This window comes from Marinospirillum insulare DSM 21763 (genome assembly GCF_000686905.1).
Taxonomy (GTDB): Bacteria; Pseudomonadota; Gammaproteobacteria; order Pseudomonadales; family Halomonadaceae; genus Marinospirillum; species Marinospirillum insulare.
On sequence record NZ_JMLW01000020.1, the window covers coordinates 1 to 57671 of the forward strand.

The following is a 57671-nucleotide window of genomic DNA, read 5'->3' on the forward strand; positions in this document are numbered from 1 at the left end:
GTTGCTCTCTGGTGAGCTGTGTGTAGTGTCTCATGTTTGCTTCTCATTCTTGGTCGATTGAAAAGCATAAGATGCTACAGCAGCTTGCCATCCAATCCTAGTTTAATGAGTTGCACTTGAGAGTTGAATCCAGGAACTATAATATTAAACTGGTTAGCAAATAATTAAAGTGCTGGACACCTAATGTACCAAGCCTAATTGAGTAATAAATATATATGAAGGATGCTGCGTTTAACTTTGAATGGCGGCTAATTTTTGCGTGATGGAGTGCGAGCGAATGAAAAAGTTGCGACTACTTTTAATTGTCGGAGTCGTAGGGTTGATTCTGGCATTTGTTTTAGGGCAATTACTGCCTAACTTCCGTACCACGACTAGTGGGTTGCAGGTCGATATTAATGATCCTGCATTAATCAAAAAAGGTGAATATATAGCACGTACAGGTGACTGTGTGGCTTGCCATACTACGCTTGGCGGCGAAGATTATGCCGGCGGTTTACCTATGCTTACTCCTCTGGGAGCAGTTTATTCAACCAACATTACTCCAGATAAAGAAACCGGTATTGGTAATTATACTTTTGACGATTTCAACAATGCTACTAAGCATGGTGTTCGTAGGGATAACAGTGCACTCTACCCAGCTATGCCTTATCCGTCTTACCAAATTATGCCCGATGAAGACGTAGCGGCTATGTACGCTTTCTTTATGTCGGGTGTTAAAGCGGTTAAGCAAGAGAATAAGCCTAGCGAATTACCTCCTATTTTAAATTGGCGTTGGCCTTTAGCTTACTGGCAGGCAATTTTTGCTCCAGAGCGTGAATTCATTCCTGAAACTAAAGATGCCGTGTTAGCGCGTGGTCAGTATTTAGTTGAAGGCCCAGGCCACTGTGGTTCTTGCCACACTGAGCGTGGTATTGGTTTCCAAGAGCTAACTTTAACTAACGCTTCTGATGCGTTTTTAAGTGGCGCTGTTATTGATGGCTGGCGCGCAAAAAGCTTACGCGGCGAGCATCGTGGTTTAGGTACTTGGACTACTGAAGAGCTAGTCGATTTCTTCAAAACTGGCCGTACCGATATTACAGCTGCCTTTGGTGCCATGGCTGAAGTGGTTGAGCACAGTACTCAATATATGACTGATGCTGACCTTTATGCCATGTCTGCTTATTTGAAAACTCTAACCCCAGCACCGGGTGAAGAAGTTACTCTTCCTGTAAAAGAAGACGTAACCACCCAAAAGTTGCTAGATGGTGTTTACGATTCGCGTGGCGCCATTTTATACGTTGAATACTGTACGGTTTGTCACCGTGCCGATGGTAAGGGCGTACCACGCATCTTCCCAGCCTTAGATGGCAACAGTGCGGTTTATTCAAATGATGCTGACTCGGTTTTGCAAATCACCCTAAGCGGTGGCCGTATGCCGAATACACCTTATGATCGTATGGCTTTCACCATGCCTGAGTTTATTAACTTAAGTGATGCTGATATAGCTGAAGTGGTTAACTATATTCGTAATAGCTGGACCAATCAGGCCAGTGAAATTGATGTAGATGATGTTGTTGCTATGCGCCACTTTCTGTCTAAAAAACCAAAAACAGGTACGGATATAGCGCCTGACTTAAGCATTGATGCTGCACCAAAAGGAGCTGGCAAATGAATAATCGAATGATGATGAATCTGCTTGTTATGGCATTTTTTGTTGTGGGCGTTGGTGGCTGTTCTAAGCCTGAACCTGTTGAGCATAATGCAACTGAGTTCAAGCTAGTCACAACGGACGATGCTAACGAAGATATTGGCACTTACTATTTGCCACAAGATACGTCTATTTTAGATGAGCCGAATGCTGATGAGATTTTCTACGGTAAGCGTTTGTTGAATGAAACTAAACGTCTACTGCCTGATCATGTTGGTGCGGCAATGAACTGTAATAGTTGCCATATTTCGCAGGGTAAAATTCCGCTAGGTGACCCCTACATCAATAGTTTTATAACTTACCCGCGTGTTATGCCACGCTCGAATACTATGGTCGATTTAGAAGGCCGCATTAATGGTTGTTTTCAGCGTTCTATGAATGGCAAGCCTTTGCCGCGTGAATCAGCTGAAATGAAGGCGATGATTGCCTACATGGAATGGCTAGCACAAAACACGCCAGATAATGCCAAGGTTGATATCAGTAATGCCGGTAAAGTTGATACTTCTTTAGTAGGCGATCCTGTAAGAGGTGAAAAAATTTACTACGTCCAATGTGCAACTTGCCATGGTGATAACGGCGAAGGTATTAAAGACAGCCGTGGCGATATTGTTTTCCCACCTTTATGGGGCGATGAATCCTTTAATATTGGTGCCGGTATGGCACGTACTTACAAAGCAGCCTCTTTTGTGAAGTACAATATGCCCATGGGGATTCAAACCAAAGGTTTGTGGGGTCACGGTAACGTGCTAAGTGATCAAGATGCGGTTGACGTATCGGAATACTTTACTCATAAGCCACGTCCAGATTTTCCTGGTAAGGTTAATGACTGGCCCACAGGTAAAAAACCAAAAGATTCTCGTTACTAGGTATTGCTTGAATTTACCTAAGTAGTAGAACTCTAAAAGCCTCAAGTGCCTAACTAGCCTTGAGGCTTTTTTGTTTTTAATTTTTGTAGAAGATAGCCAAAACACTTGGCTTGGTTTAGTCTCTAGGTAGGCAAAGTTACTGGGGAAGTGTTTGAATGCAAAAGAAAAATATTATTTCTGATCGTTTAACCGGCTTAGTGCTTAAACGAGCTTTAGATGCTGCTAGCTCTCAAACGGGTGTAAAGCTTCAGGCTTTAGTGAATGATAAACAAGTGGCAGATGTTGAGCCAATAGTTATTGCCAGCTTGTTGGTTGATCGTGAAAAAAATCATTTAAAAATTCAGTTGCGAGGCGTTAGCCAAGAGATTAATGCTTGGGCACGTTGGACATTATTTCGACTATTAACTAAGCACCGTAACTTATTGCATGAAAGTAATAGTTTGGAAGTTTTACACACAGAAATAAAAGACGATAAGTTAACACTAACTTTAGAAATGCCTAACCAACTTGTTAAGGTTTTTAATCGTGAATTTTTCCGTATTTCTCTTGGTCAGCATTTAGTTCTGCCAGTAACCCTACACCTAGATAACTTAACAGTTGAAGGCAGGTTAGTTGATTTCTCTGCTGGCGGTTGCCGTGTTGCTTTGTCGCCGCAGTTAGCTTTGTATTTAATTCAACCGGTTAACGCACCTTTACGTTCAACTATTACTTTTCCTAATGGTCAAACACTAACAACTAGTTTTGAAATGACTTATTTGCAGCCTCAAGAAAATTTTACTCACGCTTTGGTGGGTTGCCATTTTATTCATGAGTCTTTAGATGATGAAAAACTGTTTGTGCATCGTACTTTTGAAATTGAACGCGAAGTTGCAAGGTTAAGCAATGTGCAGCGCACGGTTAAGCACCAGTCACCTCTTTTTATAGCTAAGGATAAAAAAGCATATAAAAACATTGGTTTAGAAAAGAACCTTTCGCCAATAGCTGCTTTGTTAATGCCGCAAGGTTATGCGATAAAAATTCAAACTTGGGCAGATCAGCTTGCTTTGCAAGCCTTAATGTTAGCCATGAATCAAAAGCTGAAGCCTAATAAACTTAAACCTTTAGCTATTGAGCTTATTGAAGCATTAGAAAAGGATGAGAATGCTTTTAGGTTGGCGTTACACCAAGCCAATACAGCCAGTATTAACCCCGTTATTTTGCATACCTTACGTGTTATTAGCCATTGTTTTCCTTTGGTCTTTAAAATTGGTATTCGTCGCGGTATGGAATTAGCAGTGATGATGTCTTTATTACTGCATGATTTAGGTAAATTATCGGTGAGTAGGCAGCCGTGTTTTAACCCCTTAAAGCTAATGCCAGAAAAACTAAGGTTAATGAAACAGCACCAAATACAGTTGCTTAGAGCAGCTAGTGCTTTACGTTGGATTCCCCCTTCTATCGGTGAATCGTTAATGGTGAATGCTAATGAGCGTTTAGATGGGTCTGGTTATCCACGAGGGTTGCAGCAAGATAAACTCGATGCTTTATCGCGCTTAGTAGCGGTATGTAAGGTGTTAGATTGCTTGGTGCACGGCTATAACGACCCTGCCATGCGCTGGCGCGATGCCTATAAATGGGTTCATAGGCACAAGCATTGGTTTGATATGCCGATGTTGAAGCATTTTATTAGGCTGTATGGTTTACGACCCTTGTGCAGCCGTGTGGTTTATAGTGGTGGTTTTGTTGCGAGTGTGACTCAGGTAGGTAAGCAGGGTGAGATTCTTGAGGTGGTGTTGCTTAAATCAAATAAGCACCCTGCTGCAAGTATTGGTAGACGCGTTAATACGCCGGAAGAATTTGCTAAATTAGGTAAAATAAAAGGTACTTTAGGGCCTGTTTAATTTAGCGTTCTAAAGGTTCTATGGGTTGAAAAATACCTGTTTTACTCATGTTTCTAACCAGTTCAAAACGTTCTAGCGCTATCACTGGATCAACTTCTTTTAGGTTATGGAAGTTGATTTCAGCAAAGACTGGGCGTTTAACCCTAGCGGCAAAAAGGTAGTCATCTTGAATATTGCCCGTGGCTGGGTTTAGGCGCTGGCTGTAGCCAGAGATAACCAGTTCTTCTAGGCTAGGTAGGGTATGAAAAGCCGTACCTATAATGCGTAGCACTACGCTATGCACATGACGCGCATAGTCACGGCGTATTTGTGTGGCACTTTTATCGGTAATGACCAACCTTAAATCTCGCACTCCCATACGCGCTTCTTGGGTTGGCAGCATTTCTATTTCTGGTAGGTCTACGTCTAGCAGAAGTTTTTTGCTTTCCTTGTCTAGCTCAAAGTCGATCAAGGTTTCTCTTGCCCAATCGAGTGCGTTTAACTCAGCTTTTAATACTTCAGTCATAACCTGAGTATCTGTTTCAAGACGGTCTGCAAAGGTGTCTGCTAGTTTTCTTTGCTCAGTATCATGCACTTGCTTACGTTCACGCCAAGCGGTTAGCTCTGCTTGGTAGGCTGCTCGAGGTTCGGCTTGCTCAGCTTCTAAACGAAACTTTTCTGCTTCCCAAGCTTGGTAAGCTTTTTGCCAAGCATTAACTTGGGCTTGCCACTCATTTAGTATTTTAGCTTTACGCCCAGGAATAATTTTATCTTTCCAGCTGATGTCTGGCGCACTCGGTTTTACTGGTGCTTTAGGGGCTGCTGCAAACTTTGGTTGCTCAGGATGAGCTTCAGGAAAAGGCTCTATCTGGTGGCGAAGTGAAGTGGTATCGGGCGTTAAAATATCTAGGTGAGGATTTACCAGTAGGTCATGGTCACCATTAATATTTTCCATTTGCTTTTCTAGCCATTCTTGAATTTCGGCATTGAAGTTAAGCAGGAGTTTACGCCTTTCTTCACTTGCTAAAGGTGTGCCATTGGCGGTACTTAAAAGTAGGTTGCCTTTCTCGTCTAAGTCTAAAGTAAGTTCGGCTAGGTCAGGGTTGTTTTCTAAAGCGACTGTTTGTCTTTCTAGGCGGTTTTGGCGTTTTTCTTCTTGCTCGCCACGCTTACGTTGGTTAACGCTTCTGTCTAAGCGAGTTCGATAAGAAAGGCCTGTACCCGGCAAACCTAAGTTGCCATGCACACCTTGATTACCAGCCGTTACGGTTGCGCCTCTTACGCCTGCAGATACGCTAACACCACGCTTACCAATATTTAAACGAATACCCGGCGCAATGCGGATGCTATTGCGAAAACGAAATGCCATTTAAAAACTCCAACTGATACTAGGCGATAAAGCTAGCTAGTATAACTGCTTCCAAAAAAGTTTGTTGTCAGCGTAAAAGCTAGTTGATTTATTGGCTAGCAAGTAAGTCTTGTAGATGAATATGCCTATTACATTCAGGAAGAGCTTTTAAATCATGGGCTAAGAGCAGCGCAGTACGATTTTTTAACCAAGCCTCTAGCCTAGGGCGAATGGTCGCTTGGGTGGCTAGGTCTAGGCTACTAAAGGGTTCATCTAAAATAACTAGGGCAGGATCTTTTAGAATGACTCTGGCTAAGGCTAAGCGTCTTGCTTGGCCACCTGATAGCTGACGACCGGTTTCGCCTACCCAAGTATTTAGCTGTTCTGGAAAAGCCGCTACTTCATCTTGTAAATCGACTAGTTCTAAAACAGCCCAAAGCTCGTCATCAGTGGCATCAGCTTTTGCTAGGCGAAGATTTTCTGCTATTGAGGTGGCGAATAAATCTGACTGCTGGGTTAGGTAGCCAATTTGTGCTTGCCAGTCGGTTAAACTTAAATCCTTTAAATTCAGCTGTTTGCCATCTGCTTCTACTAGCATTGCACCGGCTTGTGGGTCGCTTAATCGCGCCGCTAATCTTGCCAAGGTGCTTTTACCTAAACCTGATTCACCCAATAAAGCGAGCTTTTCACCAGGTTTAAGTTGTAGGTTTATATGCGTAAACACCTGCTGGCTACCCAGTTTTACACTGACGCCTTGCCAAAGCAGGGTGGAATGGAGTGGAAAGTTTGTTGGTAAGGCTTGGGGGTTGTTAGAGCTTAGTAAATGGCTTTGTAAATTTTCGGTTTTATTCAAGCGTTGGGCTGCGGCAAGGGTTGATCCCCAGCTAGCAAAAGCAGTAGGCAGGTTAACAAATACTTCTTGCATGGCCATAAGAGCTAAGGGAATAAGCACCAGCATAGGGCCACTTAACCAGCCTTGTTGGTAGGCTTGGGCTGCTAAAAGTAAGCAAGCTGCTACGGTTAGTTGCAGTAAAAGGGTTTGTAGCCCAGCACCCCAGGCAGTCACTTGTTGAAGACGCTGTTGGTCACGCATTTCTACTTCTTGAGCAGCAATAAGCTGTTGTTGATATTTGCTAAGGCTATGGCTAGCTTGCAGTTCACCTAAGCCTTCAACCTGTTCAACCAGCAAGCTACGCTGAGCCTCTTGCTGACTGACTAAGCGATAACTAACGGCTTTACCAGCTTGTGCCATTCCCCAAGTACTAACTGCTAGGGTCAGCAAGAGCATTAAGGCTGCTAAGCCAGCCAGTTGTAAATGAAAAAAAGCTAAGAAAACAATGACAAAAATAAGTGTTACCAAGGCAACCAAGGGTGGAGCTAATAGTCTTAGGTACAGATTATCTAGGGTATCAACATCAGTGATTAAGCGATTAACCCATTGGGAGGCACGAAACTTAGCGGCTGTTTGATCATCTAGCAGGGTTAGGTTTTTAAACAAGCGAACCCGCAAACGGGCTAAAAGCTGTAAAACCGTGTCGTGGTTGTAAACCCTTTCTGTATAACGAGCAACCGTACGCGTGAGTGCAAAAAACCTAATGCCTCCACCTGGGCTATAAATATCTAAGTTAATCGCTATGCCAGCGGCCCAAGCAAGGGCTGTAACCCCTGTTGCAGTAATAAACCAGCCTGACAAGGCTAATAACCCTATAGCCGATAAATAGGTAATAAATATCAGTAAAGCACCTACCAGCAGGCGCTTTTTATCTTGCAACATTAGGTCTAGCCAAGGCTTAAGTGGATGCATGGGTTGCTCCTGAGGCCAGTTGTATCTGTTGATCGGCTAGTGCGATTAGTTCAGGTTCATGGCTGGCAATAATTAACGTACAGCCTTGTTCTTTTAACTGCTTAAGTGTGGCGTAAATTTGTTGCCGACTAATGGCATCTAAGCTGGCTGTAGGTTCATCTAATAACACTAGCTTTGAAGGTGTTAGTAGTGCCCTTGCTAAGGCTAAACGCTGGGCTTGCCCACCCGAAAGACTTTTGCCCCTTTCTAGTAATAGGGTGTTTAAACCGTCTTTTTGTTGGGCTAATAAAGGCGTTAAGCCAACAGCATCTATTGCCCTTAACATGGCTGCTTCACTTGCATTAGGCGCGGCTAAGCGTAAGTTTTCTGCCCAGCTAGCGTTAATAATAAAGGCTTGCTGGTGCATCCAAATTAAGGGTTCGCTACCCGGGTTTTTCCCCTTAACTAATAGCTGGCCACTGGTCGGTTGCATAAACCCTGCAATTAAATGCAGCAAGGAGGATTTTCCGCTGCCAGTACGTCCAGTCAATAAAAGCAACTCGCCTTGATTCAGTGTAAAACTAAGGGGTGCTAATACCTGACCACGGCCTGGGTAGCTAAGGGTTAAGTCTTTGGCTTGTATAGCTAGCGGGTGAGTGGGCTGAGGGTTATTGTCTAAAGGTAGGCTATTTGTTTGGGCGGGTGTTTCTAATAAATCCACCAAGCTATCTGCGGCACCTAAAGCTGAGGCTCTATCGTGATAAAACTGGGCTAAAACTCTCAAGGGTTGGAAGTATTCTGGTGCCATTAATAAAATTAACAAACCGCTGAATAGGGTTAGTTGAGCTGTTGGCCCCCAGGTTAGATAACCCAATAAACCAAAGCCTATGTACATGGCTACAGCAGCAATGGCTACTGAAGAAAAAAACTCTAAAACAGCAGAAGATAAAAATGCCAGCTTTAAAGTACGCATATTAATGCGGCGGTATTCGTCGGCTGCATAGGCAACATCTTGGGTTGCTTGTTGGCTTAAACCAAAAAGCTGTAGGCTGGTTAGGCCACGCACTCTATCTAAAAACTGGCCAGAAACACGCTTTAAAAGTACAAAGTGTTGTTGGTTAAGGCGCTCTGCACCCATGCCTACTAAGGCCATAAATACAGGAATAAGTGGTGCAGAGATTAATAAAAACATACCAGCTACCCAATCAAGGTAGAAGGTGAGGATTAGAATAAATAAGGGTGAGACCACTGACAGGGTCATTTGTGGTAAATAGCGGGCAAAATAGTTTTGTAGTGCATCCACTTGTTCTAACCACTGGCTGGAAATACCCGCAGCAGATTCATTGGTTAAATGCACTGGGCCTAATAAGGCGAGTTGTTCTAGTAGTTGCTGACGTACTTTTAAACGAATACGGTTAGCGGCTGCTTGTCCGGTTAAATCTTGAACAACCTGCAAACCTGATCTAATCACTAACAAAAGAAGTAAACAAAAAAAGCCTGTCACCAGTTGGGTTAAAGGCTGTTGGTTAACAATCACTTCATTAATCAGCCAAGCCATTAAGGCCAGTTGCGCCATAAGGGTTAAGGTTAGCGTTAAACCAACCAGGCGGGTCGCTAATAAAGCTTTACTTTCTGTTGCAGCAAGTTGGCGCAACCAGTCGCGGTTGCGCCTTGCATTTTGTGGCTTAGTGATAGCCTTCACCTGCTTTCACTTTGCCTCGGAATACCCAGTAACTCCATGCGCTATACATCAACACAAAAGGAATTACAAAAAGCAAACCTAGCAATAAGAAGAGCTGTGATTCATGGGCAGAGGCCGCATCCCAGAAGGTGTAGTTAGGCGGTACAACATAAGGCCATTTGCTAAACACTAAAGCAACAAAGGTTGAGACAAATAAACCTAGGGTTGCTACAAATGGATAGCCTTCTTGGCGCTTTTTAACTGCACGGTAAATCCACCCAGCAAAGAATAAGGTGATCAGTGGCAATACCCAAAGCAGGGTAACTCCTGAGAACCAACGATCTTTAAGGAAGTCGTCAATCATTGGTGACCAGATACCGACAATGCCAAAGATAACCAAAACAGCCACTAATAAGCGTGGAGTAATTTTATAAGCCCAGTCTTGAATATAACCTTCAGACTTAAGAATTAACCAAGTGCTACCTAAGAGCGCATAGCCTACTACTAAGCCAATACCTGTGAATACGGTGAAAGGTGTTAACCAGTCTAATGCGCCGCCTACATAGCGAAAGTTTTCAGTTTCGAAACCCTGAATATAAGTACCGACTACCGCACCTTGAGCAAAAGTAGCGATAAACGAACCACCAGCAAAAGCCCAGTTCCATAAGTAGCGTGATTTATTGGCTTTAAAACGAAACTCAAAAGCTACGCCACGGAAAATAAGTGCCGCCAGCATTAGGAACACACCTATGTATAAAGCAGGCAAAAAGACCGTGTAAACCAGTGGAAAGGCTGCTAACAGGCCAGCACCGCCTAAAACCAACCAGGTTTCGTTAGCATCCCAAACAGGCGCGACTGAGTTCATCATTACATCACGAGCTTGTTCATCAGGTGCAAAGGGGTAAAGAATACCTTGGCCTAGGTCGAAGCCGTCCAAAATAACGTACATAACTAAGCCAAAACCAATTATGCCAACCCAAATAAGGGTTAGGTCAAAGACTGGAGCATTCATGCTTTATCTCCTTGCTCTAAAGGTACATGCGCTGCAGAAAGTGGACGTTTAGCATGGTCAGACTCTACTTCTTTGTCGTCATCCGTTGCTTCTATTCCTGCTTGGAAAACACGCATTAGGTAGTAAACACCTGCACTGAAAATAACCGCATAAACCAGGATGTAACCAATTAGTGTAAAAAGTGCCATTCCACCGGTTAAAGAGGGTGTTAAGCCTTCAGCATGGGTCATTAGCCCATAAACCAACCAGGGGGCACGCCCAACTTCTGTAACAAACCAGCCTGCAACCACTGCAATAAAAGGCGATACGCTCATGGCCACTAAGCCTTTTAAAAACCAAGGTGAACTAGCAAAACGGCCACCAGCTCTAAGGAATAAACCTGCAAAGGCAAAACCTATCATAAGCACACCCAAGCCAACCATAATGCGGAAAGCCCAGAATACGATAAATACTGGGGGGCGCTCTTCTGCAGGAACGTCGAGTAAGCCTGGTAGTTCACCATCAAAATCGTGAGTTAGAATTAAACTCGCTAACTTAGGGATTTTAATTTCAAAGTGGTTCTTCTCATTTTCTTGGTCAGGAATAGCAAACAAGATTAAGGGTACACCCGTGCCACGCTCCCAGTTACCTTCCATAGCTGCAACCTTGGTTGGCTGATGCTCTAAAGTAGATAGGCCGTGGTAGTCACCAATAAGTAACTGAGAAGGGGCAATAATCAGTAGTAACCACAGGGTCATAGAAAGGGCTTTTTTATTGGCTTCAACTTCACGGCCTTTTAATAGGAACCAAGCACTCACGCCTGCTACTACAAAACCACCTGTTAAGAAAGAAGCAATGACCATGTGCCAAAAACGATAGAAGAAAGAGGCTGTAAATAAAGCTTCAGCCCAGCTTGCAACGTGGTAAAGCTCGCCACGCAGCTCTAAACCAGCGGGAGTTTGCATTAAGCTGTTGGCAGAAAGTATCCAGAAGGCAGAAATAAACGTACCTAAGGCAACCATACAAGCAGCAAATAAATGCAATCCTTTAGGGACTTTATTACGACCAAACAGCATAACCCCGAGGAAGCCTGCTTCTAAAAAGAAAGCCGTAATAACCTCGTAGCTAAGCACAGGGCCTAAGAAGTTTGCCGTAGCGTAAGAGAAGTTACTCCAGTTAGTACCAAACTGGAAAGACATCACAATACCCGACACTACACCCATACCAAAAACCACCGCAAACACTTGTGTCCAGAACTTGGCTAGACGTTCCCAAGCGGGGTTGTTGGTTTTAAAGAATAAGCCTTCAAGTAAGGCTATATAGGATGCTAAACCGATGGTGAACACCGGAAAAATAGCATGAAAAGACACTACAAAAGCGAATTGAATGCGCGACAGTAAAAGGGGGTCGAGCTCCATAGCCTGCTCCTAATCAATGAAGGAATTTGTAAATATATTGGCTTACATCAATTAGCATAGTCTCATGTTATAAAAAGACAACCAAGTGGCAGGCTGTCGCATCTTGATATTTATCTATTTCCAAACCTCTTTTAAAGGAGTGTCGGGTGAGTAGTGGTAGGCAATTTGAGCTTGAAAAAGCTCTGCGGTGGCTAGCGCATCGGTTAAAGCATCGTGGGGTTGGTAAGCAGGCAGGCCATAACGCTCACGGCAGGCGGCTAGTCGAATGGATGGGGGTTTGCGGCCTAACAGTTTAGCTAGCCAGCTGACAGGTTTTTGGCGATGAATACGTGCCTCTAGTTCCATGGTGTCTACCACTGGAAATTCGAGACCTTCATTTAGACGCGTTCTAACTGCTGCATCTAAAAAGCCCCTTTCTATACTTCGACAATGAACCAGTAGTATTTTTCCTGAGAAAAGCTCGAGCATTTCTGCCAGATGCACTTGTAAATCGGGGGCGGCGGCAATTTGTGAGTGGGTAATACCATGAATGACCATAGAAGCATCGCCGACTTGAGTGCGTGGATTAACAAACCAATGCTTGGCATCTTTGCAGCGAATACGCTCTAAGTTAAAGGGAAGTGCTCCAATACTTAAAATTCCGTTTTTTTTAGGGCAAAGACCAGTGGTTTCTATATCGACTGATAAAAAAGGTACTTGGCTTAAGGGTGTGTCTCCACTTATAACGCCAGCAGCATAGTAGTTTTTAAGCAGTGGGTTTTTAGCTTGTTTTTCTAGTCGAGCAAAAGTGAGTGGCCAGTCTTGTGTGGCTGTTTCACCCTGTTTGTTGGGGTCTAAATAAAACATCAGTTTACCCTTTAGGCTAACTTTTTTGCTTAGTGCATGGGGTAGCGAAACCTTAAAAACTTTTGTGCATGGCTAAGAATTTGAAAAGCATCTTTAAGGTTTTTTCTTTCAAAATGCGATAAGTCGTCTGGAGCCACATTGTTGTCGGCTTCTTCACCTAGGTCTGCTGCTTTAGCCTGATGACGAATTCTTACAATCGAAATAAGTTCTAAAGCATCACGCAGGTCTTGCCCACGACCTTTAGGCAGAATGTTAGCGGCAATAATGTCTTCTAAACGTTCAAAAGTGTTGTGTGCTTTGGAGCCTATGGCTAGGGCGTGAACGCGAATCAAGTCGGCAACAGGTGCAGTGCCACGGCGTTTCATATTAATGGAGTTATTGTGTTTGCCGTCGGTTTCCATCACAAAGCCTTTAAAAAAACCTAAAGGCGGTGTGCGGTTTAAAGCATTACGTGCCATGCAAGCTAAAAACCTGGGACTGCGCTTTGCTTGTCTTAAAATACGGTCGTTAAGTTGGTCTGCCCACTCTACCTTGCCCCAAACACCGTCTAGGTCAAAAAAAATAGAACTGTGCAGTAAAGATTCAGGTGTAGGTTTTTCTATCCAATCGGTAAAGTATTCTTGCCACACTTTATAAGGCTGCCGCCAACGTGGGTTGGTTGCCATAATATCGCCGGTACAGTAGGTGTAACCACAAGCAGCTAGCCCATCACTCACAAAAGTGGCTAGCTTTTTAAAGTATTCATCATGCAGCTCTGGATCAAAACTGTCATGTAAAATAAGCGCGTTGTCTTGGTCGGTGACTAAGGACTGTTCGTCTCTGGCCATAGAACCTAAGGCTAAAAAACAATAGGGGATGGGTGCTGGCCCTAATTCTATTTCTGCTAGCTCAAGCAACCGCTGTTTAAAACTACGGCCTATTACCGCCATGGCGCTGCCAATCATGTGGGAGTTAGCATCTTCATTGACCATACGAATAAAGCTGGCGCGCACATCGGGTGCTAAAGCAGCTAGGTCTTCTGGGGTAGTTTGTCGAAAAATACTACCCACTACAAACAAGCTGTTTTGTGATTCATAACGCATCACATCAGACACTGCTATTACACCAAATGGCTTGCCTTGTTTTATAACGGGTAGGTGGTGCACATTAAAGCGCAGCATTAGCAGCATGGCTTCAAACACCATTTGGTTATGTTCAATGGTGAATAATTCGCTGGTCATAAACTCGCTAACGGGCTGAGTGACATCTGCACCAGTAGCGAGTACACGAATACGTAAATCTTTATCGGTTAGAATACCTGCCAATTTAAGTGTGTTTGGTTCAGTGATTAACAAGCTAGAAACCCTTTGTTCCGTCATGTGCCTAGCAGCATCTTGAATAGTGGCATTTTTATCTAGGGTGATTAGATCACGCTTAATTAACCTACTAACACGTTCAGTCAGTAGTTCGTTAGCATCTTCGTGGCGGGATATGGCTTGGCGTAAACGGGTACGGTCTTCAATTTCGACTGCATCAGCAAAGGTTTCATTTTCTTCAAATAGCTGATTAAAAACCTCGGCTGGAATTAAGTAAACTAGGGTGTCTTCTAAGGCTTGGGCAGGGAAGCGAACTTTACCCTGGCGCAATAATCCAAATTGACCAAATAAGCCGCCTTCACTCAGGCGGTTATATAGGTCGCCATTACGACGAAACACTTCAACTGCACCGCTTCTTACTAGGTGAAGCGCATCAATTTCTTGTTCAAAAGCGAGTATTTGTGTACCTGCTTTGAAGTAGCTCACTTCAATTTGTGTCGCAACCCAACTCAGGGTTTCTTCTGGCAACTCATTAAAAGGTGGGTGCTGATTTAAAAAATTGAGAACTTCTATTTGTTCTATTTCCATAACCCACCCCACCTTTTAATTTGTAACTTAGGTTGCTTAAACTGCTTTAGGTTCGGTCATTAACCCTTTAACCAGTGCTACACAAGACATGAGTAATACTAGGGTAAAAGGAAAGCCTGCAGATACCGCCATGGCTTGTAAGGCGACTAAACCACCACCCAAAATAAGTGCAATGGCGATTAGCCCTTCAAAAGTACACCAGAAAACCCTTTGTGGTGTTGGTGCATTTACCTTGCCACCTGCGGCGATCGTATCTACCACTAAAGAGCCAGAGTCTGACGAAGTGACAAAGAAAATAACCACTAGAATAATGGCAATAAAAGACGTAATTTGCGCTAGGGGCAAGCTATCTAGCATTCCAAACAGCTGCAGTGGCAAGTCTAAATTAGCTACATCAGTATAACCTGCAAGGTATTGGCTAATACCCGTGCCACCAAAAACACTCATCCATAAAATGCAGGCAGTAGAAGGTATGAGTAATACTGAGATTAAAAATTCACGAACTGTGCGCCCACGCGAAACACGTGCAATAAACATACCCACAAAAGGTGACCAGGAAATCCACCAAGCCCAGTAGAAAGCTGTCCAGCCTTCTACAAAGTTTGAGTCTTCCCTACCTATAGGGTTAGCTAGCTGGGGTAGGTATTCTAGGTAGGCGACTAGATTAGAAAAGAAGCCGGTTATTAGTGCAAGGGTTGGCCCTACAAAAATCACAAAGAAGAGTAAAATAACGGCCAAGGTCATGTTTATTTCTGACAGACGTTTTACACCTGCTTCTAAACCAGCCATTACTGAGAAGAGGGCTATAGCTGTAATCCCCACAACTAATAAAATTTCAGTTGTAGTACCTTCAGGGATTCCAAATAAATAGTGTAAACCCGCTGCAGCTTGTGAAGCACCAAAACCTAGTGAAGTGGCTAGACCAAATAAAGTAGCTAAGACTGCAAGAATATCAATAAAATGCCCAGGCCAACCCCAAACGCGCTCACCTAATAATGGATAAAAAATAGAGCGGATGGTTAAAGGTAAGCCTTTATTAAAAGAAAATAGAGCCAAACCTAGGGCGAGTACTGCGTAAATTGCCCAAGGGTGAAGTCCCCAGTGAAAAATGGTTGAAGCCATGCCTAATCGCTGTGCTTCTACTTCATTGCCAACGGCACCTGCTAAGGGTGCCCAGTCGGTACGCACACCGTCTTCTATACTGGTTCCACCTAAGGCCGTGCTGAAGTGGGTTAAAGGTTCTGACACACCAAAGTACATAAGACCAATACCCATACCAGCAGCAAACAGCATGGAAAACCAACCTAGGTAACTAAAGTCTGGTGTTGCTTCTGTACCACCTAAGCGTACTTTACCTAAAGGTGAGAAAATAAGAAAAATACACAGTAAAACAAAGATGTTGGCGGCGCTAATAAAGAACCAATCTAAGCTAGAAGTTAACCAGTTTTTTATGCCACTAAATACTGGTTCTACTTGGGTTTGAAACATCAGGGTTAGTAATACAAAGGCAATAATGGTTAAGCCTGAAATTAAGAACACCCGGTTATGAATATCTAGTCCAAAAGGACCAATGTTCATTGCAATGTTGTCTTGACCAATTTGATAGTCGGTATCAATTGGATTTACTTCCCCATCCGGCTGCATGGGGTCTTTTTTATCAGTCATGAGTCCTGCCTTTTTTTGTGTATCTTAAAATCAACTTTAATTATGAGTAACTAAACCCCAGCTAGCAAGTCGGGTTAAAGAGTAAGCACACGAATGACCAATAAAAATAGAATGGCAGCACTAATAAGGTTAATCCATTGAGTCTGCGTTTTTAGCCAAGGTAAAACCTTGGAGTGTGATAAACCCAAGGCAACCAGCAAGTACCAAAGGGTGTCTATTATCCAAGCTGTTGTAGCAAGTAAAAAACCTATCGCATAACTTTGCCCTGGCTGAATAAATTGTGAAAAAAGTGCCGCCAACATAATAATGAGTTGTGGGTTAGTGAAAACAATTAAGAAACCATCACGACTAGCAACCTTAGCTGAAGGAATCACTTGATTTTCATCATCGGTTTTATTGTTAGTGCTAGTGCGTAACATTTGTATAGCTAGCCAAGCTAGGTAGGCTGCACCTAGATAAGTCATTGCTTGATAGGCGCTTGGGTATTGAGCGATTAAATGCCCTAGTCCCATGGCGACTGCAAGTGCATAAATACCTACACCAGCACCATGAGCCACGGCTGCAGCCATGCCATTGCGTCTTGAGCCTGACAGGGTATGACGCAGAATGACCGCTAAACTTGGACCAGGAGAAATAGCACCTAAAAAACAAAAAGCCGCTACGCTAAGCCAATCATTAAAAGTCATTAGTGGGTATCTTGGTTTGTTTTATTGGCATGCTGATAATAAAAATGGCCTTGTTTTTCTAAACGGCTAATAAGGCTGCGTAGAATACCTAATTCATGCTGGCTTGGGTGGGTGCGACGGAAAAAGTTTTGCAATTCTTTTAAAGCACGGTCTGAGGCACCATTTAAAAAACCACTGGCGGCTAGGGCTTTTTCTAGGTGGGCTTCAAAATCTTGAATAGCTTCTAAGGTGGGAAGCTGGCTTGTTTTTTTTCTGCTAGGTTTGCTGTTGAGATGCGTGCTGGTCAAGGTCGTTAGCTGCTTGGCATTAAAAATTTCATAACACAAAATTTGCACAGCCTGAGCAATGTTTAAAATGCTGTAGTTGGGGTTACCATCAATACTGACCTGGTGAGTGCAATAGTTCAGTTCATCATTATGTAAACCGCTACGCTCACGCCCAAATACTAGGGCTACTTCACCCTTTTGACTTTCAATTTGCAAAGCTTCTGCTGCTTGACGAGGGGTGAAGTTGGTTAAGGCTAACTGCCTTAAACGGGCACTGGCACCTATCACTAAAGCACAGTCTTTAACGGCTTCTTCTAGGCTGTTGCAAACAACCGCTTGGCTTAATAAGTCTTCAGCACCAGCGGCTAACTGGGTTGCTTCAGGGTGTGGAAAACTAGCAGGGTTTACTAAATAAAGCTGCGACAAGCCCATGGTTTTCATGGCGCGTGCCACTGAACCAATATTGCCTGGGTGGTAGGTTTCTACCAAAATAATGCGGATATTTGGAAACATAGTATTTTACTGATTTACCTGTGTTTAAAATTTAATCAAACCATAGCTAGAGGTATAGTTAAATAGGATTTCTACAGTCAGCTTGCTTTAAGCGTTTTTAGTGTGTTTTTGATTACACTTGTTGCGACTTGCTGCAATTGTGGTGAAGCGCTACAATCATAACTCCACATAAGGAGAAAATTATGTCTACCGCAAGCATCAGGCTCGACCAAGCACTTGTAGAAAAAGCATCCATCATGGCTAAGGCTTTTAGCAGAACAACACCTAAGCAAATTGAACATTGGGCAAAAATTGGAGAAATGATGGAGGATAATCCTGATCTTCCCTACGAGTTTGTTAAACAAGCCATTATTGCCCAAGCAGAAAAAGAAGCAGGTAAGCTTGAGGAATATACTTTTGGCTAGAGTAAGCCGCATTTTACAAATACCAAGCTTCAAAAAGGCCGTTAAGAAGCTACACGCAAATCAGAAAAGTGATCTGGATAATGCTATCAAAGCCATTATGAAAGATCCTTTTATAGGAGAGCTCAAAAAAGGAGACCTCTTATTTTTGCGCGTTTACAAGTTCAAGATGGTTAAGCAGCTTACTCTACTTGGCTATAGCTACCAAGATAGCGTTATGACACTCGAACTGATGGTGCTTGGTACCCATGAAAACTTTTACAGAGACATCAAAGCCTCATATTGATGCCTAGCCATAACTAGGCTGTAGAAAAACTCGGTTATCCGATTATGCATGTTTGACCTCAATGAACCACTTAGGCTGCATAGCATGAAAATCTGTTCGGATATTGGAAGGTAAGTAGCTGGCTGAATCCAGAACAAAAGGCTGATTATTCAATCGCTTGAACACAACCCAGTGCCAGAAGTTTTTGCCTTCTTCTTGGTGATGTTTGATAGACAATAACGCCAGATCCGGCAAGGTCTCCCAAGAGTTAAAGGGAACTTCATCCTTGGAAGTTTCAACCCCTGCGTTTAACAGCATACGTCGCACATGCTGGGTATCAGACCATAAGGATTTATCCGAGGCATGGATACCCATAGCATTAGCGACGGCTTTCATCTCTGAATAACTGTGGCCAAGAATGTTGGCAACAGAAGCAATTCCGCATCCAGTGGTTTCCTCTTGTACTACCGATTCAAGCACTGATCTCTCCTTAATGCATAACAGCTTATTAGTAGGCGGGCTGATTTTGCTGCTTGAATCCACCAATCCTGGGTCAATCTAAGACATTCAATATTAAAGCTTAAGTTAGAAATAACCAAAAACTAGCCCTTAGGTGTGTTGGGTGAATTTATTTTTGCTTGGCGTAGGGTTTCTTGCTGGGCTAAGCGCCAAGCGTAAACTTCTCGAAAAGCTAGCAGGCTTTTAACATAATCACGGGTTTCTGCGTAGGTGATCCGTTCTACCCAAAGAGGATCAACTTCCTTTCCTAGGCTAGTCAACCAAGCATTGGCTTTGCCTGGGCCTGCATTGTAGGCAGCCGCCGCTAACACAGGATTATTATTGTAACGCTTCATTAAACCGGCCAAATAATCTACGCCTATGGGTAGGTTGTATTCAGGTTTTAATAGGTCAGCTTTAGGTTGAATGGCAAGCTTTAGGCGCTGAGCAACTTGTTTACCTGTAGCTGGCATCACCTGCATTAAGCCTAAAGCACCCACTCTGGAACGTGCTTGAGCATTAAAAATGCTTTCTTTACGAATAAGAGCAAGCACCAAGGGAAGGTCTAAATTAGCCTGCTCTGCCAAGGGGCGTAAAGTGTCTAGGTGAGCTAGAGGAAAGCGTAGTTCTACTGCATCGTATAAACCTGCATTGTGTGCGGCTGAAACACTTAAGTGATATCGACCCCACTGATTGGCCAGCCAAGCAGCTTGAATTTGATCTTCAACCGGCGCTTTGCTCAAGGTGTAATGCCATTCTTGCCTTGCTTCTTCAGGGTGATTAGTAAAGAAAAGCTCTTCAGCACGTGCTATCCCTGGATTGTACCTAAGTTGGTTAACCAGGTTTGTATCTAGCGGTGTATCCAGTGCATTCATTTGGGGTTGTAAACCTAGCTGCTGAGCCGCTAAGAAACCATAGTAATTGCGTTTTTTGGCAAGGGGCTTTAGTAAAGCCTTGGCTGCCTGGGCTTGATTAGTTTGGTTAAGTGCATGAGCCTGCCAGTAGCGCCATTCATTTTTAGCTAATAGCTGTTGAGGAAAAGCATTAAAAGCACTAACCAACCTGGGCCAGTTAGCTTGGCGTAATAGGGTTCTAGCATAGGCTTGGTGGCCTTCTGGGCTTAACTGTTCAGCAGGAATGGCAGCAAAGGCCTGTAAAGTTTTTGAGTGGTTAGAATAACGCGCCGTGCGTATAGCTAGGTGTTCTTTTACCTGCCAAAGCGCTTTTTGGCTAATTTGTTGACGCTTATATAATTGCTTTGCTATTTGCTTGGTTTGTGTTGGTTGGCGGTTAGCGAGTTGTTTAAGTAGGTGGGTTAACACTTCATTTTTAATGGCCGAGTCTGCATTAAAACCAACTCGTCTAGTGGTTAACGCGCGTAGTTTGCTTGCCGGGTTAGACCTAGCCTCTAACCACAAAGCTAGCCATTTTTGATCAGCTTTACTTAACTTTCTTTGTAATAACCTTGCCGCAATTGGTTGATTTTTGTGCATTAAGGTTAAAGCTGCTTGCTGGTAATCTTTAGTAGAGAGTAGCCCTAGTTGGTCTAGCTGATGAGTTAGTTGCTGGCAGTTGTTGGGTAAAGGCTGGTTGCTGCGCCAGTAGTCGGTGGCTTTGTCCATCCACTGTAGGCTAATACCTATAACTTTGGCTTCTGCAGTGAGCTGGTAGCAACTTAGTCTTGAGTTAAGCGGGTTAGGGTTACTGTTGGTTTCAATTAAAAAGCTAGACCAGTCTTTTGTTTTACCTAGCTCTTCTAGCCACTCAGCTTGTAGCTTTTGTTGAAAAGCAGTATTGGGGTGAGCAGCTAAAAAATTGCTTAGCTCTTGTTTATCAATTACGCCATAAGCGAGTTGATTACGGAAAAGTTGCTGCTGCAAATAAGGTGCTAAGGGATAATTTTTTAGCTTTTTTAGGGTGGTTGAAATATCAATTAACTCACCACGGCGCAACTGCTGATAGCTGTCTGAAAAGACTTGCCGAGCTTTTAAATCGGGTTGCTTAACAGGCAGTTGGCGGCTAAAAAAAGCCGAAGTGGATGAGGTTGCTGGCAAAACAGCTAGCAACAAAAGTAATAGTGGCAGGGTTTTATTCCATTTAGACATGAGCAGCTTCCCTAGTAAACGTATAAGACAAAGCTTATCTGTCTTAAGTGCTTGCGTCTAGTCAGTGAAATCACACAAAAAAGAAGCTGAAAGGTTTAGCTTTTAGCTTCTTAGTAGTGCGTAACAGGCTGCTTAAACTTGGTTATTAAACCAGCTCAATGGCGACTGCAGTTGCTTCACCGCCACCAATACATAGGCTGGCGATACCACGTTTTTTACCTTCTTGTGCTAGGGCATACATGAGGGTTACCAAAATACGCGAACCCGTTGAACCTATGGGGTGACCTTGAGCACAAGCACCACCATAAATATTGGTTTTTTCGTGAGGGATTTTTAAACCATCCATCGCTAGCATGGTTACTACCGCAAAGGCTTCGTTAATTTCAAACAGGTCAACATCATCAAGCGACCAGTTAGCTTTAGCCAATACTTTTTCGATAGAGCCAATGGGCGCTAGGGTAAACTCTGCTGGAATACGCGAATTAGTAGCATGAGCCACAATGCGAGCTTTGGGGGTTAAGCCACGCTTTTTGGCTTCAGATTCACGCATAAGCACTAGCGCAGAACCACCATCAGAAATTGAGCTAGAGTTAGCTGCGGTTACTGTGCCATCTTTTTTAAAGGCAGGGCGCAGGCTAGGAATTTTTTCCACATTCGACTGGTGGGGCTGCTCATCATCGGTTACAACAACTTCACCTTTGCGAGTTTTAACGGTTACGGCTGCGGTTTCAGCTTTTAGCTTGCCTGCTTCTATGGCTTGTTTAGCACGTTCAACTGAAGCTATAGCAAAGGTGTCCATGGCTTCACGTGTATAGCCTTTATTGTCGGCAACATCTTGTGCAAATACGCCCATTAGCTTGCCCGTGGCTGCATCTTCTAAACCATCTAAAAACATATGGTCTTTAACTTCACCATGACCTAAGCGGTAGCCGCTTCTTGCTTTAGTAAGCACATGCGGAGCTTGTGACATGCTTTCCATACCACCAGCAACCATAATGTCGTTAGAGCCGGCTTTAATTAGGTCGTGAGCTAGCATCACGGCTTTCATACCTGAGCCACAGAGCTTATTAATAGTGGTGGCTCCCGTTTCAACAGGAATGCCTGCGCTCATCATGGCTTGCCTGGCTGGGCCTTGTTTTACACCAGCTGGTAATACACAACCCATAATCACTTCTTGTACGTCGGCAGGTTGAATGCCAGCACGCTTAATGGCTTCAGCTATGGCGACACCACCTAGCTCGGGTGCAGTTAAACTGGAAAGACTGCCCATCATTCCACCCATGGGGGTACGCGCACCTGAGACAATAACTATTGGATCTTGCATGAAAAAAACCTCGTTGTTGGCTGGTAATAAAATAAACCTAATGACTTATACCCAAGTTGCTTAAAGCTAAAAACTAGTTGCTTATAGAGTGCCGCTTGACCTCTGACTTGGCTAGGGGTAATTTGTGACCTTTAAGTCATAAAACCAAGCAAGCGCTAGTTAACCTACATGAAGTTAAACAAGAATTCTAAAAGACGCAAGGAGCTAGTAGCAATTGCTGCTCGGCTATTTTGTAATCAAGGCTATGAATCTACCACAGTTAGAATGCTAGCAGATGCGATGGGCATTAAGTCTGGTAGTTTGTTTCATCATTTTAATGATAAGCAAGAAATTCTTTACGCTGTGATTGAATCAGGCATGTTGCATGCAATGGAAATTGCACATCAAACTTTAGCTAAGGCAAAAACACCCAAAGATCGTCTTTATGCTTTAGCCAGGGCTCACCTATCTACACTTCTAGAAGACCGTGATGCACACGTTGTCGCCCTTTATGAATGGCGTAGCCTAACTCAAGAATCGCGTGATTTATTAGTAAAGCTGCGTGACGCTTATGAAACTAGCTGGCGCGAAGTGGTGAATGAGTGCCATGAAGTTGGGCTGATTAAAGGAGATCAAAGCTTGCAGCGCCATTTAGCTTTAGGTGCCTTAAACTGGACGGTACAGTGGTACCAACCTGATGGAAAGCTGAGCCCAGATGTGTTGGCTAAAGAATTGGTTGCCATGATTTTACGAGAAAAAGTTTAAGAATAAAAAAATGCTTGCTCAAATATAAAGGCTGAATTAGGCTAATCACAAAACCGAGCGCTTGCTCGTTTTATTTATTTAAGGTGGCTTAGGTCGCCTTTATTTACAGTGTAAGGTTGACGTTTACGTTAAGGTTATACGGGAACAATAAACTCAAGGTTTGGAGGTAACACCATGGCCAATTCAACAATGGCAAGTACACAAGATTACGTAGACTTTATGAAGTCTTTCCAAGTCAGTGATGTTGAGGCTGTATTGGAAGGCAGTTTGGAACAAGGTTTTAATGCCTATACCGAATGCTGTGGTCGACATGCCTTGGGTGATAAAGCCAATAAAGCTGCACTGGTTCATGAAAATTCAGCAGAACAGGTGGCCACCTATACATTTGCACAAATGCATGAAAAAAGTGGCAAGCTAGCCAATTTGTTAAAGCAGCAGGGTGTTAAAGCAGGGGATCGTGTGGCAGCCATGCTGCCTCGTAATGCAGACTTATTAACGCTTATTTTTGCGACCTGGCGTATAGGTGCAGTTTATCAGCCCCTTTTTACTGCTTTTGGTTACGAAGCTATTGAGTACCGCCTAAACCAAGCTAAAACTGTGTTGGTGTTTACCGATGAAGAAAACCGCGCCAAATTTGAGCCTGTTAAAAACTTACCCCCTCTAGTAATAATGGCTAGTGAAGCTGTTGCAGAAAAACGAGGTGATTTGCACTTTGATAGCCTTTTAGCTCCTCAAAGCAGTGAATGTGACGCCCTTGTTTTGGATGCAGATCAACCCTTCTTACAAATGTTTACTTCAGGTACGGTGGGTAAGCCTAAGGGCGTTGCTGTACCTTTGCGTGCGTTGGTTGGCTTCTACAATTATATGCGTTATGCAGTTGGTCTTGAAGATGATGATAACTTCTGGAATATGGCTGACCCAGGTTGGGCTTATGGTCTTTACTACGCAATTACTGGGCCGCTACTGCTTGGCTGTACTACTCACTTTAACGAAGCGGGCTTTACGGCTGAAAATACTCTAGCTTTTTTGAAGCGTCATAAAATTTCTAACCTAGCCTCAGCGCCTACCGCTTATCGCATGATGAAATCTAGCGGTGAGTTAGAAGGTAAGTCAGAGGAGCTTTTCTTGCGCAGGGCTAGCTCAGCAGGTGAACCCTTGAACACTGAAGTGGTGAACTGGGTAACTGAAAACCTTGGCTGTCGTGTAATGGATCACTATGGCCAAACAGAAACTGGCATGACCTGCTGCTGCCACCATACCTTAGAGCATAAAACGCCTGTTGGTTCTATGGGTATGCCTTTGCCTGGTTATCGCTTAGTTATTTTAGATGCAGAAAATAATGAAGTGTCTGCGGGGGAAACAGGCCAACTAGCTGTAGATATGGAAGCTTCACCCGCTTTCTTTTTTGCTGGCTACACCTGGCAAGAGAAAAAACCTTTCGATGGCAAGTATTATTTAACGGGTGATATGGTTGTTCAGCATGAAGATGGTACTTTCTGGTTTGATGGCCGTGATGACGACATTATTACCACAGCGGGTTACAAAGTTGGACCAACCGATGTTGAAAATACTGTACTAGAACACCCAGCGGTGGCTGAGTCCGCTGCTGTTGGTAAGCCAGATGAACTACGTGGCTACATTATTAAAGCTTTTGTAGTACTGCGTGATGGTTACGAAGCTAGTGATCAACTGGTTAAAGATATTCAAGGTTTAGTGCGTGAGCGCATGTCGGGTCATGCTTATCCCCGTGAAATTGAGTTTGTAGACGAGCTGCCTAAAACACCTAGCGGTAAAATTCAGCGCTTTATGTTACGTCAGCAAGCGGAAGAAGAAGCTAACTCCTAAGCTGTCCTAAAATGCCCTACCCACTTAACAGACAGGATTTAGCTTAACGAACTCTATTAAGCAGGTTAGGTGGGTAGTAGGTGGAGAAAAAGTTAGGTGAGTGATTTTTAATTATTAAATTATTAAGTGAAGAGAAAGCCGAAATGAACATTAAACAGCAAACTTTTTTAATTACCGGTGGAGCATCGGGTTTGGGTGCTACCACAGCAGAATACCTAGTTGAACGTGGTGCCCAGGTAGTTTTAGCCGATTTGAATGCCGAAGCTGGCGCAGCAATGGTAGCTAAACTAGGTGCAGATAAAGCAGCTTTTAGTCGTTGCGATGTAACCTCTGCCGAAGAAGTGCAGGCAGCAGTTGATTTGGCCGTTAGTAAATTTGGCGGTTTGTCGGGTGTGGTTAACTGTGCGGGCATAGTGGTGGTGCAAAAACTGCTAGACCGTGATTTAAACCCTGCCGATTTAGATGCCTTTGCTAAGGGTGTCAATATTAACCTAGTGGGTAGCTTTAACGTAGCACGTTTAGCTGCATCTGCTATGGCTAAACTACCTGCCCAAGAAGATGGTGAGCGTGGTGTAATTATTAACACGGCTTCTATTGCTGCCTTTGATGGTCAGGTAGGTCAGGCCAGTTATGCCTCTTCAAAAGGCGGTGTGGTGAGTTTAGCCTTGCCTTTGGCACGTGAGTTAGCACGTCATGGAATTCGAGTGATGACAATTGCTCCAGGCATTTGTGGTACACCCATGATGGATGGTATTCCAGACGAAGCACGTCAGCAATTAGAAGCTGGCGTGCCTTTCCCTAAACGCCTAGGTAAACCAGAAGAGTTTGCTTCTTTGGTTGCGCACATTATTGAAAATACCTACTTGAATGGTGAAGTAATCCGAATGGATGGTGCTATTCGTATGGTTTAAGGTGCTTATCAAAAAACCAGTTTAAAAATAAATGATCACAGGTAAATACTATGAATTTTGAGCTGACTGAAGAACAGGCAATGATTCAAGATGCTGCCAAGCAGTTTGCTGAAGGCGTGTTGGCACCCAAGGCTGCAGAGTTGGATGCAACCTCTAACCCAGAGATAATGAAAAGCCACCTAGCGCAATTAGCAGAACAAGGCTTTATGGGGGTTAATATTGCTGGTGAATACGGCGGTACTGAAGCAGGCACAATTGCTTTTTCTTTAGCTATTACTGAACTGGCGCGTGCTTGTGCTTCAACCGCTGTGGCTGTTTCTGTTAGCAATATGGTGGCTGAGCTCATTCAAGCCATAGGTAGTGAAGCACAAAAAAGCCATTATTTACCTAAGCTGTGTTCGGGTGAGTTTGCGGCCGGTAGCTTTTGCTTAACCGAAACAGAAGCTGGCTCTGATCCAGCTGCCATGAAAACCCGCGCTGTAAAAGAAGCTGATGCTTGGGTATTAAATGGCAGTAAAGTATGGATTTCTACTGCTGCTTTAGCGGGCGTTTATGTGGTTTGGGCTGTCACCAACCCAGACGCACCCAAGGGTAAGGGTATTTCTTGCTTCTTAGTCGATGGCGATAATCCAGGTGTTACTGTTGCCAAACCTGAAAATAAAATGGGTCAAAAGGGCTCGGGTACACATGAAGTGGTTTTTGAAGATTGCCGCATTCCTTTAGACGCAATTATTGGTGAAGAAAACCAAGGTTTTAAAATTGCTGTAACTGAATTATGCGGTGGGCGTATTGGCATTGCTTCACTTGCTCTAGGTGTTGCCAGTGCAGCCTTAGATTATGCGCGTGACTATGTGCAGGAACGTAAACAGTTTGGTAAGCCGCTGGCAGAATTCCAAGGTTTGCAGTGGATGTTAGTCGATAACTATACCGAAATGGAAGCTGCTCGTTTGCTTATTATGCAAGCAGCCTCACTTAAAGATGCTGGCAAACCCTTTGCGGTACAGGCATCTATGGCTAAGCTAATGGCGACCGAAAAAGGTAATAAGGCCTGCTACGATGCCTTGCAGCTTTTAGGTGCTAATGGTTATATGCAAGACTTCCCCTTAGAACGTTATGCAAGGGATATTCGTGTCACCAGCATTTATGAAGGCACTAGTGAAATTCAGAAAGTGATTATTGCTAGAAGCTTGTTTAGCAATTAAAAGCTGGCTTTTGATTCAGAAGCGTAAGCGTTGCCACCCAATGCAGACTGGTCTATTTGGTGGTAACTCTTATAAATACTTAAGGACGAGTAAACAGTATTTTATATGGATTCGTGTTTAAAAGCAGCGGGTGTTTTGGCCGTTGCTAGCAGATCAACGCTTATGGCGCCTTGCCGTTTTAGCTCATCGGCTGCCCAGTGAGCACTCGCTCCTGTTGTAATAACATCATCAAGTAATAAAACCTTCTTTCCTGCAATATCAGCTGATGCTTTAAATGCACCCCTAGGATTTAACCAACGAGCTTTTCGCCCTAAGTCTTGTTGGCTAGGAATGTCTTTAATTCTTTTTAGACCTCGCTTATAAAATGTTAGGCCGCTAAGTAAGGCTAAGCGTTTGGCTAACCAAGTGGGTGCATGGTAACCCCTTTGCTTAATGCGTGCTTTTTGACCGGGTATAACCACCAGGCAGTCGTAGTTTTTACTCTTGTTGCTTAAAGTATCCCTAAGCAAATCTAGCAACAGGTAACCTGCTGCTAGGTTCTGGGTGTATTTAAACTCCCAAATAAGTTGGCTAAAGGGAGGTAAATACAGCCAACTTGCTAGAGCCTGATTAAGTGCGACGGGTGCTTTATAACAGGCATTACAAATAAGCGGTTCTACTTGGGTAATTAAGGGTTCGGCACAAAACTGACAACAAATTAGGTTACTAGGTAACTGGCTCTTGCAGCAATGGCATAAGTCTCGCTCACCGATCAGTGGCTCTAGGCAAATTAGGCAAATGCCAGGTAACAACAGGCGGCTACGCCTATGCCAATAAAACAGCTTCCCCTGCATCTTGTTAACCTTGTTTTTAATTGAGGTTGACCTCATTGGTCTGCTCCTGCATTATTGCGTTAACTTATTTGATTTTGATGGTTTACAGGATTTAAGTAATGACTGAACAACGTTTTAACTGGACAAGCACTGAAATTGCAGCATTATTTGACCTACCTTTTAATGACTTATTGTTTCGCGCTCATACGGTGCATAGGCAGAACTTTGATGCTAACGATGTTCAGGTATCTACTTTACTGTCTATTAAAACGGGTAGCTGCCCAGAAGACTGTAAGTATTGCCCTCAGTCAGCGCATTACAACACAGGCTTATCGAAAGAGAAGTTGTTAGAGATCAACAAGGTATTAGAACAAGCCAAAGAAGCTAAAAAAGCCGGTGCTAGCCGTTTTTGTATGGGTGCTGCTTGGCGCTCACCCACGGAGCGGGACATGCCTGCAGTATTAGATATGGTGCGTGAGGTTAAGGCATTAGGGCTAGAGACTTGTATGACCCTAGGTATGTTAAAAACAGACCAAGCTGAAGCTTTAGCAAGTGCTGGTTTGGATTATTACAATCACAATTTAGATACTTCGGCTGAATTTTATGGCGAAATTATTACCACGCGTACCTATGACGATCGGCTTACAACTTTAGATAAGGTTCGCCAAGCAGGCATGAAAATTTGTACGGGTGGCATTTTAGGTATGGGTGAGCAGGTAAGCGACAGAGTAGGTTTGCTACAGCAATTAGCTTCTTTACAACCCCACCCTGAAAGTGTGCCGTTAAATATGTTGGTTAAAGTACCAGGTACACCCATGGAGGATTTAGAAGAGCTAGACCCCTTGGAGTTTATACGTGTGATAGCTGTGGCACGTATTTTAATGCCTACCTCCCGTGTGCGTTTATCGGCAGGGCGTGAAAAGTTAAGCAGTAGTGAACAGGCTATGGCTTTTTTTGCGGGTGCTAACTCTATTTTTTATGGCGACAAGTTGTTGACTACTGGTAATCCCGAAGCGCAGCAAGACCAAGCCTTGTTCCGTAAGCTGGGTATTAATGCACAACAACAAAGTGTACCGGTTAGTGAAGAAGTGCATGAAGCAGCTTTATTAGATACCCTAGCAGAAACGACTAGCCTTTATAAAAATGCGGCAAGCAGTGTTAAGCCTTGCGGGTTGGTGGTTTAGGGTAGTTGAAGCTGGTTTTTAACTTTCTTAAAAAAAGAGTTGACGAAACAAAACTTTGCTGTAGAATACGCTTCATTCCAATCAAGGACAGAGACAAATAAGTCTCTAACCTTCTGATAAGAATAAAGTTTTAAGCGGATGTGGTGGAATTGGTAGACACGCCAGATTTAGGTTCTGGTGCCGCAAGGTGTGAGAGTTCGAGTCTCTCCATCCGCACCAAGTTAATATGCTAAGGTGTTATTTTTGTTAGTATTTAACTTGAGAGATTAAAAGTTTACCCCCAGTTATACCCCCCCCTATTTTAAACCCAGTCTTTTATAAGTCTGGGTTTTTTGCGTTTTCCGCACTTAAACTTTAAGTTTTTTACCTTTCTTTTAGCAATAAAAAACCCCTGCCGAAACAGGGGTTGGTGTTTACTTCAAAAGCTAGGTTTACTTAGTTAACGTAAAAAGCTTCTTCTTCTAAATCCATGAGTACGTCTGCACCGGCTAGCACTTGCTGCTCTAGGGCGAGGGTGCGAGGTAGGATACGCTTGAGGAAGTGGTTACCTACTTTAATTTTGGCAGAGTAAAATCCTGAAGTGTCAGTTTCTACTTTACGTTGAGCAACACTCACCATACGTGCCCACATATAGCCATAAGTGACTAGGCCAAACAGGTTGAGGTAATCAACGGAAGCTGCACCAATTTCTGCTGGATTCTTTTCAGCTGCAGCAATTACGCTGGCAGTTAAAGATTCTAAACGCTTAAGTTCAGTTTCTAGCTTGCTGATCCATTCTTGCATATTGGGCTGATCGGCACAGCTTGCTAAGAACTCACGTACTTCTTGTGTGAAGACGTTTACAAACTCACCACGGTTAGAGAAAACTTTACGGCCCATTAGGTCTAACGCTTGAATACCGTTAGTACCTTCGTAAATTTGTGCGATACGCGCATCACGAACATACTGCTCAGCACCCCATTCAGTACAGTAGCCATTACCACCATAAATTTGCTGAGCTTCAACTGTGGCATCAAACCCACGGTCGGTGATAAAAGCTTTAGCAATAGGAGTCATGAGCGCCATCATATTGTCGCCATGCTTACGGATGGTTTCGTCTTCATGGAACTTGCTTAGGTCTAATTGCATACCAACATAAGAAGCAAAAGCACGGCTAGCTTCGTTGAATGCACGAACGTTCAGCGCCATACGGCGAACATCAGGGTGAACCAAAATTGGGTCAGCAGCTTTATCTGTATGGCGATCTTCTTTATTAGGCGCACGAGACTGGAGGCGCTCTTTAGAAAAGTCCATGGCGCTTTGGTAAGCGACTTCGCCAAGGCCTAAACCTTGAATACCTATGGATAGACGCTCGTAGTTCATCATGGTGAACATTGCCATTAGGCCACGGTTAGCCTCGCCAATCATGATGCCTTCGGCACCATCAAAGTTTAGTACGCAGGTAGCTGAGCCTTTAATACCCATTTTATGTTCAATAGAGCCAACATTTACGTTGTTAAACTCGCCTAGGCTGTTGTCGGCATTCACTTTAAATTTAGGTACCAAAAATAGTGAAATACCGCGTGAGCCTGCTGGCGCATCGGGTAGTTTTGCTAGTACTAGGTGAATAATGTTTTCGGCTAGGTCGTGGTCACCACCAGTGATCCAAAGTTTGCTACCTGTAATGGTATAAGTACCATCGTCTTTAGGTTCTGCTTTGGTGCTAATTAGGCCTAAGTCTGTACCTGCTTGGGTTTCAGTTAAGCACATGGTGCCTATCCACTGACCTGCGTATAGAGGGGGTAAAAACTGCTGCTTAATTTCATCACTGGCGTGGGCATCTAAAAGAATGGTTGCACCCGTGTTAAGTGATGGATAAAGGGTAAAGCCAGCATTAGCAGCGTAGAGCATTTCTTCAAATAATACGGTTAGCATTTTAGGCATGCCCATACCGTCATATTCTGGGTTACCGCCTAAACCTAACCAGCCACCTTCTGCCAGTGTATTCCATGCTTCTTTAAAGCCGGTTGGGGTGGTTACTTTGCCATCTTCGAACTTAACACCTTCCGCATCGCCACTTAGGTTAATGGGAAAAAGTTCGTTTTCTGCAATTTTTGCGCCGCCTTCTAAAATGGCGTTTACTGTGTCTAGGTCTATTCCTTCAGTTGCAGGCATAGAAGACCAAACTTTTTCTGCTTCAAAAACTTCGTTTAATACAAACTGCATATCACGAAGTGGAGCCTTGTACATTGCCATATTTTTAATACCTCAGTCCTAGTTTACAAAATTCTTGTGGTGCCGCTAGCTTACCTTAATTGCTGCATTGCACAAGGTTGCATAACGACTGGTTAGTTTTGATTTACCTCTAGCTAGATTAGCAGGTTAAAAATTCTAGGTTAAGGTTTTTTATAAAGGATTAATGATTAAAAAAAGGGGTGACCTAAGTCACCCCAAAGACCCTTCCCTTAGAGAAAATGATTAAACTTCAAACGCTAAACCAAAAGCTGCTTCATCCATAGCTAGCAGAGTGTCTGCACCAGATAGCATGGTAGCTGCATGAGTTTTGGTGCGGGGTAGCAAGCGCTGGAAGTAGAAGCGTGCAGTATCTAACTTAGCTTGATAGAAAGCTTGTTCACTAGTGCCTTCGGCCAGTTTTTTCTGAGCAATTTCTGCCATTTGTGCCCAGAGGTAAGCCAGAGTGACATAGCCTGAATACATTAGGTAATCGACTGAAGCGGCACCGACTTCTTCACGGTTTTTCATGGCTGCCATACCTATTTTCATGGTGAGGTCGCCCCATTCTTTATTTAGCTCGCTAAGTGGACTAATAAATTCATGCATGCTTTCTTGCTGGCTGGCCGCTTGGCAGTATTTATGAATTTGCTTAGTGAATTTGCGTAGGTGTTCGCCTTGGTTCATTAAGATTTTACGACCTAATAAATCCAGTGCTTGAATACCTGTGGTGCCTTCATAAAGTAGGGTAATACGTGAATCTCGTACAAACTGCTCCATCCCCCATTCTTGAATAAAACCATGCCCACCAAATACCTGTACACCTTCGTTGGTCGATTCAAAACCAACTTCAGTGAGGAAGGCTTTAACGATGGGGGTTAACAAGCCAAGGATATCATCAGCATCTTGCTTGCTATCTTCTGCACCCTTCTCAACTTTATCGACTAGTTGAGCGGTATAAAGAATAAGCGCACGACCACCTTCACTAAAGGCTTTTTGGGTGAGTAGCATACGACGCACATCTGGATGCACAATAATTGGGTCTGCGGCTTTTTCAGGTGCTTTAGTACCCGATAGTGCACGCATTTGTAAACGATCACGCGCATAAGCTAGCGCATTTTGGTAAGAAACTTCGATTAAGCCCTGACCTTGAATACCCACACCAATACGAGCGGCGTTCATCATGGTGAACATGGCAGCTAGGCCTTTGTTGGGCTGGCCAACTAGGTAACCTGTAGCATCATCAAAATTCATGACACAAGTAGAGTTACCGTGAATACCCATTTTGTGTTCTAAGGAACCACAAACGACACCGTTACGCTCACCAGCTTCACCTGAAGCATCGGGTAAAAATTTAGGTACTACAAAGAGTGAGATGCCTTTGCTGCCTTCAGGCGCATCGGGCAGTTTAGCCAAAACCAGGTGAACAATGTTTTCACTGATTTCATGATCGCCTGCTGAAATGAAGATTTTAGTACCGGTAACTTTATAGCCATTGTTATCGTCTGGAACAGCGCGTGTTTTAATCAAACCTAAGTCAGTACCACAATGCGGTTCGGTTAAGCACATGGTGCCTGTCCAAGTACCTTCAATTAACTTAGTTAAGTAGGTTTGTTTTAACTCTTCGGTGCCATGATGCTCTAGTGCACTCATCGCACCGTGTGACAAACCTGGATACATACCCCAAGACAGGTTGGCTGAACAAATCATTTCGTTTAAAACCATACCTAATGAATGAGGTAAGCCTTGACCGCCGTATTCAGTGTTTTGGCTAATGGAAGGCCAGCCACCTTCAACGTATTGTTGGTAAGCTTCTTTAAAACCTTCTGGAATAGTAACCACACCATCATTGAGTGTGCAGCCTTGTTGATCACCCGTTTGGTTGAGCGGCGTGAGTACATTTTCTGCAAACTTGGCACCTTCTTCTAAAATAGCATCGGTGACTTCTACAGCATCTTCGCCATTAGGCAGGCTGTTATAGTGGCCTGGGAAATCTAATAGCTCGTTCATTACAAAACGTATATCGCGTAGGGGGGCTTTATAAGTTGGCATAGTGACCTCTTGCTCTTGGGCTCATTGTTGTTAGTTGCTTCCATTTTGGTGCCCTAAACTCTGCACCTTGTTCAAACGTATGTTTGAAACTTAAGCTAAGTTTAATTAGCTGTCAAGCTTTGCTAACTATTTAAGTGAGTTTAAGCGACTAGACTAACTTCTGTGCCTTTTATGTAGGGTAGGCGGTTGGTTGCAGCTAAGTCTAAGGTGTCGAGAATGGCTTGGGCGGCAGTGGTAGGCTGTTTGCCTTCAAGCAGCGGGTGACGCATAGCAACAGCTACCGCTTGTGGGCGGCGTAAACCAAAACTAAAAGTCATGGGTAAAGAAGGGCGTTTACGACCATAGCGAATCTCGTCAGGTTTGGGGTCTAGCATGGGTGCTGATGTTGTGCCTGAACTCGATTTCAATTCAACTGTATAGTCTGGGTAGCGGCTGTTGGCTTCTGTAGAAAAAGTGCTTTCGGGTAATTCCTGTAAAGGTTTTTCTTCTAGCGGTTTTGGCTCTTTCTCTTGCTTAGGGGTTTTATCATCTATTTTTTCTGGCGTAGAGGAAGCTGTCAGCTGCTTGGTTGGGCTTTCATTAGCAGCAGTTTTCATCGATGACGTTGGCATTAGTTCACTAGTAGCAGCTTTTTTCTGCCGGTTTAGGGGTGTTCCACTAGTGTTGTCGATCGTAGGTACCAGCATAATGAAGTCCAGTAGTTTTCTGGAAAAAAGCAGGCTAACTAATAACCTGCTGGCTAATTATTAAACAGTATAGGCAAAAGCTTAACTTGCTACAACTTAGACTTTTATAATATAAGTCTAGCCTGCAATATTATTGGCTTTGCTTTATAATTATTGAATATTTTTTATTGCTTGTTAACAGGGATACAGATGTATTTTTTAGACTGCTTTTCACGCGTTAAACTTATTTTAACCAGTTTAGTTTTATTTTTTATGGTTGGCTGCCAGGGTGGCGTTAATAATGGAACTTCAAGCCACGTAGCAACGGGTGCTGAAAGCCGTGTTTTTACTTCTGCACAGCCTCAGGCTTTTGAGCCTACAGCTAATCAACCTAAAGCAGCAGTTAAGCCTAAGGCGGTTGTGCCAGCAGAAACCAATGTACAAGTATTAGCTGCTAATCCGCAGGAAGGTATTCCTTTAGGAGATGATACTAATGTTCAGGTTGATTCAATCAAGCCTGCTGCCCAACCTAAACAAACACCTAAGCCTGCTTTAATTACAGCGGTACCAGCTAAAGAAGAAAAAGCTGAAACTGCAGCCGAAACCAGTTGGTTAGATCGTTACCCTAACTTGTCAGAAGACTTAAAAGACTATCAGCAAATTGTTGTTCAATTAGAACAAGAAGCTAAGGCTTATCAAGAGCGAGTTACTGAGCTAAAGCAGAAGGTAAACAAACAGTGGCGAGGTGCACCAATGATTACTAGCTCTGCTCACCAGTTTGTTAAGTACACAGACAGCTATCAAAGCCGTGGTGCCATGGATTTTGACGAAGGTAAAATAGTTGTAGAAACGGTTGATCAAGCTAACCCTAAACAGCATTTAAAAGAAGCCATCATTACTACCTTGCTAACACCCTATGATGCTGAAAATCCTGAAATTTATTCAGACAAAAAAATAAACTATGAAGGTCCTGCTTTATTAGCTGGGCAGGTAGTAGACCATGAGGGTCAGCCAGTTAAGTGGGAGTGGCGTGCTGAGCGTTATGCTGAACACCTAGTTAATAACAGTGTGCAGCAGCTGGACCGAAATGGACAGGTGGTTTACCGAGTAGAGATCCCCCTAGTAGCCAACCACACTCAGGTACGTGGGCATCAATACGAACACCTAGTTAGAACAGCAGCACAACGCTATGGAATCGATGAAACACTGATATATTCTATTATGGAAACAGAAAGTCACTTTAACCCCTATGCTACTAGCCATATACCCGCCTATGGCTTAATGCAGGTGGTACCTTCTACAGCAGGTAAAGATGTTTTTACACGCATAAAAAAGCGTAATGATCAGCCTTCACGCAATTATTTATTTAATCCAGCGAATAATATAGATACAGGTACAGCCTACCTAAGTATTTTGCGAGATAACTATTTAAAAGGTATTCGCCATCCTTTGTCTAAAGAGTATGCGATGATTTCGGGTTATAACGGTGGGGCAGGCAACGTGTTGCGTACTTTTCACAGGGACCGCAAACAAGCTATCAATGTCATTAATCAGCTTTCACCACAACAAGTTTATGACCGCTTGCACTTAAAGCACCCAAGGGCTGAGGCTAGAGGGTATATACGTAAAGTAACAGAGGCACAGCAGCGTTATCGCGTGGTGGCCTCTGTAGATAATCCATCAAGAGTGAATTAGTTACTCATCTCTAGGCGGCTTTTGTTTACTTCACGCATGGCATTAAATTCAGCGACAAGTTCTGATGCGTTTTTAACTTCAAAAGTGTAGCTGCTGCCACTATGTAAGGTAACTTCCGAGCAGCTGCCTTGTTTGCTAGTGCAGAGTTCATTAGTGGTCGCAAGAATTTGTGCTTGAATATCCTTGTCGGTGAAAATATCGCCCTTATCACTAATGCAACGCAACTGCTTGGTTTGCAGATTAAACTGACCAGCTTGCAATTTAACATCTGCAGACAGGGTGCAGTTGCTTAGGTGGTAGGTAGAAGTGCCCTCAACACGATTAGTCTCTATAGAAAACCATAGGTTGCTACGTGTCTCACCTTCATTTAAGACTACCTGGCTTACGGAGGTTGCATTCAGTATTTGACCAGATTTTAGTGGCAAGGTGGGCTGAGCTGCCATTATCCCAAAGGAGGCGCTCATTAAAGCGAAGGTGGTTATTAACTTCTTCATAGTGTTTTGATCCAAGTTCAGTTTGATTTGCTCTTGCAAAGTATAACAGAGTATTTTCGAAGGTTATTCATGTCAGTTTGCCGCATCGATTGACCCAAGGTGGTTTTTGACTAGAATTAATTTTGCTAGCGCTAATTCCTACTAAAACACTGGGAAAAGCGCTAGTGTTTATTTTGGAAAAGTTATACATTCTCTTCACTCAAGAAAAGGAGGTTAGGTCAATTTTATGTTGGCTAATAAAATAACCCCTTATATTAACGCTCTAACATAAGTAAAACCTGAAATGAAAAATGATACAAGCACTAGCATTCATGAATCTTTAGTACCTCATTATCAAGCAATTATTAAGAACCTAGGGGAAGATCCGCAGCGAGAAGGGTTGGTTGATACGCCTGTACGCGCAGCTAAGGCAATGGAGTTCTTAACTCAAGGTTATAGACAAGACTTAGACACCTTGGTTAATGGTGCCGTGTTTACTTCTGATACTGATGAGCTAGTGATAGTTAAAGATATAGAGCTTTACTCTATGTGTGAGCATCACCTGTTGCCATTTATTGGTAAGTGTCACATAGGTTACCTACCTAAGGGTAAGGTTCTAGGGCTCTCTAAGTTTGCACGCATTACCGATATGTTTGCTCGCCGCTTACAAATTCAAGAATTGTTAACCAAGCAAATTGCTGAAGCAGTACAAGAGGTGACTGGCGCAGCAGGTGTGGCTGTGGTGGTAGAGGCACGTCATTTATGCATGATGATGCGAGGCGTAGAAAAACAAAATTCAATGATGCGTACCTCAGTTATGTTAGGCCAGCTGCGTGAATCTGCTACTACTCGCCAAGAGTTCCTTAAGTTAATTGACTAAAACAAGGATGCAGTCATGCCAAATAAAAACCCACCTACCTTAGCAACCATTCGTATTAAGAATTTGCGCTTAAGAACCTATGTAGGCATTAATGAAGAAGAAATACAGAACCAGCAAGATATACTGGTTAATGTGGTGATAGGTTATGCGGCTGATCGTGCTGTACAATTTAACCGTATAGAAGAAGCTTTAAACTACCGCACCATAACTAAAGAAATTATTGCTCATGTTGAGAGTGGTCGCTTTGCCTTACTTGAGCGTTTAACCAAAGAGTTGCTTGAAATTGTAATGAATTATGAGCAAGTAGAAGTTGCTGAAGTTGAGGTAGATAAGCCTCATGCCTTGCGTTTTTCTGACTCAGTTTCTGTAACCCTTAGTGCAAGAAAAGAACAACCTTAAGAGGGTTAATAATGACTGATGAAACACCTGCGACGATGAACCATAACTTGGCTATTTTAGCTATTGTTTTAGCTGTGGCAGGAATTATGTTTGCTGGCTTAGGACCTTGGTTTGTTTTTCCATCACTAATATCAGCTTGGTTTGCTTGGCAAGGCATTAATAAAAACCCTCAGCGCTACACGGGTAAACTATTTGTCTATGCTGCACTAGCCGTTAACCTGTTATTATTAGTTTTATATCTGTCGCTCTACTTCGGTTAAATTGTATTTTTTTGTAGTTATGCTGGTTATTGCTATCAACTTAACAGTTTTATCTACCGATACTAGCTTAAACTCATCTAACCTAAGTAATGCCTTGATAATTAATGGAGAAAATACACATGCGTAAAATTCTAACCCTAGCTGGAGTAGGCTTGCTTACAACAGCTGCAATGCAGGCCCAAGCACTTGAGTTTAATGTTTTGGCTGGCGGCAATGTTTGGAATGCTAGCCCTTCGGGAAACATTCAAGGTAAAAAGAACCAACCAGAACTTGATGTAAAAGATAAGCTAGGTTTATCTAGTGACAACCAAACGCACTTTTTTGTGCAGTTTGATCACCCAGTGCCAGTGATTCCTAATTTTAGAGTGAGTCGAACTGCACTAGAGTTTTCTGGAAATAAAAATACTGGCTTTGAATTTTTAGGTGAAACATTTACGGGTAATACACAAACAGATATTGATTTAAGCCATACTGACTTTACCGCCTACTACCGCTTGCTAGATGGTGTTACTTCGTTTATTCCGCTGGTCGATTTACGTGCTGAACTAGGTTTAACTGTTCGTAATTTTGATGGGGGTTTTGAGGTTAAAGGTAGTACTAGTGGTGGTTCGAGCACCCAGACTGTTGATTTAAGCGCTCCTTTACCTATGGGCTATGCAGGTTTGCGTGTTGGCTTACCTTTTGGCCTTTCGGTAGGTGGCAAGGTAGACGCTATTGGCTACAGCGGTAGTAGTTTATCTGATATAACCCTAGATGCTCGCTACCAGTACGAGGGTTTACCTTTAATTAAACCAGGTGTTACTGCTGGTTACCGTAGCTTTAATGCCAAGCTAGATGATTTAGATGACACCTACGGTGATTTAGAATTTAGTGGTGCCTTCTTCGGTGCTTATATTCGCGCTGGCTTCTAATAACTCAATAGCTTTTCTAGTAATAAAAAAACCGCAGTCTTTTTTAAGGCTGCGGTTTTTTATTAACTAAGTATTGCTTGGCTATCAGTGAAGGAAGTGACGCATACCCGTAAACACCATGGCTATACCTGCTTCATTAGCTGCTTGAATAACTTCTTCATCACGAACCGAGCCGCCTGGTTGAATAACCGCTGTAATACCCGCTGCGGCTGCTGCATCTATACCATCGCGGAAGGGGAAGAAGGCATCGGAAGACATCACAGAACCTTTAACTTCTAGGTTTTCATCCGCTGCTTTAATACCCGCAATTTTAGCTGAATAAACACGGCTCATTTGGCCAGCGCCCACACCTATAGTACGACCATCTTTAGCATAAACAATAGCATTAGACTTAACGTACTTAGCTACCTTCCACGCAAAAGCTAAATCAATTAGTTCTTGTTCAGTAGGTGCTCTATCGGTTACAACTTTTAGGTCTTCAGTAGCTACTGCACCTAGATCGCGGTCTTGTACTAACAAGCCACCAGTAACACGCTTAAAATTAAGTGCCTGGTTACGTTCACCTGGCCAAAACTCACTGGCATCTAATAAGCGCAAGTTTTTCTTGCTGGCAATAATTTCTTGTGCCGAGGCTTCAATACCTGGTGCAATAATAACCTCAGCAAACTGTCGATCAACAATAGCTTGTGCGGTCAGTGCATCTAACTTACGGTTGAAAGCTATAATGCCGCCAAAAGCACTGGTTGGGTCGGTTTTAAAGGCTAGGTCATAGGCTTCGTGTAGGTTTTCGCCTAGAGCAACACCGCAAGGGTTGGCGTGTTTAACAATAACACAAGCTGGCTCGTTAAAAGCTTTAACACACTCAAAAGCTGCATCTGTGTCGGCTACATTATTAAAAGAAAGCTCTTTACCTTGTAATACCTTAGCAGTTGCAACACAGGCTTCTGTAATTGAAGATTCAGCATAAAAAGCTGCTTTTTGATGAGGGTTTTCACCGTAACGCATTTCTTGGCGCTTAATAAATTGAGTATTAAAGGTGCGAGGGAAGTCTTCGCTGCCTTCTTCTACACTACGACCTAAATAGTTAGCTATGGCAGAGTCATAAGCTGCAGTGTGTTCAAAGGCTTTTACAGCTAAGTTGAAGCGAGTCGGTTGGGTAACAGCGCCTTGGTTGCTATCCATCTCTGCTAATACCTGCTGGTAGTCATGGGTATTAACCAGAATGGTAGTGTAAGCATGGTTTTTAGCACAGCTACGTACCATGGCTGGGCCACCAATATCAATGTTCTCAATGGCCATATCTAGAGTGCAGTCGTCACGCGCTATGGTGGCTTGGAAGGGGTAAAGGTTAACCACTACTAAGTCTATCGGTGTGATTTGGTGTTCTGCCATAACCGCATCATCTTGCCCACGACGACCTAAAATTCCACCATGAATTTTAGGGTGGAGGGTTTTAACGCGGCCATCCATCATTTCAGGGAAGCCGGTATGTTCAGACACTTCAGTGACTGTTAGCCCCGCATCTTTAATTAGCTTGAAAGTGCCGCCGGTAGAAAGGAGTTCTACGCCTCTTTCTAATAAGCCCTTAGCTAGTTCGACGATGCCATTTTTGTCAGATACGCTAAGTAAAGCGCGACGGATAGGAAGAGGTTGTTGTGTAGCCATAAGCCGAGTTGAACTCCTAAAAAAGCTTAGATAAGGTCGTATTGTTTAAGTTTTTTACGCAAGGTGCCACGGTTTAAACCGAGTAAACTAGAAGCCTGTGTTTGGTTGTTCTCAGTATAGTGCATAACTGCTTCAAGCAGAGGTGCTTCAACTTCAGTTAAGACTAACTCATAGAGGTTGTTAACTGGCTGACCATCGAGTTGAGCAAAGTAATTGTTCAATGCACAAAGCACGCTTTCACGTAGTGGGCGGTCTTCTTGTGGTTTAGCTAAGGTGGTTTTTCTTGATTCAGTCACTTTGGATTAATTCTATTATTCAGTTAGGCCCGTAGGCGGTGGATGATGCATTTAAAAAAATACTGTCTACTAATGCTTGTTGCTGAAAAGTTGTTTCTAGCTGATTAAAGGTTTTGCGCCATTCATTCAGGCCAGCTTGTTGTAAATACCAGCCAAAATGCTTGCGAGCTACCCTAATACCCATAAAGTCGCCGTAGGTTAGGTAAAGTCCGTTTAGGTGCTGACTAATGATGCTATGAAGTTCATGGGGTTTTGGGTCAGGTATTAGCTTTTGATCTTCTAGCCAGCTTTTTATTTGGCTAAAAATCCAAGGCTTGCCCTGTGCTGCTCGCCCTATCATAACCGCATTTGCACCTGTTTTATTTAATACTTCTTTAGCTTTGTGTGGTGAGTCTATATCACCATTAGCAATAACTGGAAAACCAACTGCTTGGCAGACTTCAGCAAGGGTGTCGTATTCTGCTTCACCCCTAAAGCGATCTTCTCGGGTTCGTCCATGAATTGTGAGTGCTTGTATTCCTTCTTGCTCAGCAAGTTGTGCAATTGTAACAGCATTTTTATATTTTGCTGACCATCCTGTACGAATTTTTAAGGTGACAGGTACATCCACTGCAGCTACAACGGCTGCAAGTATTTCGGCTACTAATTTTTCATCGCGCAGTAATGCCGAACCAGCCGCTTTTTTGCATACTTTTTTTGCTGGACAGCCCATATTGATATCGATGATTTGTGCGCCTAGTTCAACATTAGCCTTGGCAGCAGCAGCAAGCATTTGTGGATCACCGCCCGCAATTTGAATCATTCTAGGTTCAGGCTCATCTAAATGAGGTAAGCGCAAACGTGACTTCTGAGTGTTCCACAGGCTTTGGTCGCTAGTGACCATTTCTGCAACTGTAAGCCCTGCGCCAAAAGAGCGGCATAAGGCCCTAAATGGACGGTCTGTCACTCCAGCCATAGGCGCTAGCACAAGAGGCGTAGTAATTTCATAACGACCGATTCGGAACACTGAGTAAACTCGACCAGTTAAATTAAGGGTCGCTATCTTACCTTGTGGGGCTAGAGTATTAAAGCTTAGTGTCTTCTAAATACTCTTGAATGCGTGCACTTTGTACAAAAGTGCTAGGGCGGTTAACACTAACAGTAACTAGTTCGCTGCTACCTGCCTCAAGTACGTTTAAGGTAGATTTTAGCTCACTGTTAGCAATAATTTCTGAGCTGATAGGTTGTGAACTTAAGTTTAAAAGCTGAATATTTAAACTAGGGAGGGCCATCTTTTGTTGTGATGTGTTGGTTAGCTTGAAGTGAATTTCCATTTTTTTTGGATCGCTAGCAGGTGATAAGCGCACTTCAGTAAAATTATAATGGCTAGGTGGTGTTGAGTTGGCCACCCACCAGCCACCCACTAAAACTGCTATCAAAACAAAAAATAAACCCGCAATAATAGGCTTTTTATGCGGCTTACCACTGGCTGGCACTTCTGCTTCTTCATTCTCAATTTCATCTTCATTCTCATCTTCGAAAGCTGTAGTGATCTGAAATGATTCAGTAGATTCAGTGGTTGTACTAGTTACTAATTCGGTCTCTAGTTCAATTTCTGGGTACAGCTCGTCTTCTGGGTGCAAGTCTATTTCTGGCTGGATATCCGTTTGCGTTTGTAAGTCAGATGAGGAGGGGTGTTCTTGTAGTGTAGGAATGCTATTGTCTTGAATGGTTGGATTAGCTGTAACTGAATGACTAGTCGAGCGAGAGTTTTGTTCAGGGTTAGTTTTGTTATTGAGTGGCTCAACCAGGTGGTAATTAGCATTGAAAATCTTCATGCATTCACCACACCTAACAGCACCTAAAGCGAGTTGTATTTCTTCTTCGCTAAGATCAAATACACTTTGGCAGTGGGGGCATTGGGTCAATTTAGGTTGGTTAGTTGTTTTCATGCAGCACAGTCCATTCAGTATTGCAGTTCAGATCCTTTACTTGCGTTTACCAGTGATTCTAACCCAGTCATCTTCTTGGGTAGGCTTGTCTAGCTCAAACCAAGGGCTGTAAGCGCGACTCACTTCTTCTGCTTGATGACTTAAAATACCCGAAAGAGCCATAAGACCACCTTGTTTAATATGGCCAGCAAGCACTTCAGCCAATGAAATTAAGGGGCCAGCAAGTATATTAGCAACTAATATATCACAGCTAATAGCTGGGCAGTTTTCTGGGTAGTAAACTGGAAAACGTTGAGGGTCTAAATGATTACGCTCAGCATTTTGTTGGCTAGCTTGTAAGGCTTGAGGGTCTATATCTGTACCCCAAGCTTGTTTAGCACCTAGTAATAAACCAGCGATTCCAAGAATGCCAGAACCGCAACCAAAATCAAGTAGGGTTTTGTTTTCAAGGTTAAGACTAGCTAACCATTGTAAACAAAGCCTAGTGGTTGGGTGAGTGCCCGTACCAAAAGCTAGGCCTGGGTCTAATATAAGGTTGGCTGCATCAGGCTGAGGTGCTTTTAACCAGCTAGGTACTATCCATAAATTTCCACCTATATGCATAGGTTTAAAGTTATCCATCCACTCACGCACCCAGTCTTTATCTTCAAGAATTTCAAGCTGAACTTCTGGCATAGGGGTGTTGGGGTAGTTGCTGAGCCAGTGTTGCTGTACTTTTTCTAGCATTTGACTGGCATTTTGCTTGCCATCGTACAAGCCGGTTAGGAGAGTTGACTGCCAAAGTGGTGTAGTGCCACGAATAGGTTCAAAAACGGGCTGGTCTTCTGCATCAGTCAGCGTTATTGCGCAAGCACCCGCTTCAACTAGCCACTTCTCTAACTCTTCTGCCTGTTCAGGGCGAATGAGCGTTTTAATTTGCAACCAAGACATAGTTTACCTAGGGCTGGAATAACAAAAGGATTGAAAGCCATCCTTGGCTAAAAGACTAGGTTTACATACTTAGCTTTTTTTCTAGGTAATGAATGTTAACGCCGCCTTTTTCAAAATGGCTATCGCGCACAAGACGTTTATGCAGTTCAGTATTAGTTTTAATACCTTCAACTAGCAACTCATCGAGCGCGCCACGCATTCTAGTTAGGGCTGCTTCGCGATCTACACCCCAAGTAATTAGCTTACCGATAAGGGAGTCATAGAAGGGTGGGACGCTATAACCGCTATAAATGTGAGAGTCCATACGTACACCTAGTCCACCAGGGGCGTGGTACATAGAAATTTTACCCGGTGATGGCATAAAAGTTTCTGGGTCTTCAGCATTAATACGGCACTCAAAAGCATGGCCAACCACTTGAATGTTTTCTTGGCGTAAACTTAATTTTTTGCCAGAAGCAATCATTAGCTGCTCTTTTACAATATCGACACCTGTTACCATTTCAGTAATGGGGTGTTCAACTTGTACTCGAGTATTCATTTCTATGAAATAGAACTCACCATTTTCATAAAGGAATTCAAAGGTACCTGCACCACGGTAGTTAATGGCTTTACTAGCATCAACACAGGCAATAAGCACTTTACGGCGAGCTTCTTCATCTAGGCCTGGTGCTGGTGCTTCTTCTATTACTTTTTGGTGACGGCGTTGTAAAGAGCAGTCACGGTCATAAAGGTGAACTGCATTGCCTTGACCGTCGGCAAGAATCTGAATTTCTACATGGCGTGGGTTTTCTAAGAACTTCTCCATGTACACAGTGCTATCACCAAAAGCCGCAGCAGCTTCTGCTTTAGTCACGTGAACAGCATTTAAAAGTGCTGCTTCAGAATGAACTACACGCATGCCGCGACCACCACCGCCAGCAGCAGCTTTGATAATAACGGGTAGGCCAATTTTGCGTGCCATGGCTAAAATTTCATCGCTATCATCTGTTAGCGGACCATCGGAGCCAGGTACTGTAGGCACTCCCGCTTTTTTCATTGCAGCTATGGCTGCTACTTTATCACCCATGGTGCGGATGGTTTCAGCTTTAGGGCCAATAAATACAAAGCCAGACTGCTCTACCTGTTCGGCAAAGTCAGCATTTTCAGCCAAAAAGCCGTAGCCTGGGTGAATAGCCGTTGCATCGGTTACTTCACAGGCAGCGATAATGGCTGGAATATTTAGGTAGGACTGAGTTGAAGCGGCCGGACCTATGCAAACGGCTTCATCAGCAAGGCGAACATGCATTAAGTCTTTGTCGGCTTTAGAGTGAACAGCAACTGTTTTGATGCCTAGCTCGCGGCAGGCACGTAATATACGCAGTGCGATTTCACCACGGTTAGCAATAACAACTTTATCAAGCATTCTTATCCCTCATGGCGGCTTAAACTACCGCAGCATTGAAGTTGGCGGTTGACTTAGGCTAGCAAAACTAAGGGCTGGTCAAATTCTACTGGCTCACCGTCTTCAACCAAAATGGCTTCAACAACACCGTCTTTGTCGGCTTCAATTTGATTCATCATTTTCATTGCTTCAACAATGCAGATGGTGTCGCCTTTTTTAACCGCTTTACCAACTTCTACAAAAGCGCTTTCGCCTGGAGCAGGTGAACGATAGAAGGTGCCAACCATAGGGGATTTTACTTGGTGTCCTGTTACAGCAGGTGCTTCAGCCGTAGCAGCTGGAGCGGCCGCGGGGGCAGCAGCTGGTGCTTGCTGGTAAACAGGTGGTTGTTGATAAACAGCAGCGGGAGCTGTGGTTGAGTGGCGGCTAATACGTACTGCTTCTTCGCCTTCAACAATTTCAATTTCGCTGATGTTTGACTCTTCAAGGAGTTCAATAAGTTTTTTTACTTTACGAATGTCCATAATTTTCTCTAGATAGGGGTTAAAAGACTTGAATCTATTTTAGTTTATTTTTTTAGGTTTTTACTTAGTCGCTTGTCTACTGCTTGCAAGGCTAGGTAGTAACCCTGAGTACCCAGGCCGCAAATAACGCCCTGAGCCAGCTCAGATAAATATGAGTGCTGCCTAAAAGTTTCGCGCGCATAAATGTTAGAAAGGTGGATTTCGATAAACGGAATAGCCACACCAGCTAAAGCATCACGCAAGGCCACACTCGTATGAGTAAAAGCAGCTGGGTTAATTAAAATGTAATCCACCTGCTCTATTAAGGCTTGATGTATACGTTCGACTAGCTGATGTTCAGCATTACTTTGATAGCATTCTAACTGAAAATTTAATGCAAAAGCTTCCTGTAAAAGACCTGCATGAAGTTCTTCTAAGGTTTCGTAACCATAAATATGAGGTTCACGCTGCCCTAAAAGGTTCAGGTTGGGGCCTTGAAGCAGAAGAATTTTTATCATCGTAAACTTTTAATCAACTAGTGAGTTTTAATTAGCACCGACCAATTTAGACTCTAAGAATAAAGAAACCCAAAAGTTATACTTACAGCTTAGATCTATAGCGGTGGTGAAGTTTGCCTAAAGTCAAACTTTTTGTCCAGTTCTAGTCTGTTTAAGTTTGTTTGCAAGAAGTTAAACAGATGTTTGAAGAAGTTAGATACAAAAAGCAACTTGTTAATTTAGTGCTTGATTAAAAGCTGTTAAATGCTGGAGTAGCTCTTTTGCGTTGACCTCACCCTGAATACGCCAGTCGCGCCATTCTTCACCCTGATTAAAAAACATTAAAGTGGGTGGTCCAAAGAGCTGGTTCTTTTCTAGCCAACCTTTAGTCTCGGGAGCTACTTCTGTTAAGTCGAATTTATAACGACTTACACCTGTTAGAGCTTGTTGAATGTCTTCACGTGGAAAAACCTGAGCCTCCATAACCTTGCATGAAATACACCAGTCAGCATAAAGATCAATAATAATAGGTTCATTGCTATTTGCTATTAGCGTTTCTATTTCACTGAGTTGCTTAATAAGAGGCACTGCAACGGACTCTTGTACTCTTGACTCAGCTTTAGCTAAACCCTTTAAAGGCTGTAAGGGGTTGCTGTTGCCTGCTAAAGCACCAATAAGCAGGCTGGTACCATAAATAATCAATACTAAACCCAAGGTTAGGCGTAGCTTTTGAATGCCATTTTTTGCTGTAGCAAAGTTTAAGCCACCTATAAATACACCTGTACCTAAAGCTAAACCTGCCCACATCAACATAGAAATGCTTGCTGGTAAAAGGCGGTCAACTAACCAAGCCGCCATCAACAGCATTAATAAACCAAAAACTGCTTTTACTTGATCCATCCAGCCACCGGCTTTAGGTAGCCAGTGCGCACCAAAAGTACCCGTTAAAATCAACGGAACGCCCATACCTAGTCCGAGCATAAATAAAGCCAAGGAACCTAACCCAGCATCACCTGTAGTGGCTATAAAGGCGAGCGCACCGGCTAAGGGAGCCGTTAAGCAGGGTGACACTATTAAAGTTGATAAAGCACCCATTAGCGCAACATTGAATAGCGTGCCACCTTTAGGTTGCTGTAAAGACTGTAAGCGATTATCTAACCAAGCAGGTAGGCGTAGTTCCCAAGCACCAAAAAGAGTTAAAGCTAAAAGGGCAAATAAAACTGCGGTAGGAATAATTAGCCAGGGCGATTGCATAGCAGCCTGTAGGTTTACGCTGGCACCAAATAAGCCCATCAGTGCGCCAATAGCAGCATAGGTAAGCGCCATACCTAAAACGTAAGCACTGGATAGTAGTAAACCACGGGTTTTAGGTTGTTTTTCGTTACTGGTACCTTTGCCAATAATAATGGTACTTAAAATAGGCAGCATAGGTAAAACACAAGGTGTAAAAGTAAGCCCTAAACCGGCAATAAAAAATAAACCAAGGGTAAGCCAAACCTCGCCAGAGCTTAAAAGATTGGTTAGTTGGCTGCTAGTGCTAGTGGGTGGTGCTGGAGTAGTCGATGAAGAGGAATTGATTTGACTATTGGTCGTTTGCGCTCTGGGCGTCGCGCTGGTATCGAGTTTAGCTAGGTTAACTTGTAAATTTTGTTGTTGCGGGGGGTAGCAAAGCCCAGCATCGGCACAGCCTTGGTAGTGAAGGGTTATGCCTAGTTGTTTGTTTTGGGTTTCACCAGTGAGTAAACCAGCTAGTTCAACTTGATTGTAATAAACTTGGGTAACACCAAAGTATTCATCTTCATGGCTTAGTGAAGGTGGAAAGTCGATTCTTTCGAGTGTTAAGCCTGAATCTTTAGCTACCTCTAGTTGGAATCTATCTTTATAAAGGTAATAACCGGGTTCAATATCCCAGAGTACAAATACTTGGCTGCCTTCAACCCAGGCCTGAGCCTTAAAAGCTTGTTCAGGGGGTAAAAACTCAGGTTGGCTAGAAGAATTGCTTAACCAAGAAGTAAAACGATTACCGCTTTCTTTATTGAGCGGATTAGCAGCTAAGTTGGTAGAGGCAACTGCTAAAAATCCTAATAAAACTAGCAGAAGTAAGCGTGAAAGGGCGTGTTTTCCTAAAGTCATTAGATAAAATTCCAGTCATAGGTATTGATTGCTAAGTTCAGACCAAGAGTTACTAACTAGGTTCCCTTAGATAAAGTTTGCTAACATTTACGGCTATTTAACTAGGGTGTTTAAGTGGCTACCTAAATATTTGATCAAACAAACTGCTCAATTTCTATGTTTTGAATAAAGGATTATGACTAGGGTTGTTATTGGTTTGTTGCGGAGATTTTAGGTGGGTTTTGCAAAAGTTTAATAAAATTAAGGTGCTTAACTTAGTGGTGCTTAGCTTAGTAAGAAATCTAGATAAAAAAAGAGGTGTTGCTTTATAGGTGTTTATGGTGGCTATGCCCTGATTTGAACAGGGGACCCCAGCATTATGAGTGCTGTGCTCTAACCAGCTGAGCTACATAGCCAAAAACAGGTCAAGATTCTAGGCTTGGCAGCCGAAACTGTCAAGCCTATTCAGAAGGACTTGCTTAGACGTTAAAACGGTAGTGCATGACGTCGCCATCTTTAATGATGTATTCCTTACCTTCTAAGCGCCACTTACCGGCTTCTTTAGCGCCTTGTTCGCCTTGAAACTGGATAAAGTCTTCATAGGCAATCACTTCAGCACGAATAAAGCCTTTCTGGAAGTCAGTGTGAATAACGCCAGCGCCTTCAGGTGCTGTTGCACCTTCTTTAACTGTCCAAGCGCGCACTTCTTTAACGCCCGCAGTAAAGTAAGTTTGCAAGCCAAGTAGCTCATATCCAGCACGAATCACCCTATTTAAACCAGGTTCTTCTAAGCCCATGGTTTCTAAAAACATTTCTTTTTCTTCTGGGTCATCTAGCTCAGCTATTTCAGCTTCAATTTTATTACAGACGGGCACTAAAGCAGCGCCTTCTTCTGTAGCTATCTGTTTAACTATATCTAGGTAGGGGTTGTTCTCAAAACCTTCTTCACTGACGTTGGCAATGTACATGGTAGGTTTTAAAGTTAAGAAACCATAAGCCCTTACTAGGTGTTGCTCATCACTTGTAAGACCAAAACTACGTAAGGGTTGACCTTCAGCAAGGTGGGGTAAAATTCTTTCTAAAATTTCTTTCTGTGCAATGGCTTCTTTGTCGCCACCCTTGGCTATACGCGCTAGTTTTTGAATGCCTTTTTCTACTGAGTCTAAGTCAGCTAGCGCCAGTTCCATATTGATAATTTCAATGTCACTGCGTGGGTCTACCTTGTTAGCCACATGAATAACATTCTCGTCTTCAAAGCAGCGAACTACGTGTGCAATTGCTTGGGTTTCGCGAATATTGGCTAGAAACTTATTACCTAAGCCTTCACCTTTAGAAGCGCCCTCTACTAGGCCTGCAATGTCTACGAACTCCATGCTGGTAGGCAGGGTGCGCTCGGGCTTTACAATCTTTGCTAGCTCGTCTAGGCGGGGGTCAGGTACAGCAACCAAGCCGCTGTTAGGCTCAATGGTACAAAAGGGAAAGTTTTCAGCCGCAATACCAGATTTGGTTAGTGCGTTAAATAAGGTCGATTTACCGACGTTGGGCAAGCCGACTATGCCACAGTTAAAACCCATAAGGTATATCCTTCATATTAATCTGCTTTGAAACTATGCAGTTGATTCATAGCGGCGTTTAAGTCACCGCTAATAATTTTGTCTAGGTAGCGCTCTGCTTCATTTAGGGCTGCATTAATACTTAATTGCTCGTCTTCAGGTGCTTTACCTAAAACATAGCCAGTTACTTTGCTAGCTTGCCCAGGATGCCCGATTCCTACTCTTAAGCGATAGAAGTCTTTATTATTACCCAGTGCGCTTATGGTGTCTCTTAAACCATTGTGCCCACCATGCCCGCCACCTTTTTTTAAGCGAATTGTACCCGGTGGTAAGTCTAATTCATCATGAACTACTAAAATTTCTTCGGGTGTTAGTTTATAGAAATTAGCTAAAGCAGCTATGGCTTGCCCACTGCGGTTCATAAAGGTGGTTGGAATAAGAAGGTGAAGAGTTTGCCCAGCCAAAATTATCTGGCTATGTAAACCAAAAAACTTGCTGGCTTTTAAGTTGTTACCGCTGGATTGAGCAAGGTTTTCTACTAACCAGCTGCCTGCGTTATGCCTTGTACGAGCATACTCTTGTCCGGGGTTACCGAGTCCGACCACTAGTTTGATTTTGCTGTTCATGGTGCAGCTTATCCGGAAAATTCTATTAGGTAGATGCGAAAAACCCAGATGACTTTATAAGGCAAAAGTCATCTGGGCTAAGGAGTCGCTTTAACTTTAACGAAAAATTTAGCGAAACCTGCTAAGCAAAATTACTCAGCTGCTGGTGTTTCACCTTCAGCTGCTTCTGCTTCTGTATCTTCTTCATCAGAACCACCACGCTTAGCGTGTACTGTTACTATGCCTTCATCGTGGCCTAGTGCTAAGGCTGGGATTTCAACGCCTTTAGGTAAGTCTAGGTCTGATAAATGAATGGTTTGACCCACTTCTAGGTTAGCAACATCAACCACTAGGTTGTCTGGTAAGTCTTGTGGGAAGGCAGTGATTTCAACATCGTTAAGTTGACGTAAAAGCATACCGTCTTGAGTTTTAACACCTAGGCAGTTCTCTTCATTTTCGATATGGAAAGGAACAAGGATGTTAACTTTAGTTTTGCTATCTACACGTTGGAAGTCGATATGCATAACGGTGTTGGTTTTGAAGGGGTGACGTTGCATATCCTTCATAATCACTTGTTCTGCTTTACCATCAATTTTAAGGTTAAGAACAGAAGTGTAGATGGCTTCATCTAATACTAGAATACGGTAGAACTCGCGCTGTTCTAAGGCAATTGACTGAGGTTCAGCTTCACCACCATAAACGATAGCTGGAATGAATTTGTTTTCACGACGTAGGCGGCGGCTCGCACCCTTACCCAAGTCTGTACGTGCTTTTGCTTCAAAATTAAATTGCGACATAGTTTTGTCCTCATGGACTGCTTAATAAAAGAAAGAACAGGCATCCGCGACCAGATCACCTGTTTTTCACATGACCCCTAAATAGGGGATACTTTATGGCTAGTTTGGCTTTAATAGTAAGATTAAGAGCGGAACATAGCACTGATAGACTCTTCGTTGCTTACGCGGCGAACCGCTTCTGCTAGAAGGCCTGAAATTGTTAGTTGGCGGATCTTACCACACTTCATTACATCGTCACGAATTGGAATGGTATCGGTAACAATTAATTCGTCGAGTAAAGAATTGGTTATATTGCTTATGGCTGCACCCGAAAGTATTGCGTGAGTAGAATAGGCAACAACACGTTTTGCACCACGGGCTTTAAGTGCTTCAGCCGCTTTACAAAGTGTGCCTGCAGTGTCGACCATGTCGTCAACTAGCACACAAGTGCGGTCTTGTACGTCACCAATGATATGCATAACCTGAGCTTGGTTAGCTTGGGGACGGCGCTTATCAATAATGGCTAGATCGGTATCGTTTAGCTCTTTGGCAATAGCGCGAGCACGAACTACACCGCCTACGTCTGGTGAAACAACCACCATGTTTTCGTAGTTTTGACGTTCTATATCGTCTAGTAGAATTGGTGAGCCGTAGATGTTGTCTACAGGCACATCAAAAAATCCTTGAATTTGGTCGGCGTGTAAATCCATGGTCATTACACGGTTTACACCTGCTGCACACATCATGTCAGCAATTACTTTGGCAGAAATAGGTACACGAGCTGAGCGTACACGACGGTCTTGGCGAGCGTAGCCAAAGTAGGGGATAACTGCGGTAATGCGGTGGGCTGATGCGCGACGTAGGGCGTCAACCATTAGGATTAGTTCCATTAGGTTGTCGTTGGTTGGCGCACAGGTGGACTGAATAACAAAAACATCTTTACCACGAACGTTTTCGTTGATTTCAATGGCAATTTCACCATCGCTAAACTGACCGATAGTTGCATCACCCATGCGAATGTCTAGGCAAGCAACAACTTTACGACCTAGTTCAGGATTAGCATTACCGGAAAACACCATCAAGTTGGACACGTACTCACCTTGCTGACTGAGGTATTACGGAGGATGGGTGGTTGCCGGAACCAGCCCGAAGAATACTTATATAGTTTGTAAAGTGGCTGGGGTAGGAAGATTCGAACTCCCGGATGGCTGGACCAAAACCAGCTGCCTTACCACTTGGCTATACCCCAACTTTACGGGGGCGAATTATAGCTAAGCAAAATTAAAAAGTGAACCTTTGTCTGCTATCAATTTTACATGGGCTAAAGATTTGTTACAGCTTTTAGTGACCCAAGCTTGAGGCTTAAAGCCTACAAAGTTACTCGGTAGCTTGTTTAACAAGGCATTGGCTTGCTCTTGGTTGTTTACTTTGCAATAAACGCTGGCACCACTTCCAGTAAGAAAAGGCTGTTGGTTTTCTTTTAGTAACCAAGCAAAAGTTGCCTCAACCGCTGGGTAAAGTTGCCTAACCAAAGCTTCAAAATCATTTTCGCCTAAATACTGACTTGTATTACTAGGGTTTATTAAAGGGGTGGCACGAGGCAAGTCTGGATGACTAAAAAGTTTACCAGTATCGCAGTGGCAGCCAGGAAAAATTAGTAGATACATGGCTTCTTTGGCTGTTGCAGGGCTAAGTTTTTCTCCTATACCTTCTGCCCAAGCTGTTTGCCCATAAATAAAGATGGGTACGTCAGCACCCAGCTTTAGACCTAACTCTGCTAGTTGAGAGAGATTCAAACCTAGCTGCCATAGCTGGTTAAGCGCTAATAAAGTAGTTGCAGCATCAGAGCTACCTGCACCTAAACCACCACCCATGGGTAGGTTTTTGTGTAAGTAAATATCTATCCCTAAATTTTTATTACTACGAAAAGGTTTAAGTAGGTTAACTGCGCGCATAACCAAATTATTTTCTATTGTTACACCTTCTAACTGTGGAGATAGGTTGAACTTGGCTTGATTATTGAGTTGAAAATCTAGCTGGTCGTGTAAGTCTAGAAACTGATAGAGGGTTTGTAATTGGTGATAGCCATTAGGTTCTTTTCCAGTGATATGGAGAAGTAGGTTTATTTTAGCTGGCGCAGGTAGGCTAAGTTTGCTTGGGTTAGTCATGCTTACAATTCTTTTGAGGGCGTAGAAAAAATTTGCCATTTATTAATGGCTAAACGAAAACTTAGTGGCCCTTTTTCTGCTATTAGTAGGCTAGGTAGTTGGTGTTCGCCTACTTGTGAAAAACGCCGCCATTCAACTTGCCAGCCATGTTGTAAAAATGAGTTTTCATTGATTTCTTTATGCTTGCCAGGTGCTTTAATGCCTCTTATCCAATAAAGCATATTAGATAAGGGTAACTCCCAGTCAGAGTTATCTGCTAAAAGCTGCTCAGGGCTTGAGGCTTCTACCTGTTTACCATCTGAGGTGGTTAGAATAACTTTAAAGGGTGCGCCTTCTAAACGAGCGCTACCTTGCCCTAGTGGGCCAAAAAGCTGTAACTGGTAGTTGTAGCCATTTTGTTGCCAATCTAAATTAGCAGAGTGGTTGTTTTTATTGTTAGCAAAGGCAATGCGACCCTGGGCTTGCCAGTGCCAAAGTTGAGCGTTGGGTGTTAGGTCGTCTGTTGCTGTCGGTAGACTTGGTTGGCTAGTACACGCACTAATAACTAGTAGAAGGGCACCAATGACTAGAGGTTTTAAATAGGGTTGCATAGGTTTAGTCACACGCTTTTATTGATTGGGTTGCAGATTAAGTTCTGGATAGTTATTCAAAAGGGTTTCTGCTTGCTCATTTTTTTCTAGCTTCCAAAAAACCTGAATTAAGTGTTCGGCAATTTCACTTTCTTGTAATCGAGCATAGGCTTCTTCTAAGTATTCGAGTGCTTCTTCGTAGCGGCCTAATTTAAAAAGTGCCCAGCCAAGAGAATCAAGGATTTCTGCTGACTCACTATCTAAGGCATGGGCTTTTTGAATAAGTAGTAAGCCTTCATTAATGCGTTCAGTTTTGTCTACTAGGGTATAACCTAAAGCATTTAAAGCAACGGCGTTGTTTGGGTCGATGCTTAAAAGATGATTGAGGTCTGCTTCCATTTGATTGAGGTCATCTAGGTGATAATTTAATAAAGCTCGAGCATAAAGAAGTTGGGTGGATTCTTGATTTTCGGCTAATAAATCTCTGCCTGAGTCTACCCAGCTGAGCGCTGCGGCAAAATCTTTTTGTTGGCGTAACAAGCTTTCTCCTAAAAGTGTTAAAGGCACACTAAGCTCAGGTGCTTGACTACGCTTTTCTTGTATTAGGCCAAGTGCAGTCGGTGCTTGGTTGTTTTCTACCAAAAGTCTTACACTGGCTTGAGTTGCAAGAACAAGGGGGTCACCACTGGTGACCTGGTTGTAATGCTGCAAGGCTAGTTGCCACTGCTGGTCCCTTTCTGCTAGTTGGCCAAGCAATAGCCAAGATTGATCAGCGAGTAAATCAAAGTCAGTGAGATCTTTCAGTGTTTGTTTTGCTGCAGTGTACTGCTCGGTTTCTATTTGAATGCGAGCTAAGGCAAGTCGAATGGGTAGGTTGTCTGGTTGTAAATTAATAATGTGATCAAAAGTTTGTTCTGCTTGGGACAGTTTGCCTGACTTTAACTGTGTTCTTGCTACTTCTAGCCAAAGCCTTACTTCTTCAGGTTTATTTTTAAGTGCCTGATTTAAGAGTTTTTCAGCTTGGGAATAATCACCTTGGCTGCGCAGTAGTTCGGCTTTAAGTTGTAGGGCGCGAACATTGTTAGGATTAATTGCTAGAGCTGACTTTAGATGTTGTCTGCTGGTTGGCTGGCGACCTAACTCATCACTAAGCAGTGCTAAGGCTGTTTCTAAATCACTACTAGCTTCTTCTCGCCGCTGCTTTTCTTCGAGCATTTTTTGGTAAAGGTCACTAATAACTGGGTTGTTTTTTTCGCTTAAATGCGTAGCTAAAAGGGTGTAGTTGCTTTCACCACTCAGTTTTTCAAAATTAAGCAGGTGGTCAAAGGCATCTAGGTATTGTTCATTTTGTAGAAGTAAACCCGCCGCTGTGCGTTGTGCATCAGGGTTTTGGGGGGCTAGGGTTGCCCATAAAATAGCAGCATCTAAAGCCGCTTTAGGCTGCTGTGCGAATTGGGCTATCCAGCTAGTGCGCTCGGCAATCAGAGGGTGTTGAGTTTGTAATGCTAGAGCAGAATAAACCTCTAAGGCGTAGTCAAGGTTGTTGCGCTGACCTGCTAATTCAGCACTGAGTAAATAAAAAACTAATGGGCCGTTTAGTTCTGCTTTAACTTGAGTAGCGGTTTGAGTAGCTGGCTGTTGATCGTTTTGGTAATAGGTTAAAATGGCACCCTTGCTAGGGCTTTCTACGGAAGATTGATTTTTAGACTGAGTCGTAGTGCAACCATAGGCAAGACTAATAAAGCCTAAGACCAATAAAGCCTTGAGAGGTTTAAGTAAGGAAACTTTAAGCATTATTCGAACATACCTGTACATTTTCTATGTGCTATCATAGCCTTCTTTTGATGCATCGCTCAGCTTTTTTATGTAAGTAGCTGTTTGCTTGGGTAAATTTTATGTCCCTGATTCTAGACGGGCGGAATGACTTGTTTGTGGAGTGACGTTTGACAGTGCCAGCAGTAAAGCCAATGCAATTCTTAGCTCTAGGCATAAATCATAAGACAGCTCCAGTCGCCATACGCGAACGAGTTGCTTTTACTCCTCAACAACTGGAGGTGGCTAGCCAGCAGTTACGCGATCACCAGAGTATCAAAGAAGTAGCTATTCTATCTACCTGTAATCGCTCAGAAATTTATGCTTTTGTTGAAGCAGGCAATGTGCGACCTGTGCTTGATTGGTTAAGTAGCTTTCACTCTCTCCCTTTTGAAGATGTAGCACGCTATAGCTATATTCATGAAGATCAAGCTGCTATCAAGCACATAATGCGTGTCGCTAGTGGTTTAGATTCCATGGTGCTAGGTGAGCCGCAAATCCTAGGTCAGCTTAAAGACTCTTATGACTTGGCTAAAAAAGAAAGCCTATTAGGTAGTGGTTTAGAACTATTATTTCAGCAGGTTTTTGCCACAGCTAAGCGAGTTAGAACAGAGACAGGTATAGGTACTAATCCTATTTCTATAGCGTATGCTGCTGTTAACTTAGCGCAACGTATCTTTTCTGATTTAAACGTGAGCACTGCTTTGCTGGTGGGTGCAGGTGAAACGATTGAGCTGGTAGCAAGGCATTTAAAAAATGCAGGCGTAGCAAAAATGATTATTGCTAACCGTACTGTTGATAGGGCGCAAGCTTTAGCTGCTGAAGTTCAAGGCAGGGCAGTTGCATTAAACGATATACCTAAGCATTTGGCCAAAGCCGATATTGTAATAAGTTCAACTGCTGCACCCTTACCTATTCTGGGAAAGGGTATGGTAGAAGATGCACTTAAAGCACGTCGTCATAAACCCATGTTAATGATCGACATTGCGGTACCTAGAGATATAGAGTCTCAGGTTGGCGAACTAGACGATGTTTTCTTATTCAGTGTCGATGACTTAAAAGAAACCATAGAAGAAAACCTAGCTGCTAGGCGTGAAGCAGCTGAAGAGGCTGAAGCATTAATTTTAGTGAGTGTGCAAGAGTTTTTGCGCAGTCTACGAGTGCGAGATGCAGGCCGAATGATCCGTGTTTTTCGTCAGCGTGCACAAAAGTTAGCAGAAGATGAACTTGCTTTAGCGCTAAGCCAGTTAGATCAGGGGCAAGATGCACGTGATGTCATGCAAAAGCTTTGCCGTAGCCTTACCAACAAATGGTTACATGACCCAACCTTAAAAATTCGTGAAGCTTCAGCAGAAAACCGTAGTGATCTGTTGGCCGCTGCTTCACAACTCTTAAACTTAGATGCCTCAGACAACTTTTAATTTTTTTGCTGGAATAATCAATGAAACCTTCAATACAAGCCAAGCTAGATCACCTTGCTGATCGCTTTGAAGAGCTATCGGCCCTCCTGTCTGACCCTGAAACCTTGGGGGATCAGGAAAAGTATCGTAATTACTCTAAAGAGTACTCAGATTTAGAACCCATTATTCAAACCTATCAGGATTACCAACAAACGCAAGAAGGTATAGAGGCTGCACAGCAAATGGCTAGTGATGATGACCTTGAAATGCGTGAAATGGCTAGAGAAGAAATGCTTAGCCTGCAAGCAGAGGTTGAGCCTTTAGAATTAGAGCTACAAAGGCTTTTAATTCCGCGTGACCCTAATGATAGCCGCAATATTTTCTTAGAGGTTCGTGCTGGTACGGGTGGTGATGAAGCAGCATTATTTGCTGGTGATCTATTTAAAATGTACAGCCGTTATGCTGATAACAAGGGCTGGCAGGTAGAAACCCTGAGCGTGAGTCACGGTGAAATGGGTGGCTACAAAGAAATTATTTCCCGCATTAGTGGTAAAGATGTGTATTCCCACCTTAAGTTTGAATCGGGTGCGCACCGTGTCCAGCGGGTACCAGCCACAGAATCGCAAGGCCGGGTGCATACTTCAGCTTGTACGGTGGCGGTAATGCCAGAAGCGGATGAAGTGGGTGAAGTAGACATTAATCCAGCCGATTTAAAAGTTGATACCTATCGCTCATCTGGCGCTGGTGGTCAGCACGTTAACACTACCGACTCTGCTATACGTATTACTCACTTACCCACGGGTTTAGTGGTGGAGTGTCAAGAAGAGCGTTCTCAGCACAAAAACCGTGCTAAAGCCATGGCTTGGTTGGCTACGCGTTTAAAGCAACAAATGGAAGATGCAGTCCACAAAGACCAATCAGACACACGCCGCTCACTGGTAGGCAGTGGTGATCGCTCTGAACGTATTCGTACTTATAACTTTCCACAAGGTCGAGTGACTGATCATAGGGTTAATCTAACCCTATACAATTTAGATGAAGTGATGAGCGGTGAGCTAGATAGCGTTTTATCGGTTTTAGCACAAGAGCAGCAAACAGAGTTGCTGGCAGGTTTAAGTGATAGCTAGAAAGCTAACTTTAGGCG

General features: G+C 43.3%; 52 protein-coding genes and 3 tRNA genes (1 of these 55 running past the window's edge). 19 read left to right on the top strand and 36 right to left on the bottom strand.

Going from position 1 to position 57671, the window contains the following annotated elements; genetic code table 11:
* The first annotated feature begins 277 nt into the window (after positions 1-277).
* The 3 genes from BP27_RS0109190 to BP27_RS0109200 all read left to right on the top strand — a co-directional run bounded on the left by BP27_RS0109190 (position 278) and on the right by BP27_RS0109200 (position 4433).
* On the top strand, positions 278-1651 hold the full coding sequence (locus BP27_RS0109190; RefSeq protein WP_036239946.1) for a c-type cytochrome: 1374 nt from the start codon (positions 278-280) through the stop codon (positions 1649-1651).
* Positions 1648-2553 (top strand): c-type cytochrome, encoded by a 906-nt coding sequence (locus tag BP27_RS0109195; RefSeq protein ID WP_027851309.1) that lies wholly within the window; start codon positions 1648-1650, stop codon positions 2551-2553. The genes BP27_RS0109190 and BP27_RS0109195 overlap by 4 nt, the downstream gene beginning before the upstream one ends.
* Before the next feature lie 155 nt (positions 2554-2708).
* On the top strand, positions 2709-4433 hold the full coding sequence (locus BP27_RS0109200) for an HD domain-containing phosphohydrolase (protein WP_027851310.1): 1725 nt from the start codon (positions 2709-2711) through the stop codon (positions 4431-4433).
* Position 4434: 1 nt separating this feature from the next.
* On the opposite strand, the gene BP27_RS16770 is transcribed toward BP27_RS0109200, so the two are convergent.
* The 10 genes from BP27_RS16770 to BP27_RS15825 form a co-directional block, all read right to left on the bottom strand.
* A complete protein-coding gene (locus BP27_RS16770; RefSeq protein WP_027851311.1) occupies positions 4435-5781 on the bottom strand; it encodes a DUF4236 domain-containing protein in 1347 nt (448 codons plus the stop codon).
* Positions 5782-5869: 88 nt separating this feature from the next.
* Positions 5870-7564 carry a thiol reductant ABC exporter subunit CydC gene (gene cydC, locus BP27_RS0109210; protein ID WP_027851312.1) on the bottom strand — a complete coding sequence of 565 codons (1695 nt, stop codon included), beginning with the start codon at positions 7562-7564 and terminating at the stop codon, positions 5870-5872.
* A complete protein-coding gene (cydD, locus tag BP27_RS15820) occupies positions 7551-9245 on the bottom strand; it encodes a thiol reductant ABC exporter subunit CydD (RefSeq protein ID WP_051610481.1) in 1695 nt (564 codons plus the stop codon). Before cydD ends, cydC begins: the two co-directional genes overlap by 14 nt.
* On the bottom strand, positions 9229-10236 hold the full coding sequence (cydB, locus tag BP27_RS0109220) for a cytochrome d ubiquinol oxidase subunit II (RefSeq protein ID WP_027851313.1): 1008 nt from the start codon (positions 10234-10236) through the stop codon (positions 9229-9231). The genes cydD and cydB overlap by 17 nt, the downstream gene beginning before the upstream one ends.
* Entirely contained in the window at positions 10233-11633 is a 1401-nt protein-coding gene (locus BP27_RS0109225) for a cytochrome ubiquinol oxidase subunit I (protein WP_027851314.1), read from the bottom strand. Before BP27_RS0109225 ends, cydB begins: the two co-directional genes overlap by 4 nt.
* Positions 11634-11747: 114 nt before the next feature.
* Positions 11748-12479, bottom strand: a complete 732-nt coding sequence (locus BP27_RS0109230) for a 3'-5' exonuclease (RefSeq protein ID WP_027851315.1) — start codon at positions 12477-12479, stop codon at positions 11748-11750.
* A 29-nt stretch (positions 12480-12508) separates the two neighbouring features.
* Positions 12509-14362 carry a DUF294 nucleotidyltransferase-like domain-containing protein gene (locus BP27_RS0109235; protein ID WP_027851316.1) on the bottom strand — a complete coding sequence of 618 codons (1854 nt, stop codon included), beginning with the start codon at positions 14360-14362 and terminating at the stop codon, positions 12509-12511.
* A 36-nt stretch (positions 14363-14398) separates the two neighbouring features.
* Complete coding sequence (locus tag BP27_RS0109240; protein WP_027851317.1) at positions 14399-16027, bottom strand: BCCT family transporter; 1629 nt, start codon at positions 16025-16027, stop codon at positions 14399-14401.
* Positions 16028-16101: 74 nt separating this feature from the next.
* A complete protein-coding gene (locus tag BP27_RS0109245) occupies positions 16102-16713 on the bottom strand; it encodes a LysE family translocator (protein WP_027851318.1) in 612 nt (203 codons plus the stop codon).
* Positions 16713-17492 carry an RNA methyltransferase gene (locus BP27_RS15825; protein WP_051610482.1) on the bottom strand — a complete coding sequence of 260 codons (780 nt, stop codon included), beginning with the start codon at positions 17490-17492 and terminating at the stop codon, positions 16713-16715. The genes BP27_RS0109245 and BP27_RS15825 overlap by 1 nt, the downstream gene beginning before the upstream one ends.
* A gap of 182 nt (positions 17493-17674) precedes the next feature.
* On the opposite strand from BP27_RS15825, the gene BP27_RS0109255 reads away from it, so the two are divergent.
* On the top strand, positions 17675-17896 hold the full coding sequence (locus tag BP27_RS0109255) for a TA system antitoxin ParD family protein (RefSeq protein ID WP_027847662.1): 222 nt from the start codon (positions 17675-17677) through the stop codon (positions 17894-17896).
* Positions 17889-18179, top strand: coding sequence for a type II toxin-antitoxin system RelE/ParE family toxin (locus BP27_RS0109260; RefSeq protein ID WP_027851319.1), 291 nt, complete (start codon positions 17889-17891; stop codon positions 18177-18179). Before BP27_RS0109255 ends, BP27_RS0109260 begins: the two co-directional genes overlap by 8 nt.
* Before the next feature lie 42 nt (positions 18180-18221).
* On the opposite strand, the gene BP27_RS0109265 is transcribed toward BP27_RS0109260, so the two are convergent.
* From BP27_RS0109265 to BP27_RS0109275, 3 genes are all read right to left on the bottom strand, one after another.
* Positions 18222-18638: a hypothetical protein gene (locus BP27_RS0109265; protein WP_027851320.1), complete on the bottom strand. Its 417-nt coding sequence runs from the start codon at positions 18636-18638 to the stop codon at positions 18222-18224.
* A gap of 122 nt (positions 18639-18760) precedes the next feature.
* Positions 18761-20761: a lytic transglycosylase domain-containing protein gene (locus BP27_RS0109270; protein WP_027851321.1), complete on the bottom strand. Its 2001-nt coding sequence runs from the start codon at positions 20759-20761 to the stop codon at positions 18761-18763.
* A gap of 145 nt (positions 20762-20906) precedes the next feature.
* Positions 20907-22085 carry a thiolase family protein gene (locus BP27_RS0109275; RefSeq protein WP_027851322.1) on the bottom strand — a complete coding sequence of 393 codons (1179 nt, stop codon included), beginning with the start codon at positions 22083-22085 and terminating at the stop codon, positions 20907-20909.
* Positions 22086-22253: 168 nt separating this feature from the next.
* Between BP27_RS0109275 and BP27_RS0109280 the strand changes: the two genes are divergently transcribed.
* The 4 genes from BP27_RS0109280 to BP27_RS0109295 all read left to right on the top strand — a co-directional run bounded on the left by BP27_RS0109280 (position 22254) and on the right by BP27_RS0109295 (position 26787).
* Positions 22254-22829: a TetR/AcrR family transcriptional regulator gene (locus tag BP27_RS0109280; protein ID WP_027851323.1), complete on the top strand. Its 576-nt coding sequence runs from the start codon at positions 22254-22256 to the stop codon at positions 22827-22829.
* Between the two features lie 174 nt (positions 22830-23003).
* Positions 23004-24674 carry an AMP-binding protein gene (locus BP27_RS0109285; RefSeq protein ID WP_245597834.1) on the top strand — a complete coding sequence of 557 codons (1671 nt, stop codon included), beginning with the start codon at positions 23004-23006 and terminating at the stop codon, positions 24672-24674.
* 143 nt (positions 24675-24817) lie between these two features.
* Positions 24818-25585: an SDR family NAD(P)-dependent oxidoreductase gene (locus BP27_RS0109290; RefSeq protein ID WP_027851325.1), complete on the top strand. Its 768-nt coding sequence runs from the start codon at positions 24818-24820 to the stop codon at positions 25583-25585.
* Positions 25586-25635: 50 nt separating this feature from the next.
* On the top strand, positions 25636-26787 hold the full coding sequence (locus BP27_RS0109295; RefSeq protein WP_027851326.1) for an acyl-CoA dehydrogenase family protein: 1152 nt from the start codon (positions 25636-25638) through the stop codon (positions 26785-26787).
* A gap of 101 nt (positions 26788-26888) precedes the next feature.
* Here the strand turns inward: BP27_RS0109295 and BP27_RS0109300 are convergent, their stop codons facing one another.
* Entirely contained in the window at positions 26889-27656 is a 768-nt protein-coding gene (locus BP27_RS0109300; protein ID WP_027851327.1) for a ComFC family protein, read from the bottom strand.
* A gap of 62 nt (positions 27657-27718) precedes the next feature.
* Between BP27_RS0109300 and bioB the strand changes: the two genes are divergently transcribed.
* Both bioB and BP27_RS0109310 read left to right on the top strand, forming a co-directional pair.
* A complete protein-coding gene (bioB, locus tag BP27_RS0109305) occupies positions 27719-28783 on the top strand; it encodes a biotin synthase BioB (protein ID WP_027851328.1) in 1065 nt (354 codons plus the stop codon).
* A gap of 134 nt (positions 28784-28917) precedes the next feature.
* A tRNA-Leu gene (locus tag BP27_RS0109310) sits at positions 28918-29002 on the top strand.
* 216 nt (positions 29003-29218) lie between these two features.
* Here the strand turns inward: BP27_RS0109310 and BP27_RS0109315 are convergent.
* From BP27_RS0109315 to BP27_RS0109325, 3 genes are all read right to left on the bottom strand, one after another.
* The gene (locus tag BP27_RS0109315) at positions 29219-31018 is read right to left on the bottom strand and encodes an acyl-CoA dehydrogenase C-terminal domain-containing protein (RefSeq protein WP_027851329.1); all 1800 of its coding nucleotides are present in this window, start codon (positions 31016-31018) and stop codon (positions 29219-29221) included.
* Between the two features lie 222 nt (positions 31019-31240).
* Entirely contained in the window at positions 31241-33046 is a 1806-nt protein-coding gene (locus tag BP27_RS0109320; RefSeq protein WP_027851330.1) for an acyl-CoA dehydrogenase C-terminal domain-containing protein, read from the bottom strand.
* Positions 33047-33186: 140 nt separating this feature from the next.
* Entirely contained in the window at positions 33187-33732 is a 546-nt protein-coding gene (locus BP27_RS0109325; protein ID WP_150112042.1) for a hypothetical protein, read from the bottom strand.
* A 189-nt stretch (positions 33733-33921) separates the two neighbouring features.
* Between BP27_RS0109325 and mltC the strand changes: the two genes are divergently transcribed.
* Positions 33922-35406, top strand: coding sequence for a membrane-bound lytic murein transglycosylase MltC (gene mltC / locus BP27_RS16775; RefSeq protein ID WP_051610483.1), 1485 nt, complete (start codon positions 33922-33924; stop codon positions 35404-35406).
* Here the strand turns inward: mltC and BP27_RS0109335 are convergent.
* The gene (locus tag BP27_RS0109335) at positions 35403-35900 is read right to left on the bottom strand and encodes a hypothetical protein (protein WP_027851332.1); all 498 of its coding nucleotides are present in this window, start codon (positions 35898-35900) and stop codon (positions 35403-35405) included. The two genes, mltC and BP27_RS0109335, sit on opposite strands and share 4 nt — an antisense overlap.
* 283 nt (positions 35901-36183) lie before the next feature.
* On the opposite strand from BP27_RS0109335, the gene folE reads away from it, so the two are divergent.
* The 4 genes from folE (at position 36184) to BP27_RS15835 (ending at position 38329) form a co-directional block, all read left to right on the top strand.
* Positions 36184-36759 (top strand): GTP cyclohydrolase I FolE, encoded by a 576-nt coding sequence (gene folE, locus BP27_RS0109340; RefSeq protein WP_084324566.1) that lies wholly within the window; start codon positions 36184-36186, stop codon positions 36757-36759.
* 15 nt (positions 36760-36774) lie between these two features.
* Positions 36775-37158, top strand: coding sequence for a dihydroneopterin triphosphate 2'-epimerase (gene folX / locus BP27_RS0109345; RefSeq protein WP_027851334.1), 384 nt, complete (start codon positions 36775-36777; stop codon positions 37156-37158).
* Positions 37159-37169: 11 nt separating this feature from the next.
* On the top strand, positions 37170-37418 hold the full coding sequence (locus BP27_RS0109350; RefSeq protein WP_027851335.1) for a hypothetical protein: 249 nt from the start codon (positions 37170-37172) through the stop codon (positions 37416-37418).
* Positions 37419-37537: 119 nt separating this feature from the next.
* Entirely contained in the window at positions 37538-38329 is a 792-nt protein-coding gene (locus tag BP27_RS15835) for a TIGR04219 family outer membrane beta-barrel protein (protein WP_051610484.1), read from the top strand.
* Positions 38330-38413: 84 nt separating this feature from the next.
* Here BP27_RS15835 and purH read toward each other — a convergent pair whose 3' ends face one another.
* From purH to BP27_RS0109450, 18 genes are all read right to left on the bottom strand, one after another.
* Positions 38414-39994, bottom strand: a complete 1581-nt coding sequence (purH, locus tag BP27_RS0109360) for a bifunctional phosphoribosylaminoimidazolecarboxamide formyltransferase/IMP cyclohydrolase (protein WP_027851336.1) — start codon at positions 39992-39994, stop codon at positions 38414-38416.
* 26 nt (positions 39995-40020) lie between these two features.
* Complete coding sequence (gene fis / locus BP27_RS0109365) at positions 40021-40290, bottom strand: DNA-binding transcriptional regulator Fis (RefSeq protein ID WP_027851337.1); 270 nt, start codon at positions 40288-40290, stop codon at positions 40021-40023.
* A gap of 19 nt (positions 40291-40309) precedes the next feature.
* On the bottom strand, positions 40310-41245 hold the full coding sequence (dusB, locus tag BP27_RS15840) for a tRNA dihydrouridine synthase DusB (RefSeq protein ID WP_036239949.1): 936 nt from the start codon (positions 41243-41245) through the stop codon (positions 40310-40312).
* A 109-nt stretch (positions 41246-41354) separates the two neighbouring features.
* Positions 41355-42221: an MJ0042-type zinc finger domain-containing protein gene (locus BP27_RS0109375; RefSeq protein WP_027851338.1), complete on the bottom strand. Its 867-nt coding sequence runs from the start codon at positions 42219-42221 to the stop codon at positions 41355-41357.
* A gap of 36 nt (positions 42222-42257) precedes the next feature.
* Positions 42258-43151, bottom strand: coding sequence for a 50S ribosomal protein L11 methyltransferase (gene prmA, locus BP27_RS0109380; protein WP_027851339.1), 894 nt, complete (start codon positions 43149-43151; stop codon positions 42258-42260).
* Positions 43152-43212: 61 nt separating this feature from the next.
* The gene (gene accC, locus BP27_RS0109385) at positions 43213-44553 is read right to left on the bottom strand and encodes an acetyl-CoA carboxylase biotin carboxylase subunit (RefSeq protein ID WP_027851340.1); all 1341 of its coding nucleotides are present in this window, start codon (positions 44551-44553) and stop codon (positions 43213-43215) included.
* 53 nt (positions 44554-44606) lie between these two features.
* Positions 44607-45056: an acetyl-CoA carboxylase biotin carboxyl carrier protein gene (gene accB / locus BP27_RS0109390; RefSeq protein WP_027851341.1), complete on the bottom strand. Its 450-nt coding sequence runs from the start codon at positions 45054-45056 to the stop codon at positions 44607-44609.
* A 44-nt stretch (positions 45057-45100) separates the two neighbouring features.
* A complete protein-coding gene (gene aroQ / locus BP27_RS0109395) occupies positions 45101-45553 on the bottom strand; it encodes a type II 3-dehydroquinate dehydratase (protein WP_027851342.1) in 453 nt (150 codons plus the stop codon).
* Between the two features lie 213 nt (positions 45554-45766).
* A complete protein-coding gene (gene dsbD, locus BP27_RS15845; RefSeq protein WP_036239952.1) occupies positions 45767-47665 on the bottom strand; it encodes a protein-disulfide reductase DsbD in 1899 nt (632 codons plus the stop codon).
* 318 nt (positions 47666-47983) lie between these two features.
* Positions 47984-48060, bottom strand: a tRNA-Met gene (locus BP27_RS0109410).
* A 63-nt stretch (positions 48061-48123) separates the two neighbouring features.
* Positions 48124-49218, bottom strand: coding sequence for a redox-regulated ATPase YchF (ychF, locus tag BP27_RS0109415; protein WP_027851343.1), 1095 nt, complete (start codon positions 49216-49218; stop codon positions 48124-48126).
* Between the two features lie 17 nt (positions 49219-49235).
* Positions 49236-49823, bottom strand: a complete 588-nt coding sequence (pth, locus tag BP27_RS0109420) for an aminoacyl-tRNA hydrolase (RefSeq protein WP_027851344.1) — start codon at positions 49821-49823, stop codon at positions 49236-49238.
* Between the two features lie 131 nt (positions 49824-49954).
* A complete protein-coding gene (locus tag BP27_RS0109425; RefSeq protein ID WP_027851345.1) occupies positions 49955-50599 on the bottom strand; it encodes a 50S ribosomal protein L25/general stress protein Ctc in 645 nt (214 codons plus the stop codon).
* Between the two features lie 122 nt (positions 50600-50721).
* Entirely contained in the window at positions 50722-51669 is a 948-nt protein-coding gene (locus BP27_RS0109430) for a ribose-phosphate pyrophosphokinase (protein ID WP_027851346.1), read from the bottom strand.
* Between the two features lie 83 nt (positions 51670-51752).
* A tRNA-Gln gene (locus tag BP27_RS0109435) sits at positions 51753-51827 on the bottom strand.
* A gap of 22 nt (positions 51828-51849) precedes the next feature.
* Positions 51850-52746 (bottom strand): 4-(cytidine 5'-diphospho)-2-C-methyl-D-erythritol kinase, encoded by an 897-nt coding sequence (gene ispE / locus BP27_RS0109440; RefSeq protein WP_027851347.1) that lies wholly within the window; start codon positions 52744-52746, stop codon positions 51850-51852.
* Positions 52747-52748: 2 nt separating this feature from the next.
* The gene (gene lolB, locus BP27_RS15850) at positions 52749-53336 is read right to left on the bottom strand and encodes a lipoprotein insertase outer membrane protein LolB (protein WP_051610485.1); all 588 of its coding nucleotides are present in this window, start codon (positions 53334-53336) and stop codon (positions 52749-52751) included.
* Between the two features lie 18 nt (positions 53337-53354).
* Complete coding sequence (locus BP27_RS0109450) at positions 53355-55109, bottom strand: tetratricopeptide repeat protein (protein ID WP_027851348.1); 1755 nt, start codon at positions 55107-55109, stop codon at positions 53355-53357.
* A gap of 173 nt (positions 55110-55282) precedes the next feature.
* Here BP27_RS0109450 and hemA point away from each other — a divergent pair, with 173 nt between their 5' ends.
* The 3 genes in view from hemA to prmC are tightly spaced (at most 20 nt apart) and all read left to right on the top strand, a layout consistent with a single transcriptional unit that may run on beyond the window.
* Positions 55283-56548: a glutamyl-tRNA reductase gene (gene hemA, locus BP27_RS0109455; RefSeq protein WP_027851349.1), complete on the top strand. Its 1266-nt coding sequence runs from the start codon at positions 55283-55285 to the stop codon at positions 56546-56548.
* Positions 56549-56568: 20 nt separating this feature from the next.
* On the top strand, positions 56569-57654 hold the full coding sequence (gene prfA, locus BP27_RS0109460; RefSeq protein ID WP_027851350.1) for a peptide chain release factor 1: 1086 nt from the start codon (positions 56569-56571) through the stop codon (positions 57652-57654).
* Positions 57644-57671, top strand: the 5' end (the start) of a protein-coding gene (gene prmC, locus BP27_RS0109465; RefSeq protein ID WP_051610486.1) for a peptide chain release factor N(5)-glutamine methyltransferase. The gene runs 821 nt beyond the window's last position; 28 of the gene's 849 nt are visible here — the first part of the coding sequence; the start codon lies at positions 57644-57646; the stop codon falls past the right edge of the window. Before prfA ends, prmC begins: the two co-directional genes overlap by 11 nt.

Bases quoted from the DNA above. Each gene is read 5' to 3' on its own strand.
- BP27_RS0109190 (WP_036239946.1), top strand. From the start codon at position 278: ATGAAAAAGTTGCGACTACTTTTAATTGTCGGAGTCGTAGGGTTGATT.
- BP27_RS0109195 (WP_027851309.1), top strand. From the start codon at position 1,648: ATGAATAATCGAATGATGATGAATCTGCTTGTTATGGCATTTTTTGTT.
- BP27_RS0109200 (WP_027851310.1), top strand. From the start codon at position 2,709: ATGCAAAAGAAAAATATTATTTCTGATCGTTTAACCGGCTTAGTGCTT.
- BP27_RS16770 (WP_027851311.1), bottom strand. From the start codon at position 5,781: ATGGCATTTCGTTTTCGCAATAGCATCCGCATTGCGCCGGGTATTCGT.
- cydC (WP_027851312.1), bottom strand. From the start codon at position 7,564: ATGCATCCACTTAAGCCTTGGCTAGACCTAATGTTGCAAGATAAAAAG.
- cydB (WP_027851313.1), bottom strand. From the start codon at position 10,236: ATGAATGCTCCAGTCTTTGACCTAACCCTTATTTGGGTTGGCATAATT.
- BP27_RS0109225 (WP_027851314.1), bottom strand. From the start codon at position 11,633: ATGGAGCTCGACCCCCTTTTACTGTCGCGCATTCAATTCGCTTTTGTA.
- BP27_RS0109230 (WP_027851315.1), bottom strand. From the start codon at position 12,479: ATGTTTTATTTAGACCCCAACAAACAGGGTGAAACAGCCACACAAGAC.
- BP27_RS0109235 (WP_027851316.1), bottom strand. From the start codon at position 14,362: ATGGAAATAGAACAAATAGAAGTTCTCAATTTTTTAAATCAGCACCCA.
- BP27_RS0109240 (WP_027851317.1), bottom strand. From the start codon at position 16,027: ATGACTGATAAAAAAGACCCCATGCAGCCGGATGGGGAAGTAAATCCA.
- BP27_RS0109245 (WP_027851318.1), bottom strand. From the start codon at position 16,713: ATGACTTTTAATGATTGGCTTAGCGTAGCGGCTTTTTGTTTTTTAGGT.
- BP27_RS15825 (WP_051610482.1), bottom strand. From the start codon at position 17,492: ATGTTTCCAAATATCCGCATTATTTTGGTAGAAACCTACCACCCAGGC.
- BP27_RS0109255 (WP_027847662.1), top strand. From the start codon at position 17,675: ATGTCTACCGCAAGCATCAGGCTCGACCAAGCACTTGTAGAAAAAGCA.
- BP27_RS0109270 (WP_027851321.1), bottom strand. From the start codon at position 20,761: ATGTCTAAATGGAATAAAACCCTGCCACTATTACTTTTGTTGCTAGCT.
- BP27_RS0109275 (WP_027851322.1), bottom strand. From the start codon at position 22,085: ATGCAAGATCCAATAGTTATTGTCTCAGGTGCGCGTACCCCCATGGGT.
- BP27_RS0109280 (WP_027851323.1), top strand. From the start codon at position 22,254: ATGAAGTTAAACAAGAATTCTAAAAGACGCAAGGAGCTAGTAGCAATT.
- BP27_RS0109285 (WP_245597834.1), top strand. From the start codon at position 23,004: ATGGCCAATTCAACAATGGCAAGTACACAAGATTACGTAGACTTTATG.
- BP27_RS0109290 (WP_027851325.1), top strand. From the start codon at position 24,818: ATGAACATTAAACAGCAAACTTTTTTAATTACCGGTGGAGCATCGGGT.
- BP27_RS0109295 (WP_027851326.1), top strand. From the start codon at position 25,636: ATGAATTTTGAGCTGACTGAAGAACAGGCAATGATTCAAGATGCTGCC.
- BP27_RS0109300 (WP_027851327.1), bottom strand. From the start codon at position 27,656: ATGAGGTCAACCTCAATTAAAAACAAGGTTAACAAGATGCAGGGGAAG.
- bioB (WP_027851328.1), top strand. From the start codon at position 27,719: ATGACTGAACAACGTTTTAACTGGACAAGCACTGAAATTGCAGCATTA.
- BP27_RS0109315 (WP_027851329.1), bottom strand. From the start codon at position 31,018: ATGGCAATGTACAAGGCTCCACTTCGTGATATGCAGTTTGTATTAAAC.
- BP27_RS0109320 (WP_027851330.1), bottom strand. From the start codon at position 33,046: ATGCCAACTTATAAAGCCCCCCTACGCGATATACGTTTTGTAATGAAC.
- BP27_RS0109325 (WP_150112042.1), bottom strand. From the start codon at position 33,732: ATGCTGGTACCTACGATCGACAACACTAGTGGAACACCCCTAAACCGG.
- mltC (WP_051610483.1), top strand. From the start codon at position 33,922: ATGTATTTTTTAGACTGCTTTTCACGCGTTAAACTTATTTTAACCAGT.
- BP27_RS0109335 (WP_027851332.1), bottom strand. From the start codon at position 35,900: ATGAAGAAGTTAATAACCACCTTCGCTTTAATGAGCGCCTCCTTTGGG.
- folE (WP_084324566.1), top strand. From the start codon at position 36,184: ATGAAAAATGATACAAGCACTAGCATTCATGAATCTTTAGTACCTCAT.
- folX (WP_027851334.1), top strand. From the start codon at position 36,775: ATGCCAAATAAAAACCCACCTACCTTAGCAACCATTCGTATTAAGAAT.
- BP27_RS0109350 (WP_027851335.1), top strand. From the start codon at position 37,170: ATGACTGATGAAACACCTGCGACGATGAACCATAACTTGGCTATTTTA.
- BP27_RS15835 (WP_051610484.1), top strand. From the start codon at position 37,538: ATGCGTAAAATTCTAACCCTAGCTGGAGTAGGCTTGCTTACAACAGCT.
- purH (WP_027851336.1), bottom strand. From the start codon at position 39,994: ATGGCTACACAACAACCTCTTCCTATCCGTCGCGCTTTACTTAGCGTA.
- dusB (WP_036239949.1), bottom strand. From the start codon at position 41,245: ATGGCTGGAGTGACAGACCGTCCATTTAGGGCCTTATGCCGCTCTTTT.
- BP27_RS0109375 (WP_027851338.1), bottom strand. From the start codon at position 42,221: ATGAAAACAACTAACCAACCTAAATTGACCCAATGCCCCCACTGCCAA.
- prmA (WP_027851339.1), bottom strand. From the start codon at position 43,151: ATGTCTTGGTTGCAAATTAAAACGCTCATTCGCCCTGAACAGGCAGAA.
- accC (WP_027851340.1), bottom strand. From the start codon at position 44,553: ATGCTTGATAAAGTTGTTATTGCTAACCGTGGTGAAATCGCACTGCGT.
- accB (WP_027851341.1), bottom strand. From the start codon at position 45,056: ATGGACATTCGTAAAGTAAAAAAACTTATTGAACTCCTTGAAGAGTCA.
- aroQ (WP_027851342.1), bottom strand. From the start codon at position 45,553: ATGATAAAAATTCTTCTGCTTCAAGGCCCCAACCTGAACCTTTTAGGG.
- dsbD (WP_036239952.1), bottom strand. From the start codon at position 47,665: ATGACTTTAGGAAAACACGCCCTTTCACGCTTACTTCTGCTAGTTTTA.
- ychF (WP_027851343.1), bottom strand. From the start codon at position 49,218: ATGGGTTTTAACTGTGGCATAGTCGGCTTGCCCAACGTCGGTAAATCG.
- pth (WP_027851344.1), bottom strand. From the start codon at position 49,823: ATGAACAGCAAAATCAAACTAGTGGTCGGACTCGGTAACCCCGGACAA.
- BP27_RS0109425 (WP_027851345.1), bottom strand. From the start codon at position 50,599: ATGTCGCAATTTAATTTTGAAGCAAAAGCACGTACAGACTTGGGTAAG.
- ispE (WP_027851347.1), bottom strand. From the start codon at position 52,746: ATGACTAACCCAAGCAAACTTAGCCTACCTGCGCCAGCTAAAATAAAC.
- lolB (WP_051610485.1), bottom strand. From the start codon at position 53,336: ATGCAACCCTATTTAAAACCTCTAGTCATTGGTGCCCTTCTACTAGTT.
- BP27_RS0109450 (WP_027851348.1), bottom strand. From the start codon at position 55,109: ATGCTTAAAGTTTCCTTACTTAAACCTCTCAAGGCTTTATTGGTCTTA.
- hemA (WP_027851349.1), top strand. From the start codon at position 55,283: ATGCAATTCTTAGCTCTAGGCATAAATCATAAGACAGCTCCAGTCGCC.
- prfA (WP_027851350.1), top strand. From the start codon at position 56,569: ATGAAACCTTCAATACAAGCCAAGCTAGATCACCTTGCTGATCGCTTT.